The 56,358-nt window shown below is 43.2% G+C and carries 70 protein-coding genes, 1 riboswitch and 2 other annotated features (1 of these 73 only partly in view); of the genes, 2 read left to right on the top strand and 68 right to left on the bottom strand.

Going from position 1 to position 56,358, the window contains the following annotated elements; all coding sequences use genetic code 11:
- Positions 1–248: the end of a polysaccharide deacetylase family sporulation protein PdaB gene (pdaB, locus tag AAEO50_RS14340; RefSeq protein WP_341984967.1), read on the top strand. Its footprint begins 502 nt before the window's first position; the window shows 248 of its 750 coding nt (coding positions 503–750); its start codon lies off the left edge, out of view; its stop codon occupies positions 246–248.
- A gap of 202 nt (positions 249–450) precedes the next feature.
- Here the strand turns inward: pdaB and AAEO50_RS14335 are convergent, their stop codons facing one another.
- Complete coding sequence (locus AAEO50_RS14335; protein ID WP_341984966.1) at positions 451–1,083, bottom strand: KinB-signaling pathway activation protein; 633 nt, start codon at positions 1,081–1,083, stop codon at positions 451–453.
- Positions 1,084–1,231: 148 nt separating this feature from the next.
- Between AAEO50_RS14335 and gerD the strand changes: the two genes are divergently transcribed.
- Positions 1,232–1,879 carry a spore germination lipoprotein GerD gene (gene gerD / locus AAEO50_RS14330; protein ID WP_341984964.1) on the top strand — a complete coding sequence of 216 codons (648 nt, stop codon included), beginning with the start codon at positions 1,232–1,234 and terminating at the stop codon, positions 1,877–1,879.
- Between the two features lie 85 nt (positions 1,880–1,964).
- Here gerD and AAEO50_RS14325 read toward each other — a convergent pair whose 3' ends face one another.
- The 67 genes from AAEO50_RS14325 to ispD all read right to left on the bottom strand — a co-directional run bounded on the left by AAEO50_RS14325 (position 1,965) and on the right by ispD (position 55,912).
- Positions 1,965–3,014, bottom strand: a complete 1,050-nt coding sequence (locus tag AAEO50_RS14325; protein ID WP_341984963.1) for an Mrp/NBP35 family ATP-binding protein — start codon at positions 3,012–3,014, stop codon at positions 1,965–1,967.
- Between the two features lie 435 nt (positions 3,015–3,449).
- Positions 3,450–4,244, bottom strand: coding sequence for an STAS domain-containing protein (locus AAEO50_RS14320; protein ID WP_341984962.1), 795 nt, complete (start codon positions 4,242–4,244; stop codon positions 3,450–3,452).
- A gap of 155 nt (positions 4,245–4,399) precedes the next feature.
- Positions 4,400–5,101, bottom strand: coding sequence for an N-acetylmuramoyl-L-alanine amidase CwlD (gene cwlD, locus AAEO50_RS14315; protein ID WP_341984961.1), 702 nt, complete (start codon positions 5,099–5,101; stop codon positions 4,400–4,402).
- Between the two features lie 91 nt (positions 5,102–5,192).
- Positions 5,193–5,639 carry a DUF2521 family protein gene (locus AAEO50_RS14310; RefSeq protein ID WP_341984960.1) on the bottom strand — a complete coding sequence of 149 codons (447 nt, stop codon included), beginning with the start codon at positions 5,637–5,639 and terminating at the stop codon, positions 5,193–5,195.
- Positions 5,640–6,492: 853 nt separating this feature from the next.
- Positions 6,493–8,001: a sodium:solute symporter family protein gene (locus AAEO50_RS14305; RefSeq protein WP_341984959.1), complete on the bottom strand. Its 1,509-nt coding sequence runs from the start codon at positions 7,999–8,001 to the stop codon at positions 6,493–6,495.
- A gap of 26 nt (positions 8,002–8,027) precedes the next feature.
- A complete protein-coding gene (locus AAEO50_RS14300) occupies positions 8,028–9,398 on the bottom strand; it encodes an LLM class flavin-dependent oxidoreductase (protein WP_341984958.1) in 1,371 nt (456 codons plus the stop codon).
- Positions 9,399–9,591: 193 nt separating this feature from the next.
- Positions 9,592–9,695, bottom strand: a riboswitch (SAM riboswitch).
- Positions 9,696–10,335: 640 nt separating this feature from the next.
- Positions 10,336–10,728 (bottom strand): 30S ribosomal protein S9, encoded by a 393-nt coding sequence (gene rpsI / locus AAEO50_RS14295; RefSeq protein ID WP_172250513.1) that lies wholly within the window; start codon positions 10,726–10,728, stop codon positions 10,336–10,338.
- A 22-nt stretch (positions 10,729–10,750) separates the two neighbouring features.
- Complete coding sequence (gene rplM / locus AAEO50_RS14290; protein WP_032085300.1) at positions 10,751–11,188, bottom strand: 50S ribosomal protein L13; 438 nt, start codon at positions 11,186–11,188, stop codon at positions 10,751–10,753.
- 373 nt (positions 11,189–11,561) lie between these two features.
- A complete protein-coding gene (truA, locus tag AAEO50_RS14285) occupies positions 11,562–12,305 on the bottom strand; it encodes a tRNA pseudouridine(38-40) synthase TruA (protein WP_341984957.1) in 744 nt (247 codons plus the stop codon).
- 13 nt (positions 12,306–12,318) lie between these two features.
- Complete coding sequence (locus AAEO50_RS14280; protein ID WP_341984956.1) at positions 12,319–13,116, bottom strand: energy-coupling factor transporter transmembrane protein EcfT; 798 nt, start codon at positions 13,114–13,116, stop codon at positions 12,319–12,321.
- The gene (locus tag AAEO50_RS14275; protein WP_341984954.1) at positions 13,113–13,982 is read right to left on the bottom strand and encodes an energy-coupling factor ABC transporter ATP-binding protein; all 870 of its coding nucleotides are present in this window, start codon (positions 13,980–13,982) and stop codon (positions 13,113–13,115) included. Before AAEO50_RS14275 ends, AAEO50_RS14280 begins: the two co-directional genes overlap by 4 nt.
- Positions 13,958–14,818, bottom strand: a complete 861-nt coding sequence (locus tag AAEO50_RS14270; protein WP_425383201.1) for an energy-coupling factor ABC transporter ATP-binding protein — start codon at positions 14,816–14,818, stop codon at positions 13,958–13,960. The genes AAEO50_RS14275 and AAEO50_RS14270 overlap by 25 nt, the downstream gene beginning before the upstream one ends.
- Before the next feature lie 639 nt (positions 14,819–15,457).
- Positions 15,458–15,820, bottom strand: coding sequence for a 50S ribosomal protein L17 (rplQ, locus tag AAEO50_RS14265; protein WP_071617130.1), 363 nt, complete (start codon positions 15,818–15,820; stop codon positions 15,458–15,460).
- Positions 15,821–15,864: 44 nt separating this feature from the next.
- Positions 15,865–16,809 carry a DNA-directed RNA polymerase subunit alpha gene (locus AAEO50_RS14260; protein ID WP_032085295.1) on the bottom strand — a complete coding sequence of 315 codons (945 nt, stop codon included), beginning with the start codon at positions 16,807–16,809 and terminating at the stop codon, positions 15,865–15,867.
- Positions 16,810–16,982: 173 nt separating this feature from the next.
- The gene (gene rpsK, locus AAEO50_RS14255) at positions 16,983–17,372 is read right to left on the bottom strand and encodes a 30S ribosomal protein S11 (protein ID WP_032085294.1); all 390 of its coding nucleotides are present in this window, start codon (positions 17,370–17,372) and stop codon (positions 16,983–16,985) included.
- 25 nt (positions 17,373–17,397) lie between these two features.
- Positions 17,398–17,763: a 30S ribosomal protein S13 gene (gene rpsM, locus AAEO50_RS14250; protein WP_341984953.1), complete on the bottom strand. Its 366-nt coding sequence runs from the start codon at positions 17,761–17,763 to the stop codon at positions 17,398–17,400.
- A gap of 24 nt (positions 17,764–17,787) precedes the next feature.
- Entirely contained in the window at positions 17,788–17,901 is a 114-nt protein-coding gene (gene rpmJ / locus AAEO50_RS14245) for a 50S ribosomal protein L36 (RefSeq protein WP_003156543.1), read from the bottom strand.
- Between the two features lie 38 nt (positions 17,902–17,939).
- The gene (gene infA / locus AAEO50_RS14240) at positions 17,940–18,158 is read right to left on the bottom strand and encodes a translation initiation factor IF-1 (RefSeq protein ID WP_034765945.1); all 219 of its coding nucleotides are present in this window, start codon (positions 18,156–18,158) and stop codon (positions 17,940–17,942) included.
- On the bottom strand, positions 18,151–18,474 hold the full coding sequence (locus tag AAEO50_RS14235; protein ID WP_341984969.1) for a KOW domain-containing RNA-binding protein: 324 nt from the start codon (positions 18,472–18,474) through the stop codon (positions 18,151–18,153). Before AAEO50_RS14235 ends, infA begins: the two co-directional genes overlap by 8 nt.
- A 15-nt stretch (positions 18,475–18,489) precedes the next feature.
- Positions 18,490–19,236: a type I methionyl aminopeptidase gene (gene map, locus AAEO50_RS14230; RefSeq protein ID WP_175986367.1), complete on the bottom strand. Its 747-nt coding sequence runs from the start codon at positions 19,234–19,236 to the stop codon at positions 18,490–18,492.
- Positions 19,236–19,886, bottom strand: a complete 651-nt coding sequence (locus AAEO50_RS14225) for an adenylate kinase (RefSeq protein WP_341984787.1) — start codon at positions 19,884–19,886, stop codon at positions 19,236–19,238. The genes map and AAEO50_RS14225 overlap by 1 nt, the downstream gene beginning before the upstream one ends.
- A 62-nt stretch (positions 19,887–19,948) precedes the next feature.
- Entirely contained in the window at positions 19,949–21,241 is a 1,293-nt protein-coding gene (secY, locus tag AAEO50_RS14220) for a preprotein translocase subunit SecY (protein WP_175986364.1), read from the bottom strand.
- Positions 21,241–21,681 carry a 50S ribosomal protein L15 gene (gene rplO, locus AAEO50_RS14215; protein WP_175986362.1) on the bottom strand — a complete coding sequence of 147 codons (441 nt, stop codon included), beginning with the start codon at positions 21,679–21,681 and terminating at the stop codon, positions 21,241–21,243. Before rplO ends, secY begins: the two co-directional genes overlap by 1 nt.
- 32 nt (positions 21,682–21,713) lie before the next feature.
- Positions 21,714–21,896: a 50S ribosomal protein L30 gene (rpmD, locus tag AAEO50_RS14210; protein WP_032085287.1), complete on the bottom strand. Its 183-nt coding sequence runs from the start codon at positions 21,894–21,896 to the stop codon at positions 21,714–21,716.
- A gap of 13 nt (positions 21,897–21,909) precedes the next feature.
- A complete protein-coding gene (gene rpsE, locus AAEO50_RS14205) occupies positions 21,910–22,410 on the bottom strand; it encodes a 30S ribosomal protein S5 (protein ID WP_175986360.1) in 501 nt (166 codons plus the stop codon).
- Between the two features lie 21 nt (positions 22,411–22,431).
- Positions 22,432–22,794 (bottom strand): 50S ribosomal protein L18, encoded by a 363-nt coding sequence (rplR, locus tag AAEO50_RS14200; RefSeq protein WP_341984780.1) that lies wholly within the window; start codon positions 22,792–22,794, stop codon positions 22,432–22,434.
- Positions 22,795–22,828: 34 nt separating this feature from the next.
- Complete coding sequence (gene rplF / locus AAEO50_RS14195) at positions 22,829–23,368, bottom strand: 50S ribosomal protein L6 (RefSeq protein WP_175986359.1); 540 nt, start codon at positions 23,366–23,368, stop codon at positions 22,829–22,831.
- A gap of 30 nt (positions 23,369–23,398) precedes the next feature.
- Positions 23,399–23,797: a 30S ribosomal protein S8 gene (gene rpsH, locus AAEO50_RS14190; RefSeq protein WP_032085283.1), complete on the bottom strand. Its 399-nt coding sequence runs from the start codon at positions 23,795–23,797 to the stop codon at positions 23,399–23,401.
- A 30-nt stretch (positions 23,798–23,827) separates the two neighbouring features.
- Positions 23,828–24,013 (bottom strand): type Z 30S ribosomal protein S14, encoded by a 186-nt coding sequence (locus AAEO50_RS14185; protein WP_010191505.1) that lies wholly within the window; start codon positions 24,011–24,013, stop codon positions 23,828–23,830.
- 24 nt (positions 24,014–24,037) lie between these two features.
- Positions 24,038–24,577 (bottom strand): 50S ribosomal protein L5, encoded by a 540-nt coding sequence (gene rplE / locus AAEO50_RS14180; protein WP_071617122.1) that lies wholly within the window; start codon positions 24,575–24,577, stop codon positions 24,038–24,040.
- 26 nt (positions 24,578–24,603) lie between these two features.
- Positions 24,604–24,915 carry a 50S ribosomal protein L24 gene (gene rplX, locus AAEO50_RS14175; RefSeq protein ID WP_175986357.1) on the bottom strand — a complete coding sequence of 104 codons (312 nt, stop codon included), beginning with the start codon at positions 24,913–24,915 and terminating at the stop codon, positions 24,604–24,606.
- 37 nt (positions 24,916–24,952) lie between these two features.
- Positions 24,953–25,321: a 50S ribosomal protein L14 gene (gene rplN / locus AAEO50_RS14170; RefSeq protein ID WP_060674112.1), complete on the bottom strand. Its 369-nt coding sequence runs from the start codon at positions 25,319–25,321 to the stop codon at positions 24,953–24,955.
- 45 nt (positions 25,322–25,366) lie between these two features.
- Positions 25,367–25,630, bottom strand: a complete 264-nt coding sequence (rpsQ, locus tag AAEO50_RS14165) for a 30S ribosomal protein S17 (RefSeq protein ID WP_032085279.1) — start codon at positions 25,628–25,630, stop codon at positions 25,367–25,369.
- 20 nt (positions 25,631–25,650) lie between these two features.
- The gene (gene rpmC / locus AAEO50_RS14160; protein WP_032085278.1) at positions 25,651–25,854 is read right to left on the bottom strand and encodes a 50S ribosomal protein L29; all 204 of its coding nucleotides are present in this window, start codon (positions 25,852–25,854) and stop codon (positions 25,651–25,653) included.
- Positions 25,844–26,278, bottom strand: a complete 435-nt coding sequence (gene rplP / locus AAEO50_RS14155; protein ID WP_032085277.1) for a 50S ribosomal protein L16 — start codon at positions 26,276–26,278, stop codon at positions 25,844–25,846. The genes rpmC and rplP overlap by 11 nt, the downstream gene beginning before the upstream one ends.
- A 2-nt stretch (positions 26,279–26,280) precedes the next feature.
- Entirely contained in the window at positions 26,281–26,937 is a 657-nt protein-coding gene (gene rpsC / locus AAEO50_RS14150) for a 30S ribosomal protein S3 (RefSeq protein ID WP_341984764.1), read from the bottom strand.
- Positions 26,938–26,940: 3 nt separating this feature from the next.
- Positions 26,941–27,282 carry a 50S ribosomal protein L22 gene (gene rplV, locus AAEO50_RS14145; protein ID WP_032085275.1) on the bottom strand — a complete coding sequence of 114 codons (342 nt, stop codon included), beginning with the start codon at positions 27,280–27,282 and terminating at the stop codon, positions 26,941–26,943.
- A 19-nt stretch (positions 27,283–27,301) separates the two neighbouring features.
- Positions 27,302–27,580, bottom strand: a complete 279-nt coding sequence (gene rpsS / locus AAEO50_RS14140; protein ID WP_334219422.1) for a 30S ribosomal protein S19 — start codon at positions 27,578–27,580, stop codon at positions 27,302–27,304.
- Positions 27,581–27,640: 60 nt separating this feature from the next.
- The gene (rplB, locus tag AAEO50_RS14135) at positions 27,641–28,471 is read right to left on the bottom strand and encodes a 50S ribosomal protein L2 (protein ID WP_175986355.1); all 831 of its coding nucleotides are present in this window, start codon (positions 28,469–28,471) and stop codon (positions 27,641–27,643) included.
- Positions 28,472–28,501: 30 nt separating this feature from the next.
- Positions 28,502–28,786, bottom strand: coding sequence for a 50S ribosomal protein L23 (gene rplW, locus AAEO50_RS14130; protein WP_098353388.1), 285 nt, complete (start codon positions 28,784–28,786; stop codon positions 28,502–28,504).
- Positions 28,786–29,409 (bottom strand): 50S ribosomal protein L4, encoded by a 624-nt coding sequence (gene rplD / locus AAEO50_RS14125; protein ID WP_341984757.1) that lies wholly within the window; start codon positions 29,407–29,409, stop codon positions 28,786–28,788. The genes rplW and rplD overlap by 1 nt, the downstream gene beginning before the upstream one ends.
- A gap of 30 nt (positions 29,410–29,439) precedes the next feature.
- Complete coding sequence (rplC, locus tag AAEO50_RS14120; protein ID WP_341984755.1) at positions 29,440–30,072, bottom strand: 50S ribosomal protein L3; 633 nt, start codon at positions 30,070–30,072, stop codon at positions 29,440–29,442.
- A 34-nt stretch (positions 30,073–30,106) separates the two neighbouring features.
- The gene (gene rpsJ / locus AAEO50_RS14115) at positions 30,107–30,415 is read right to left on the bottom strand and encodes a 30S ribosomal protein S10 (RefSeq protein WP_007085291.1); all 309 of its coding nucleotides are present in this window, start codon (positions 30,413–30,415) and stop codon (positions 30,107–30,109) included.
- A gap of 769 nt (positions 30,416–31,184) precedes the next feature.
- Positions 31,185–32,375, bottom strand: a complete 1,191-nt coding sequence (gene tuf / locus AAEO50_RS14110; protein ID WP_334219427.1) for an elongation factor Tu — start codon at positions 32,373–32,375, stop codon at positions 31,185–31,187.
- 130 nt (positions 32,376–32,505) lie between these two features.
- Positions 32,506–34,584, bottom strand: coding sequence for an elongation factor G (fusA, locus tag AAEO50_RS14105; protein ID WP_341984753.1), 2,079 nt, complete (start codon positions 34,582–34,584; stop codon positions 32,506–32,508).
- A 49-nt stretch (positions 34,585–34,633) separates the two neighbouring features.
- A complete protein-coding gene (rpsG, locus tag AAEO50_RS14100; protein ID WP_064091212.1) occupies positions 34,634–35,104 on the bottom strand; it encodes a 30S ribosomal protein S7 in 471 nt (156 codons plus the stop codon).
- Between the two features lie 44 nt (positions 35,105–35,148).
- The gene (gene rpsL / locus AAEO50_RS14095) at positions 35,149–35,571 is read right to left on the bottom strand and encodes a 30S ribosomal protein S12 (protein WP_032085266.1); all 423 of its coding nucleotides are present in this window, start codon (positions 35,569–35,571) and stop codon (positions 35,149–35,151) included.
- A gap of 99 nt (positions 35,572–35,670) precedes the next feature.
- Positions 35,671–35,919, bottom strand: a complete 249-nt coding sequence (locus tag AAEO50_RS14090; protein ID WP_341984749.1) for a 50S ribosomal protein L7ae-like protein — start codon at positions 35,917–35,919, stop codon at positions 35,671–35,673.
- 147 nt (positions 35,920–36,066) lie between these two features.
- Complete coding sequence (gene rpoC, locus AAEO50_RS14085; protein ID WP_341984747.1) at positions 36,067–39,666, bottom strand: DNA-directed RNA polymerase subunit beta'; 3,600 nt, start codon at positions 39,664–39,666, stop codon at positions 36,067–36,069.
- 51 nt (positions 39,667–39,717) lie between these two features.
- Positions 39,718–43,275 carry a DNA-directed RNA polymerase subunit beta gene (gene rpoB / locus AAEO50_RS14080; RefSeq protein ID WP_341984745.1) on the bottom strand — a complete coding sequence of 1,186 codons (3,558 nt, stop codon included), beginning with the start codon at positions 43,273–43,275 and terminating at the stop codon, positions 39,718–39,720.
- 240 nt (positions 43,276–43,515) lie between these two features.
- On the bottom strand, positions 43,516–44,115 hold the full coding sequence (locus AAEO50_RS14075; RefSeq protein ID WP_341984743.1) for a class I SAM-dependent methyltransferase: 600 nt from the start codon (positions 44,113–44,115) through the stop codon (positions 43,516–43,518).
- Positions 44,116–44,205: 90 nt separating this feature from the next.
- The gene (gene rplL / locus AAEO50_RS14070; protein ID WP_341984740.1) at positions 44,206–44,565 is read right to left on the bottom strand and encodes a 50S ribosomal protein L7/L12; all 360 of its coding nucleotides are present in this window, start codon (positions 44,563–44,565) and stop codon (positions 44,206–44,208) included.
- Positions 44,566–44,623: 58 nt separating this feature from the next.
- Positions 44,624–45,124, bottom strand: a complete 501-nt coding sequence (rplJ, locus tag AAEO50_RS14065) for a 50S ribosomal protein L10 (protein ID WP_175989565.1) — start codon at positions 45,122–45,124, stop codon at positions 44,624–44,626.
- Between the two features lie 42 nt (positions 45,125–45,166).
- Positions 45,167–45,313, bottom strand: a sequence feature (ribosomal protein L10 leader region).
- 51 nt (positions 45,314–45,364) lie between these two features.
- Positions 45,365–46,066: a 50S ribosomal protein L1 gene (gene rplA / locus AAEO50_RS14060; RefSeq protein WP_175986341.1), complete on the bottom strand. Its 702-nt coding sequence runs from the start codon at positions 46,064–46,066 to the stop codon at positions 45,365–45,367.
- A gap of 128 nt (positions 46,067–46,194) precedes the next feature.
- Positions 46,195–46,620: a 50S ribosomal protein L11 gene (gene rplK, locus AAEO50_RS14055; protein WP_032085258.1), complete on the bottom strand. Its 426-nt coding sequence runs from the start codon at positions 46,618–46,620 to the stop codon at positions 46,195–46,197.
- A 176-nt stretch (positions 46,621–46,796) separates the two neighbouring features.
- Positions 46,797–47,330 (bottom strand): transcription termination/antitermination protein NusG, encoded by a 534-nt coding sequence (nusG, locus tag AAEO50_RS14050; RefSeq protein ID WP_341984731.1) that lies wholly within the window; start codon positions 47,328–47,330, stop codon positions 46,797–46,799.
- A gap of 166 nt (positions 47,331–47,496) precedes the next feature.
- Positions 47,497–47,676 carry a preprotein translocase subunit SecE gene (secE, locus tag AAEO50_RS14045; protein WP_175986338.1) on the bottom strand — a complete coding sequence of 60 codons (180 nt, stop codon included), beginning with the start codon at positions 47,674–47,676 and terminating at the stop codon, positions 47,497–47,499.
- Between the two features lie 49 nt (positions 47,677–47,725).
- The gene (gene rpmG, locus AAEO50_RS14040) at positions 47,726–47,872 is read right to left on the bottom strand and encodes a 50S ribosomal protein L33 (RefSeq protein ID WP_341984726.1); all 147 of its coding nucleotides are present in this window, start codon (positions 47,870–47,872) and stop codon (positions 47,726–47,728) included.
- 73 nt (positions 47,873–47,945) lie between these two features.
- Positions 47,946–48,602, bottom strand: a complete 657-nt coding sequence (sigH, locus tag AAEO50_RS14035) for an RNA polymerase sporulation sigma factor SigH (protein ID WP_341984724.1) — start codon at positions 48,600–48,602, stop codon at positions 47,946–47,948.
- Between the two features lie 68 nt (positions 48,603–48,670).
- Positions 48,671–49,180 (bottom strand): NYN domain-containing protein, encoded by a 510-nt coding sequence (locus tag AAEO50_RS14030; protein WP_341984722.1) that lies wholly within the window; start codon positions 49,178–49,180, stop codon positions 48,671–48,673.
- 6 nt (positions 49,181–49,186) lie between these two features.
- Entirely contained in the window at positions 49,187–49,930 is a 744-nt protein-coding gene (gene rlmB / locus AAEO50_RS14025; protein ID WP_341984720.1) for a 23S rRNA (guanosine(2251)-2'-O)-methyltransferase RlmB, read from the bottom strand.
- Positions 49,931–49,933: 3 nt separating this feature from the next.
- Complete coding sequence (locus tag AAEO50_RS14020; protein WP_341984718.1) at positions 49,934–50,347, bottom strand: Mini-ribonuclease 3; 414 nt, start codon at positions 50,345–50,347, stop codon at positions 49,934–49,936.
- Positions 50,347–51,750 (bottom strand): cysteine--tRNA ligase, encoded by a 1,404-nt coding sequence (gene cysS / locus AAEO50_RS14015; RefSeq protein ID WP_341984716.1) that lies wholly within the window; start codon positions 51,748–51,750, stop codon positions 50,347–50,349. The genes AAEO50_RS14020 and cysS overlap by 1 nt, the downstream gene beginning before the upstream one ends.
- Entirely contained in the window at positions 51,747–52,397 is a 651-nt protein-coding gene (cysE, locus tag AAEO50_RS14010; RefSeq protein WP_341984714.1) for a serine O-acetyltransferase, read from the bottom strand. The genes cysS and cysE overlap by 4 nt, the downstream gene beginning before the upstream one ends.
- A 197-nt stretch (positions 52,398–52,594) precedes the next feature.
- Positions 52,595–52,812, bottom strand: a binding site (T-box leader).
- Between the two features lie 46 nt (positions 52,813–52,858).
- Positions 52,859–54,316, bottom strand: coding sequence for a glutamate--tRNA ligase (gene gltX / locus AAEO50_RS14005; protein WP_341984712.1), 1,458 nt, complete (start codon positions 54,314–54,316; stop codon positions 52,859–52,861).
- Positions 54,317–54,732: 416 nt separating this feature from the next.
- On the bottom strand, positions 54,733–55,215 hold the full coding sequence (ispF, locus tag AAEO50_RS14000; RefSeq protein ID WP_341984710.1) for a 2-C-methyl-D-erythritol 2,4-cyclodiphosphate synthase: 483 nt from the start codon (positions 55,213–55,215) through the stop codon (positions 54,733–54,735).
- A gap of 1 nt (position 55,216) precedes the next feature.
- Positions 55,217–55,912 (bottom strand): 2-C-methyl-D-erythritol 4-phosphate cytidylyltransferase, encoded by a 696-nt coding sequence (gene ispD, locus AAEO50_RS13995; RefSeq protein WP_341984707.1) that lies wholly within the window; start codon positions 55,910–55,912, stop codon positions 55,217–55,219.
- Positions 55,913–56,358 lie beyond the last annotated feature (446 nt).

Genomic DNA, 56,358 nt, shown 5'->3' with positions numbered 1-56,358 from the left:
TCGGGTTGACCGTTGTGCACTGGAGCGTGGACTCGAAGGACTGGACCAATCCCGGAACAGAAGCAATTATAGAAAATGTAACAGGCGCCAAAAAAGGAGATATCATTCTTCTCCATGCTTCCGATTCTGCAAAGCAGACGAAAAAAGCGCTGCCCGATATCGTGAAGACCCTGAAAGGAAAAGGAAGCTTTGTGTCTGTGTCAGATATGATTTCAAACGGAGATGCAAAAACGAATTTAATACAATAAACAGGAAAAGCGGAGGCGGCTCGTTCAGCCCCGGCAAGCATAAGATGAATGGGCCGGGAAGGCGCTTTTTGCCTTCTTGGTCTATTTAGCTTATGACCTCGAGGGGCTAGTCGCCGGAGCTGGACAATTCTCGAAGTGAAATTTATTCTTTCTTAATTAAAAAACCCCCGAAAGAGGACTGCACTCCTTTGGGGGTTTTTTGTTAATTCTTCTGCTGCTTATTTTGTCTTTCGATCTGGGATTGTTCAATGTATTTGGGAAGTCTCAGGAGCTGATAAGCGTTACATACCAATAATGCAATCAGCATAAGATAAAGCCATTTAATTGAGTTAACCAATAGGACTGGAAGCCACTCCAATGTGGTCACAACGACCATAAAGAACAGCGCTGATATAAATGTATTGGTCTTTGCTTCCGATTGTTGGTTCTTAAAGTACGCGACAAGCATTCCCACTAACAGGATCCCGATTCCCAAGAGGATATACGGGGTATATGATGCTCCTTCTTCTGCGAAGGCCCTGAATCGGAAATAGATAAGGTCGAATAGCACAAATGCAATTAACACTACCTGAACAGAATTCCAAAAGCTTTTAAACATCCCCACTCCAAACTGGTGGATCGTTAAATAAGCAAAGTATCCCATTTGACTGATGACACTGAATGTAAACCCTACAAATATAAACCATAAAAGGCTGGATAATATTCCAATTACATTTCCATCTTGAATGTATGGGCTGTATTGATCCCATCTAATGAAAAGAGAGGCTATAGCCGTTACTGCTCCACCAAGAATTAACGTATGTACAAAAAAACGAATCCAATTTCGGATGGTCACTGCATTTTTCCTCCAAATTTAAAATATACACTCTGTTGATTGTACCAACGCTCCTTTAAAAAATCTAGGTACCAGTATTGGATGTGCATATTTTTTTCGTAATTTCTCATATTAAAGGTAAGGGAATTTGTATGGAAGGAGACTACCCATGAAAAGATATTCCTTTCTTTTTCTACTGACTGTCCTTCTTTTAGCCGCTTGCGGCGGAGGGGGAGATACGGGCAGCAGCAAAATGGATTATGAAGAAACCAAGAAAATGGTTGTCGATATATTAAAAACCGACGATGGAAAGAAAGCAATACAAGAAGTGATGAAAGATGAAAAAATGAAGTCAGAGCTTATTATGGACCAGGGAGTTGTTAAGGATACCATTTCCAAAACACTTACGTCTAAAAAAGGCACTGAATTCTGGAAGAAATCATTTGAAGATCCCAAGTTTGCCGAATCCATGGCAAAAAGCATGAAGGATGGCAACGAGAAGTTACTCAAAGATTTGATGAAGGATCCCGAGTATCAGGGCATGATGATGGACTTGATGAAAGATCCTGAATTTCAGAAGGAATTAACAGAGGCCCTAAAAAGCAAAGAGTACCGCGAGCACCTTCAAAAAGTGGTCCTCGAAACATTTGAAAGCCCATTATTCAAAGCAAAGATCCAGGATATCCTCCTTAAAGCAGCCGAGGAAGCTGGCGGCGGAAAACAAGAGGAAGGCGGCGGTGAAGGCGGAAGCGGTGCAGCCGGCGGCGGATCGGGTGAGACTTCAGGAGAAAGCGGAGGCCAAGGCGGCGGAGCTTAAACCATCCTTCATTTAAAAAAGGCAAATGGCAAGGGACACATCCCCGCTATTTGCCTTTTCCATTTTCGCATGCTTCGTTGTTTGGTTAAGATAATTTCTCAATGACTTTATGAGCGATCTCTCCATAAATCTGCCCAAGCCTGTGATCTTCAGCATAGATGGAAGGGGCGAAATCCTCTTCATTCCAATCAGGCTGCTGCAGCGGCAATTTGCCAAGGAGGTCTGTACGCAATTCCTCTGTCAGCTTCTCACCGCCGCCTTGACCGAATACGAATTCCTTCTCACCGGTCAGCTTGCTTTCAAAGTATGCCATGTTCTCCACAACGCCGAGGATATCATGATCAGTCTGTAATGCCATGGCTCCAGCACGGGCAGCAACAAACGCCGCTGTCGGATGAGGGGTGGTGACGATAATTTCCTTACAATGCGGAAGCATCGTATGAACGTCAAGTGCCACATCTCCCGTACCCGGAGGCAAGTCAAGAAGCAGATAATCCAGGTCTCCCCACTCCACTTCAGAGAAGAAGTTATTGAGCATTTTCCCTAACATCGGTCCTCTCCAAATGACAGGTGCATTGTCTTCAACGAAAAAGCCCATCGAGATGACTTTGACGCCAAAACGTTCTACTGGGATAATTCTTTCCCCGCGAACTACCGGACGCTTCACGATCCCCATCATATCCGGGACGCTGAATCCATAGATATCCGCATCAATCAATCCCACTTTTTTACCTTGACGGGCAAGTGCCACTGCAAGATTGACTGAAACAGTGGATTTCCCCACCCCGCCTTTACCCGAGGCGATTGCGATGAAAGTGGTCTTGCTTGCAGGGGATAATAAATCCGTACCTTCTCCGCCTGTTCCCCTATGTTTTTCGAGTTCTTCCTGAGGAAGTTCAGTAAAACGGATTCCAACAGATGCCGCTCCATTGTCCTTTAATAATTGGACAACCTTTTGCTGGAATTGCATTTGTTCGCCGGTCCCGGTTTTTGCAAGTGCAATCTTCACGCTTACATGCTCTTTTTCTTCTTTCACACTAACTTCGACAACACCATTGGTTTCTTTTAACGTTTTATGTAAAAAAGGATCCTCTAACTGAGATAAAAGATCGCGTGTCTGCTGTTCTGTTAACATGAATAACCACCCTTTTGTATGTATTCGTTTACAACTACTATCAGTATAACATATCGTTATCAGAAATAACTGTTAAAAGGGTTGGAATACTTTTCTCGAATATCATTTTGACCTGTACAGATGATTCTTACTTGTCGAATATTTTTATCGGCAATGAACATAGACCGTTCCTTTGCGCTTCAGACACTTGCTTTCCGCGGGGAGGAAGTCGAGCCTCCTCGACGTCCCGTCTCCGGGGTCTCGACCTTTCCTCTAAATCCCGCCGGAGTCAAGTGCCTTCCGCTCCAATCCACTCTGCGATTTCTATAAGCAACATTATTACAAAGGACTTTAGCAAACAGCTTTTTATCAAACTGTAGTTTCAATCGATATACTAGTCCATTTTATACCCAACACAAAAAAGAGCTGCCATCGGAGCAGCTCTTTCAGTCGTTGTTAATTACCCATTTGATTCCGGGCAAAATTCAGTCCATTATTAAGGGAACTGAATGTTTTCAGTTCTTTTAAGTCGATCCCCAAATTGATGAGCGTCTGGGCAATTTCTGGTCTTACTCCTACAAGGATACATTCGGCACCGAGCAGACCAGCCGCCCTTGTTGATTCGATGATCCCCTGAGCTGCAAATGTATCAAGCACCGGAACTCCGGTAATATCAAGAAAGACAATGGAAGAATGATATTTGGTTACACCTTCAAGGAGGTTTTCTTTAATCCGGTTAATTCTTTCTTCATCGATATGTCCGACTAACGGCATCACTGAAATATGATCATATAATTGGATGACGGGAGCAGATAGTTCAACCAGCGTTTTCCTCTGGGCGTTGAACGTTTCTTCCCATGTATCTGTGCACTTACTGATCATTTTGTTGAAGACCGGATCGAACCATAGATCGATTTCATTATAAATTTCCAATACTTCCTCTTTGGTTAAATCTTCTTCGAGCAAAACGTTCAATGTGGTCCTTCTGAACGATTGATATCCAGTCGAAATATATTCAAGCGCTTCATTGTTTTCCACGATTTTTTTGTACAGATCATCGAATTCTTTGATGAAGTCTTCATTCTCCTGATGGAGGCTTTTATAAATCGACTTGAACAATTCATTCTTCACATGGGTGTTTTGGTAATATGAAATATTCAATGTATCTGTGGACTCTTCTAAATCCTGGACCCATTTTGTATAAAGATCATGATAATTTTGTTCAAGAATCTTGATAATCGTTTCTTTCATAATTGAACCCTTCCTATCCTAATGACTTGTCTCTTCTTAAAGTGTAGACTACTTCGAGGTATATAATACTCTATACCCTTCACAGGTTCATTCTTAACGTGGTTTTAATGTAAAAAACAAAAAGCCGCTCCCGTTTGAGGAGAAGCTCTTCGCCATCATTCTTTTTCAGTTAAGTAGTTCAAGACACCTTGATAGATTGAAGCCGCCACCTTTTCCTGATACTCTTCCTCCAAAAGCCTTTTACGTTCTTCAGGATTTGAAAGGAAACCAATCTCGACCAAAGCCCCCGCTTTTTTAGAATGCTTTAAGATATATACACTTTGAAGACCTTTTGCTTCCCGGCTTGTGTTCTCTAAATTTCGTGTGATTTCTCTCTGTATGGCTTTTGCAAGAGCTTTGTTTTCCTCAAACTTCGGATTATAGAAGGTCTGTGCACCGCTCCACTTCGGAGAAGGAATTGAATTTAAATGAATGCTCAAAAACATATCCGCTTCTGATTCATTAATAAGGTTCAGACGTTTGTGCAAATCCTCTACCTTTCTCCTGCTGTATCCTTTTGTGTCTTCATCCGCTAAATCTTTGTCTTCTTCACGGGTCATAAGTACAAGGGCTCCCTGTTCCTGAAGGTAGTCTCTGATCATCAGCGAAACATTTAATGCAATGTCTTTTTCCAAAGCGTTTTTATCCCCCGCTCCGCCATCAGGGCCCCCGTGACCGGGATCGATATATATAATCTTTCCAGATAAGGGAAGATTCCATGAATCCCATGTATCCTTATCCATAATTTTATATTGAATAATAAACAGCAAGATGCCGAGGGCGGCAATAATCCCTGCAAGCTTTAATTTCTGTCTCATGTCACTCCCCCTATTTTTAAGTAAAAAACTGAAACTCAGCCGTTCTTTACTAAAAATATGGGACAAGAAACCATTTTAGAACATAAAAGTATTAATGAAGACGAAGCTTTAGGCGCTTGATGCCTTTTTCATACCCTTCTGACCACCATGTTTCTACAAAGTGTTCACAGCTGTAGTAAATGGATTCGTCGACTTGATTGGAAATCCCCATCTCGGACCAATACAACCAGAAGTTATAAAGCGTATCGATAAAATGTTTTAATTCTTCCCTGCACCGCTTTTTGACAGATTCAATATCTTCTCCGGAGTATCCGAACTTGCTTACTTTTCCTCCCAGCAGATAGGCTTCGATCGCGACATCGAAGCATGCCTCGTCAAACCCTTGCTGCATGAATACTCCACCTTGAATTTTTATATATCCAAAATGCTTCCTTACACTTTCCTGGAGCATTTTAATTGAAATTTCTTTTAGCAGTTTTCTTTCTGTTTTGATTTGTTTTTCTCTTCTCTTTGTATTGAAGGTTGTAATAACGTTCAATGTACATCCACCCCTTTGAACGTATTTTCCTACTGAAGGGATGTCTTCATTCGAGTAACTGTTACCAATTTTGATTGAAATTCAGTTAGCCTTTTTCTTAAAAACTGTTCCGGAATCAATCGCAGACCGTTCCTTTCCGCTGCAGGCACTTGCTTTCCGCGGGGAGGAAGTCAAGCCTCCTCGACGTCCCGTCTCCGGGGTCTCGACCTTTCCTCTATATCCCGTCGGAGTCAAGTGCCTTCCGCTTCAATCCACTCTGTATTTTGTTAAACACATCGTTTTTTACTAAGGTCGTTTCTTAAAAATAATGTCGATATGAATAGAACCCATCAAAGTGTTTTCATCAAACCTTAGCTTGTCATAAAAACTATAAAAACCCAAACTTTCATCTGGATTCTTGGATTCAAATGAGTTCGGGTTTTAATTAATTGTAAAATACACGTTTTATTTTTAAGTCCGTTCCAGCGGTTGATTGGAGTGGAAGACGAAGACTCCTAATCGAAAAGCGGAAGGGCTTTGCTCAGAGGCGTGTGGCATAAGACGAATCGGCCACGAAGGCGTTCTTTGCCTTCTTGGTCGATTTGGCTTATGACATGTGCCTCTAAGCCCTGGAGCTGGACAGTTACCCCCATGGCCGAGGCTCAGCAACCGCCCGCGGAAAGCGAAGTCTTCCACGGAAATCAAAAGCGGAATTAGGAGTCTACACTAAAATCAGTACCAAATTCGGTTATTCACATTATTTTGAAAAATACCACTTCCACAGCGATAAACCGATGATGGTCAGGAATGTGATGAAGCCGTAGAGCCAGATGGAGAGCATTTCGTTTACGAACATGTTGTTTCATCCTTTCCTTTATTTTATGTTGTAGACTTTTTCGAGTCTTTGGCTGGTTTGCGGCTGCTTTTCTTTTAAGATGGGGGCGAGCACTGTGATCACGGCTATTCCGATGAAGGTTGAGACGGCCCCCGCTGCCATGGTGCTTGGCACGATTCCTCCAAAGTATAGGATAAGGTAGGAAAGAAGTCCGATTACCATGGAAAGTTCAGCTGCCCTGGCGGATGCTTTTCTTCGTCCATACACTGCGTGTAAAATCGGCCCCATCGTGCCGGCCGCAATTCCTGAAATGCCAATCCACATGATGTCTCCCATATACGCAGGCGGCTTCAAGACAATCAAATAGGCCAGGAGCCCGATGACGGGCACTGAAAGGCGGCTGATCTGCAGCGCGATTTTCTCAGCTTTCGAGTCGCTCACTTTCACAATCCCTCTTTTCACCAGTACTTTCAAAAAGATATCATTGGCAAAGACAGTCGAAATCGAAACAAACAATCCATCCGTTGTCGACATTGCAGCAGCAAGGACCACAACACCCAAAAGCGCAACGATGACTGCCGGGAAGGCATAGACTGCATATTCCATCAGTGCCAGATCAGGAGCTGCAACGGTATCTCCCAGTGCAGCCCTGCTGTAAATACCTCCGAATAACACTAAAACTGAAAATGCTGCAGTAATCACATAAGTCAAAATCATTTTCCCCAAATCTTTTTCACTCTTCAGACCAAGCACCTTGTTAAACAGATGAGGGGCTGAGGCAAATGCCCACTGAATCACAATCGCCCCTGTCACTAGACTCAAGGAAGAAAAATGAGCAGAGTCCGGATTGAAAGCCTGAATCAGATTCCCATCCTGGGCCGCCAATTTTCCACTGATGCCGGTAAAGGTTGAGGCGATGCTTCCCTTCCAGAAGACGACAATCCCTGAAATGAAAATAAAGACCCCGGCCGCTGCCATCATCACTGCCTGGACAGCATCTGTATAAATATCGGCGAATGCCCCTCCGCCAAAGACGTAAAGTACAACGATCACAGCTATAAAAATCAACCCGCCCTGATAGGACAAGCCGAGCAGATATTCAAAAATGCGGGCACCTGCTACAAATTGGGCCGCTATATAAAAAATGTTAAACAAAAGAATCAGCCCTGTACCGACCCGGAGAAGATCGCTGTTATAAAAATCCCCCAGCCAGTCCGGAAGGGAAAGTGACCGTTGTCCGTTATTGAGCTTTCGGACTTTCTTGGCTACCATCAATACCCCGATCGGCCCCCCGCCGATCATGGCCAGGAACAACCAAAGATTCGATAATCCCCAATCATGCGACCAGCCCGGATAACCAAGGAAGGTGGCCGCACTTAAGTACGTGGCGGCAAAAGAAAGACCGAGGACATAAGGTCCGAGGTTTCCCCCGCCAATGGCAAAATCACTTACACTTTTGGTTTTTTTCATACTGATAAAACCCAGGGTGAACATCGCTGCAAGGAATACGGCAAATCCTATCCATGTATATAATGCTATTTGACTCATTTTCTTCTCCCTTCTATCTAAGTGTTTTATAAATGAACGGGTGCAAGCTTCTTGGCAGGGTGATGATCAGGCAAGTGTTTACGGCCTCTGCCAAACATGTTTTCCCTCAAGGTCGATCCTTCATATTCCGTTCGGTAAATCCCCCGCTTTTGGAGTTCCGGGACCACATGATCAACAAACTCAGTGAATGTACCCGGTGAATACGCCTGGGCAATATTAAAGCCATCTGCGTCCCCTTCTATAGCCCATCTCTCGATTTCATCAGCAATTTGCTCAGGTGTACCGATAAACTTCACTGTCCCATTGCCCAAGCCGTGATTTTTAATCGCTTCCCGGAGCGTCCATTTTTTGTTCGGGTCTTTTCCATACATATCGAGATTTCCCTGCATAGCATCCGTCTCAATGTCCTCGATATACTGATCAGGATCGAATTGAGAGAAGTCAATCCCTGTATGCCCCGATAAAAGGGAAGCCGTGCCTTCGTAGCTGACATGATTCGTCAGTTCTTCATATTTGGCATATGCTTCTTCTTCTGTGGAACCGATGATCGGCAGAATCATTGGGAAAATCAGAAGTTCGGCTGGGTTTCTTCCCTGCTCGCCGGCTCGTCTCCGGATATCGGATGTATACAGCTTCAATCCGTCGAGTGAGTGATTTTTCGTAAAGACCGCCTCGGCATGTTTTGCTGCAAAATCCCTTCCTTTAGGAGAAGATCCCGCCTGGAATAATACTGGGGTCCGCTGTGGCGACGGCTCTACCAGATGAGGGCCAGGCACACTGAAAAACTCTCCTTCATGGTTGATGGAATGAACCCTTTCCGGATCCGCAAACGTATCATTTTCTTGATCATAAACGACCGCATCATTCTCCCAGCTGTGCTCCCACAGCTTATAAACCACTTGGAGAAATTCATCTGCGCGGTTGTACCGGAGTTCCTTTGAAAGTCTTCCGGTCAGTCCAAGATTGACCGCTTCACTTTCTAAATAGGAGGTCACCACATTCCACGCAACCCTTCCTCCTGTTAAATGGTCAAGCGTCGATAACTGCCGTGCCAGTGAATATGGCTGAGCATAAGTCGTTGAGATGGTCGGTGCAAATCCAAGATGCTCCGTTGCCGCGGCCATTGCCGAGATCGGGATGAGCGGATCATGTGCAGGCAGCTGCACCGCACCCCTGACTGCTGCATCATGACTGTTTTCATAAACGCTGTATGTACCAAGCACATCCGCGATGAACATCGCATCAAATTTCCCGCGTTCGAGCGTCTTTGCCGCTTCAATCCAATAAGCCAGGTTGTTGTGAGAAGTACCTTGATCTTTTTCATGCTTCCATAAGCCGGTTGAATGCGGGGATGGCGAGTTTTGGATGAAGCCGTTGAGATGGATTTGTTTTTTCATGGGACAGTTCTCCTTTATTAAAAATATTGTTTGGCCGTGGCTTCGGTGGATTGTTGTGTACTCTTGGGGTGAAGTTAGATTTGGGTATTCTTATCGTTATACTCGGTTTAGAAGCAGCAGCGATGACTCTACAATTATCTGTTGCAACCAAAAAACCTCTCCCGATGAGGAAGAGGTTCGATTCTATACCATCCACTCATCTTTCAAGCATCTGCTTGCTGGAATTAGCACCTTGTTACAAGTAACGGTTGCTGCGGGATCACGGGACCAGATTCCTCCCCCGGCTCTTGATAAGGATTTATTCAATTGTGTTGTTCGAATTTTTATCATCATAACGGAGTCAAAATAATCTGTCAAATCAGAATTCAGATTTTTATCTGAGTATATTTGTGTAGATGGTCACAAGTTTATAAATGGAAACGCTTACCTTTATTTTCATATCAAAAAGAGAGTTTTCACGTAAAATATTGATGTTCCAGCCTTTAATGGCAGTCAATCAGAGAGATTCTCTTTTACTTTCAAGGAATAATGGACTATATGTGGTGGGGAATCTAGTCACAAATAATCTTTTTTTGAGAGTTTTTACTGTGGGAAGAGCCATGGGGACGGGTCCGTGGAATGGGAGATAAAGAAATCTTTCGTTTTCATTGAATAATCTTCGAGTTTTGCCCGATAATCTTTTAATTTTGACCAATAATCTTTTACTTTTCCGCTTTTATCTTTCGATTTCCCGGATAATTCCGTCACTTGGAATAATAAGGAATTACCCTCACACAAAATCAATATGTGCTATATGAACGAACTTCCCCATATAAGTGCGAACTGCCGATTTTTCGACAAGTCCGCTCCCCACGGACCCAGTCATCCATTACGAACTCCTCCCCACAATAAAAAAAGACCCCCAACCCAAAAGGTTGAGAGTCTCTGTAAGCAAAAATTAACGCTTAGAGAATTGTGGTGCACGACGAGCGCCTTTAAGACCGTATTTTTTACGTTCTTTCATACGAGCGTCACGAGTTAATAATCCAGCGCGTTTTAGAGTACCGCGGTACTCAGGATCAGCTTGCAGTAAAGCACGAGCGATTCCGTGACGGATCGCACCAGCTTGACCTGCATAGCCTCCACCATGTACGTTTACTAAAACGTCATAGTTACCAAGAGTTTCAGTTGCAACTAATGGTTGCTTGATTACTTCTCTTAGTGCTGCGAATGGGATATATACTTCTACTTCACGATCATTGATAACAATGTTACCGTTACCTGGTACTAAACGTACGCGAGCTACTGAACTCTTACGACGACCAGTTCCGTAATATTGAACTTGAGCCAAGATAATAACCTCCTCTTATTAATTATCCACGAAGTTCGTAAACTTCTGGTTGTTGTGCTTGGTGTGGATGCTCAGATCCAGAGTAAACATGAAGCTTCTTGATCATTTGACGACCTAGAGAACCTTTAGGAAGCATACCTTTGATCGTAAGCTCTAACATTTTCTCTGAGTAGTTTGTACGCATTTCTAATGCAGTACGCTGCTTCAAACCACCAGGGTGGTTACTGTGACGGTAGTAGATCTTATCAGTAAGCTTTTTACCAGTCAATTCGATTTTTGAAGCGTTAAGAATGATTACATGATCACCAGTGTCAACGTGTGGTGTGAATGTTGGTTTGTGTTTACCGCGTAGAACTGAAGCGACTTCACTTGCTAGACGACCTAGAGTTTTGCCTTCAGCATCTACAACGTACCATTTACGATCGATTTCGTTGGCTTTTGCCATATACGTAGTACGCATGAGTTTACCTCCTATTAAATGAATCCGTAGTATTTATTTTCTAATCACAATAAGATTCCGGGGCTTATCGTGGGGTTAATAACATACCATATGCTATAATATCTTGTTCTAAAGGGATTGTCAAGGGAATGTTACACCTGGATTAGTTGTTTTAGTAAAAAAATTATTTTTCAGGTCCTCTTTTAAACTCCGCTGTTGATTTCCGTGCAAGACTTCGCTTTCCGCGGGTAGCCCGTGAGCCTCCTCGTCGCTTTCGCTCCTGCGGGGTCTCACATTAGCTACTTTTCCCGCAGGAGTCTTCGTCTTGCACTCCAATCTACAGCTAGAACTGCCTGATACTGCTTATTAGAATACATTGTCTCTCTAAAATCTATTAGTCCTCATAATCTACCTTCCAAAGATAGAGCCCGTGCGGAGGGGCGGTCTTTCCTGCCTGATTCCTGTCCTTGGCGTCAAGGATCTTCTTCATGTCCTCGCTGCGAAGATTTCCAGAACCTACCTCGAGCAGGGTGCCGACCAGAATTCTGACCATGTTGTACAGAAAACCATTTCCAATAAACGAAAATACAATTTCGTCTTCGTGTTCAGTTATGGTGATACTGTGAAGATTCCTCACTTTATCTACTACTTCCGTTTTAGCAGAACAAAAACTTGTGAAGTCATGCTCCCCTCTTAGATCCACTGCCGCCTTTTTCATTTCCCCGACGGAAATCTTATAAGGATAATGCAGAGCAAAATGACGGTAGAAAGGACTTCGTGACTCTGACGTGTAGACTCTGTAACGATACTCCTTCTTTTTCACCGAAAACCGTGCGTGAAAGTCTTCAGGCACGAATTGGGCATTCTTGATCGTCACTTCATCAGGCAGCCGCGTATTCAACACGACCGGCCATTTCTCTTCAGGGATCGTTAAGGGGGTATCAAAATGGAATACCTGGCCGTGTGCGTGGACCCCTGCATCCGTTCTGCCCGAAGCGGTGACACGTATCCGCTCCCCTTTATGGATGGCACTAAGGGTGTCTTCCAGGAGGCCCTGTACTGTACGCTGGTTTGGCTGTATCTGATAACCGCTGAAATGTGTGCCGTCATATGAGATTGTACATTTTACCCGCTTCATAGATTCACTCCCCCTATCCTCTGAAGAGTAGTAACAAGACTGTCAGGATGCCAAGCACCACCAGGGCGCCTGTATCTTTCTTATGCCAGGAAAGAAGCCTGTATTTCGTTCTTCCTTCGCCGCCTTGATAACCCCTTGCTTCCATCGCCGTCGCCAGGTCCTCAGCGCGCTTGAACGCACTTACAAATAACGGTATCAGCAATGGGATGATTGCCTTGATGCGTTCTTTGACCGGCCCGGAAGAGAACTCTGCCCCCCTGGCCATCTGCGCTTTCATGATTTTATCCGTTTCCTCCATCAGGGTCGGGATGAACCGTAACGAGATCGACATCATTAGCGCAAGTTCATGGACGGGGAACTTCACCTTGCGCAGCGGGTTCAATAATGTTTCCAACCCGTCGGTGATTGTGATTGGGGACGTCGTCAGCGTCAGCAAGGATGTGATCAGGATCAGGTAAAAGAAACGCAGGGATATGAATATCCCCTGACGCAGCCCTTCCTCATGAACCTTAAGGAATCCAAGATCCAGGATGACCCCGCCTTCCTTTGTAAAGAATACATGCAGAAAAAACGTAAACAAGATCAGCCATAGAATGGGCTTCAGCCCTCCGATGATGAACCGGATGGGAAGATTGGAAAAGATGAGTGCAGTAAGCGTAAAAGCTCCTAAAATGGCATAGGTGACCAAGTTGTCGGCTAAAAATACAACACATATAAAACCGAATATAAAGAGCAGCTTCGATCTTGGATCCATGCTGTGAAGAATCGAATTTGCCGGTACATAACGTCCGAATATCATCTTCTCCATCATAGGGGGTTACCTCCCTTATCAAGGGTACGGATGGCATCAGCGAGTTCTTCAATCGTCAAACAGGTGACCCCGAGCTTCCTGCCGATGCGCTCTTCCAGCTTAAACTGGAAGCGGACCACATCTGGTACATCCAGTCCCATTTCAAATAATTCCTCTGGATTAGAGAAAATCTCTTGTGGGGCACCCTTTCTCTTTAGGCGTCCCTTCTGCATGATGACAATCTCATCTGCATAATGAGCAGCGTCCTCCATGCTGTGCGTGACAAGAATGGTGGTCAAGCCTTTCTCTTTATGAAGATCATAGAACATATCCATGATCTCACGCTGCCCACGGGGATCAAGTCCTGCAGTGGGCTCGTCCAATACGATCACATCCGGATTCATTGCAAGTACCCCTGCAATGGCGACCCTTCTCATCTGCCCGCCTGAAAGGTCAAATGGAGACTTCTGAAGGATGTCCTCTGAAAGTCCAACCTTCACGATCAGTTCCTTCGCTCTTTCTTTAGCCTCTTCTTCAGATATGCCAAAATTCATCGGACCGTAGCAAATATCTTTCAGTACGGTTTCTTCAAACAATTGATGTTCCGGAAACTGAAAGACAATCCCGACGTTTTGTCTGATTGGTTTCAGGCTCTTCAACTTTTTATCAGGGCTGATTGTATATTCCCCTACATTCACTATTCCCGATGTCGGCTTTAACAAGGCATTCAGATGCTGAAGAAGGGTCGACTTGCCTGAACCAGTATGACCGATGACACCCAAAAACTGACCGGAAGGAATGGAGAGATTGATATCTTCAAGGGCCAGTTTTTCAAATGGGGTTTTATAAGAGTACCGATATTCTACTTGTTGAAATGAGATTTGCATAACTCGATCACCAGCTCTTCTTCTGTAAAATATGTGGCAGGTAATGGTATACCCGCATTCTTCAATGCTCCTGAAAGCTTTATGGTAAAAGGTGAATCAAGCCCCAATTTCTTTAATTCATCCTCCAGCAGGAAAATCTCTTGAGGGGTTCCTTCCTTAAAGACTTTTCCCTTGTTCAGTACAATGATCCGATCGGCCTTTGCTGCTTCTTCAAGGTCATGGGTAATCGAAATTACGGTCAAATTCTCTTTTTCCTTAAGAATCCTTACCGTCTCGAGTACTTCTTTCTTTCCCTTCGGATCAAGCATCGATGTGGATTCATCCAAGATGATGATATCCGGCTGAAGGGCCACCACTCCTGCAATTGCCACACGCTGCTTCTGTCCGCCTGATAAATGGTGCGGCTCTTGATCAAGAAAATCTTCCATATGGACACGCTTTAAAGCGTCACCTACTCTTTGCACCATCGTTTCATAGGGTACTCCATGGTTTTCTAACCCAAAAGCCACATCATCTTCGACTGTAGCACCGACAAACTGATTATCTGGATTTTGAAAGACCATTCCAATCTTGGAGCGGATATCCCAGATCGTCTCTTCTTCTAAGGCGATTCCATCTACTGTAACGTCACCCTTTTCAGGAAAGTGCAGGCCGTTCAGCATCTTGGCAAGCGTCGATTTACCAGAACCATTATGCCCGACAATCGCAAGCCACTCACCCTGCTCTACATGAAGATTGATTCCCTCCAGAGCATAAGCTTGCTGATCCGGATAACGAAAATACACATCATTCACACTAATCAACTCTCGCACAATACATACCTCCTCTATGCTCATCAATACTCAGCTGTATATATTAACTCTGCTCGGCTTTTTTCTTATAAGAACAGATTGTTTTTATTTTAGAACATTTTCTATATATTAAACTGTTTTCAGCTATTGATTGGAGTGGAAGGCGAAGACTCCTGCGGGAAAAGCGAGGCAGGTGAGATTTGTCCAGCTCCAAGGCTTAGAGGCACATGTCATAAGTCAACTCGTCCAAGAAGGCAAAGAACGCCTTCGTGGCCGAGTCGCCCTATGCCACCCGCCTCTGACCAAAGCCTTTTCGCTTTTCTAACCCGCAGGAGCGAATGCGACGAGAAGGCTCACCGGCCGCCCGCGGAAAGCGAAGCCTTCCACGGAAATCAATAGCGGTATAAAGAAGTGTTATATAATTCAATAAATAAATAATAGCAAAATTCCATATAAATAAAAAAAAGCCTGCACCCCGACCAAAGAAAAGATACCTTTTCTTGTTCATCCATGAACAGCTTCTATCGTTATAGAAGTTGGAAGGGGCGCACGAGCTAGACGAGTCAGCCGTGCTGCTCATCGTAACGCTCTGCTTTTCATCATCAATCATGCACTTATACAAAAAGGGCAAAGAAGCAGTTAAGGATTAACTGTCCCGCCCTTAATGTTAGTAGTCACGAATTATTAAACTAATTCGATGATTGCCATTGGAGCACCGTCACCACGGCGAGGACCAACCTTCATAATGCGAGTATATCCGCCTTGACGCTCGTTGTAACGAGGAGCGATGTCAGAGAATAACTTTTGAAGAGCATCTTGGTTGTTTTCAGCGTTTGCAATTTCTTTACGAATGAATGCAGCAGCTTGACGACGTGCGTGAACATCACCACGTTTACCTAATGTGATCATCTTTTCCACAACTGAACGAAGCTCTTTCGCGCGAGTTTCAGTCGTTTCGATACGCTCATTGATGATTAGGTCAGTAGCTAAATCACGTAGCATTGCTTTACGTTGGGCACTAGTACGTCCTAACTTTCTGTAAGCCATTAAGGGTTCCCTCCTTTGTTGAAACTATATATCTAAAATGATAATCAATCGTCTTTACGTAATCCTAATCCAAGGTCTTCAAGTTTAACTTTAACCTCTTCAAGTGATTTACGTCCTAGGTTACGCACTTTCATCATATCTTCTTCAGTCTTGTTAGCAAGCTCTTGAACAGTGTTGATTCCAGCACGCTTCAGGCAGTTGTAAGAACGAACAGAAAGATCTAATTCTTCGATCGTCATCTCAAGAACTTTTTCTTTTTGATCTTCTTCTTTTTCTACCATGATTTCAGCATTCTGCGCTTCATCTGTAAGGCCAACGAAAATATTTAAGTGTTCTGTCAGAATCTTAGCACCTAAAGAAATCGCTTCTTTCGGTCCAATACTTCCATCAGTCCATACATCAAGAGAAAGCTTATCATAGTTCGTCATTTGACCAACACGAGTATTTTCTACTTGATAATTAACGCGTGAAACTGGAGTGTAAATAGAATCGATTGGGATCACACCGATAGGAAGATCCTCACGTTTGTTTTGGTCAGCAGGTCTGTATCCACGTCCGCGGGATGCGCTTAAACGCACACGGAAGTGACCACTTTTAGATAATGTGGCAATGTGTAAATCAGGATTTAACACTTCCACATCACTATCATGAGTAATATCAGCAGCTGTAACGACCCCTTCACCCTGCACATCAATTTCAAGCGTCTTCTCTTCATCAGAGTAAATCTTTAACGCTAGCTTTTTGATATTCAAAATGATGGATGTGACATCCTCTACGACGCCTTCAATTGTTGAAAACTCATGCAGTACTCCATCTATTTGAATAGATGTGACAGCGGCACCTGGGAGTGACGATAATAGGATACGACGTAAGGAGTTACCCAAAGTTGTACCATATCCACGCTCAAGTGGTTCTACGACGAACTTTCCATATGTGGCATCATCGCTGATCTCAACCGTTTCAATTTTTGGTTTTTCAATTTCGATCATTAATATTTACCCTCCTTCAAAACGTCGAAACTCCGGGCTAAATAATATGAAGTCCGAAATTCCCCATGTTTACGTTCCCTATTGTGCACCAACAACTGGTTACCTTTTTCTGAATGAACGTATTTTGTATCATATCCCATTATAGACAACGATACAAAATTTATACAGAAAAATTAAACGCGGCGACGTTTTGGCGGACGGCATCCGTTATGAGGAACTGGAGTAACGTCTCTGATTGCAGTAACTTCAAGACCAGCAGCTTGAAGAGCACGGATAGCAGCTTCACGTCCAGCTCCAGGGCCTTTAACTGTTACTTCAAGAGTTTTTAAACCGTGTTCCTGGGAAGCTTTTGCAGCAGTTTCAGCAGCCATTTGTGCTGCGAAAGGAGTGGATTTACGAGAACCTCTGAATCCTAGTGAACCTGCACTTGACCATGCAACAGCGTTTCCGTGAACATCAGTGATAGTTACGATTGTATTATTGAATGTAGAACGAATGTGTGCAATACCAGCTTCGATATTCTTTTTCACACGACGTTTACGAGTGTTTGTTTTACGTGCCATACTAAGAAGTAACCTCCTTTACCTATTATTTTTTCTTGTTTGCTACAGTCTTACGAGGACCTTTACGTGTACGAGCGTTGTTCTTCGTATGTTGTCCACGAACAGGTAGTCCACGACGGTGACGAAGACCGCGGTATGAACCGATTTCCATAAGACGTTTGATGTTTAGAGAGATCTCACGACGAAGATCACCTTCAACCTTTAATTTATCAACGATATCACGAATCTTTCCTAGTTCGTCTTCAGTTAGATCGCGAACGCGAGTATCTTCAGAGACACCAGCTTCAGAAAGAATTTGTGACGCAGTATTTTTACCAATACCGTAGATGTATGTTAATGAAATGACAACACGTTTGTCACGTGGAATGTCTACACCAGCAATACGTGCCATAGTGATAGCGCACCTCCTTTTAGTTTAGCCTTGTTTTTGTTTGTGTTTAGGGTTTTCACAGATAACCATGACTTTACCTTTTCTGCGGATAACTTTACATTTTTCGCAGATTGGCTTAACAGATGGTCTAACTTTCATCTTATTCTAACCTCCTTAATAGTACGGAGTGCAATGAATTATTTATAACGATAAGTGATTCTACCACGAGTTAAGTCATACGGTGATAATTCAACTGTCACCTTGTCACCAGGTAGGATACGGATGAAGTGCATACGAATCTTTCCTGAAACATGTGCCAGAACTGTATGACCATTTTCTAATTCTACCTTAAACATTGCGTTAGGCAAAGTCTCAGCGACTTTCCCTTCCACTTCAATTACATCATCCTTAGCCATCGAACATGTCTCCCTTCTTCTCATCAATTAAAACTTCATTTACAAACTTTGAAACAGCATAGCGCAGTTTACCGTTCGTAACTTTTCCTGTTTCTATAATACTGTTATGAACTTCTGGAGAAACATAGTCAAACAGTTGAAGATGCCCGATATTCTTTCGCTTGGCGCGATCAAATTTACGTTTATCTCCGTCTGCTATGAGTACAAAACGTTCATCCAATTGCTGAACAACGACCGAATACGAACCAGCCTCCCTGCCTTTAAGAGGCAGAACAATCTGACCTATACTCGGAACCGCCGAATCTGACTCGATCAATCCAATCACCTTCACTTAGGCTTTCGTCAATATCTCATAGCCTTCTTCAGTAATTGCAATGGTGTGTTCAAAGTGCGCACACATTTTATCATCAACTGTCACGACTGTCCAGTTATCTGATAACGTTCTAACATATCGACTTCCTGCATTAACCATTGGTTCAATAGCCAGTACCATGCCAGGCTTTAAGCGAGGACCTTTGTTAGGCGGTCCATAATGAGGAATCTGAGGGTCCTCATGTAAGTCTTGACCAACTCCGTGTCCTACATACTCTCGAACGATAGAAAAGCCATTTGCTTCAACAAAAGTTTGAATACTATGAGAGATATTCGACAGACGTTCGCCTGGTTTAGCTTCCTTAAGCCCCAGATATAAAGATTCCTCTGTTACATCGAGAAGCTTCCGGGTTTCATCGTCAATCTTCCCAACTGGATAAGTCCAGGCCGAGTCGCCATGATAGCCGTTATATTTTGCACCGATATCGATACTGATAATGTCGCCGTCTTTTAACACCCGATCTCCCGGAATTCCATGAACCAGTTCGTTGTTGACTGAGGCACAGATGCTGCCACGAAACCCATTATACCCTTTAAAAGATGGAATTGCATCATGTTTACGAATGAATTTCTCAGCAATTGCATCCAATTCATTCGTCGTAATTCCTGGTGAAATATACTTTTGCAATTCCGCATGAGTCAGTGCCACAATCCTGCCGGCTTGGCGCATGATCTCAATCTCTCTCGGAGTTTTACAAATGATCATTATGAAAGGCCTCCAAGTAATACATCGATGTCAGCAAACACTTTATCGATGTCTTGTTGACCGTCAATGTTTTTGAGATAGCCTTTATCTTCGTAGTATGCCAAAAGTGGTTGGGTTTGTTTGATGTTTACGTCCAGACGATTTTGAACTGTTTCTTCATTATCATCAGCACGCTGATACAATTCTCCGCCGCAGCGGTCACAAACGCCCTCTTCTTTTGGTGGATTAAAGACAAGATGATAAGTAGCGCCGCACTCTTTACAGATTCTGCGACCTGTCAAACGCCCCATCAGGATGTCCTTATCTACATCTATATTGATGACATAATTCATCTTTTTACCAAGATCAGTAAGGATGTTTTCAAGTGCCTCTGCCTGAGCGACCGTTCTTGGGAAGCCATCAAGTAAGAAGCCTTTGCCACAATCCTCTTTGCTTAAACGTTCACGGACAATTCCGATTGTTACTTCATCAGGAACAAGATCGCCGTTATCCATGAATGATTTAGCTTTCAAGCCAAGCTCAGTGCCGTCTTTAATCGCAGCACGGAACATATCACCAGTCGAAATATGAGGGATACCATATTTTTCAACGATTTTCTCAGCTTGAGTGCCTTTTCCTGCGCCTGGTAAGCCCATAAGAACGATATTCACTCGAACTCCCCCTCAAATGTCTATAAAATGGCTTCAGGAACAGAACGTTCCCGAAAACCCTCTTATTTAATGAACCCTTTGTAGTGACGTTTCACCAGCTGTGCTTCCAATTGTTTCATCGTCTCAAGCGCAACACCAACGACGATCAAGAGACTTGTTCCGCCAATTTGTGCCGCAGGCGGCAGTCCAGCGAAGTTAATGAAGAACACTGGAAGAATGGAGATCACTGATAAGAAAATAGCCCCTACAAATGTTAGGCGGTACAGAACGCGAGTGAGATACTCCTGAGTGGTTTTACCTGGACGGATACCAGGAATATATCCACCTTGCTTCTTCAAGTTTTCCGCCATTTGTTCCGGATTCACTTGAATGAAAGCATAGAAGTAAGTAAAGGCAATGATCAATGCAACATAGATGATCATACCAACCGGCTTCGTGTAATCAAAAATGTACTGAATCGTACTGGTCACATCATTTTCTCCGAAGAAAGTAGAAATGGTCTGTGGAGTGATGATAAAAGAAATCGCGAAGATTACTGGAATAACACCCGCAGCATTTACTTTCAAAGGAAGATGCGTTGATTGTCCGCCAACCGGACTGCGTCCCACTAAACGTTTTGCATATTGAATCGGAATTTTACGAAGTGCTTGTTGAATAAACACTGTACCAACAACGATTGCAATAACTGCCAATACTAAAAGTGCAAGAACGACAATGCGAAGGAATAGTTGTTCACCTGCTCCTTCGATTTGTTGAGCATAAATTTGGTTTACAGTGTTAGGAATCGCAGCTACGATACCTGCAAAGATCAGGATCGAGATACCATTTCCAACACCTTTAGCTGTGATTTGTTCACCCAGCCACATAAGAAAAGCCGTACCGGCTGTTAATACCAATGCGATTAACAAGTACGTGCTTACTCCAGGACTTTGGATAAGCATTCCACCATAAATCCGGTTAAAGCCGTAGGACATACCCAGAGCTTGGATGAAACCAAGAATAATCGTGAAATAACGAGTGAACTGAGCTAATTTACGGCGGCCTACTTCACCTTGCTTCGACCATTCAGTGAACTTTGGAACTACATCCATTTGAAGCAGCTGAACGATGATCGAAGCTGTGATGTAAGGCATGATTCCCATCGCGAAGATGGAGAAGTTCTGCAGCGCACCACCGCCAAATGTATTCAGGAATCCGAGAATTCCTGCCTGGTCTTGCATCTTTAGTACATTTGCGTCAACGTTTGGCACCGGAATAAAGGTACCAAGACGGAAGACGACTAACATTAAAAGGGTGAAGATAATTTTATTTCTTATATCACCCACGCGCATAAAATTGGAGATAGTTTGAAACATTAGATCACCTCGGATGTACCGCCAGCAGCTTCAATAGCTTCTTTAGCAGTGGTTGAGAATTTGTGTGCTTTTACTGTAAGCTTTTTCTCGATTGAACCTTTACCAAGAATCTTAATTCCTGCTTTTTCGTTACTTACTAAACCAGTTTCAACTAGTAAAGTCGGAGTAACTTCTGTACCATCTTCGAAGCGATTTAATGCGTCAAGATTGACGATTGCATATTCTTTACGGTTGATATTAGTGAAACCACGCTTAGGTAAACGTTGGAATAAAGGAGTTTGACCACCTTCGAATCCAGGACGTACTCCTCCACCAGAACGAGCGTTTTGTCCTTTATGACCTTTACCAGCAGTTTTACCATTACCAGAACCAATTCCACGTCCTACACGGTTGCGGACTTTACGTGAACCTTCTGCAGGTTGTAACTCATGTAATTTCATGTCGGCACCTCCTTATTATCGAAACAACTCGATTATTTTTCTGTTACCGTTACAAGGTGAGCAACTTTGTTGATCATACCGCGGATAGCAGCATTATCTTGTTGCTCAACTGTTTGGTGCATTTTGCGAAGTCCTAAAGCTTCAACCGTTTTACGTTGATCTTGCGGACGACCAATAACACTTCGAGTGAGGGTAATTTCTAGTTTGTTAGCCATCGTTATCCCTCCCTTATCCTAATAGTTCTTCTACTGATTTACCACGTAATTTAGCTACGTCTTCAGCACGCTTTAGTTGTTTTAAACCTTCGATTGTTGCACGAACCATGTTAATTGGAGTGTTGGATCCTAGTGATTTAGAAAGGATATCTTGTACCCCAGCTAATTCTAGTACCGCACGAACAGGTCCACCAGCAATAATTCCTGTACCCGCAGAAGCAGGCTTGATAAGAATTTGACCAGCACCAAATCGTCCAGTTACTACGTGTGGAGTTGTACCTCCAACCATAGGAACTTCAATTAGATTTTTCTTCGCATCTTCAATCGCTTTACGGATTGCATCAGGAACCTCTTGAGCTTTACCAGTTCCGAAACCAACGTGACCGTTTTTATCGCCTACTACTACAAGAGCAGCGAAACGGAAACGACGTCCACCTTTAACAACTTTCGCAACACGATTGATTGTAACTACGCGTTCTTCAAATTCTAGTTTGCTTGGATCAATACGACGCATCTGGATTGTCCCTCCTTTTTATTAAAATTCTAAGCCGTTTTCACGAGCTGATTCAGCTAAAGCTTTGATACGGCCATGATATAAATATCCACCACGGTCAAATACTACAGATTTTAAACCTTTATCTGCTGCACGTTTCGCAACTAGTTCTCCAACTTTCTCTGCTGCTTCAACAGTGTTAGTGGATTCTAATCCGAAATCTTTATCTTTAGAAGATGCACTTGCAAGAGTAACACCGTTCATATCATCGATAATTTGAGCATAGATGTTTTTGTTAGAACGGAAAACGTTCAGACGAGGACGAGTTTCAGTTCCAGTAATTTTAGAACGTACACGAGCATGTCTCTTCTTACGCGTTTTGTTCTTATCTGGCTTAGTAATCACCTACGGTCACTCCTTTCTTATTGCCTACGCGGCATTATTTACCTGTTTTACCTTCTTTACGACGAACATATTCACCTTCGTAGCGAATACCTTTTCCTTTGTAAGGCTCAGGAGAGCGTACTGCACGAATGTTAGCTGCTAATGCACCAACACGTTCTTTATCGATACCTTTGATTGAGATCTTAGTGTTTGATGGTACTTCGATCTCGATGCCTTTTTCAGCTTCGATCTCAACTGGGTGAGAGTACCCTACGTTAAGGACAAGCTTAGCACCTTGTTTTTGAGCACGGTAACCTACACCGACAAGCTCAAGATTTCTTTCGAATCCTTTAGATACACCTTCAACCATGTTCGCGATAAGGGCACGAGTTGTACCGTGTAACGCGCGGTGTTCTTTTGCATCAGAAGGACGAGTGATTGTTACTGTGTTACCTTCTAATTCTACTTTAATATCAGAACTGAATGTACGAGAAAGTTCACCTTTAGGTCCTTTTACAGTTACTAGGTTATCTTCACCTACTGTAAGAGTAACGTCAGATGGCATTTCGATAGGCTGTTTTCCTACACGTGACATCCTGTTGCACCTCCATTCATTTAAAAACTATTACCAAACGTAAGCTAATACTTCTCCGCCCACTTGTTGTGCACGAGCTTCTTTATCAGTTAAAACACCTTGAGAAGTGGAAACAAGTGCGATACCTAATCCGTTTAATACTTTAGGTACTTCTGTAGATTTTGCATATACACGCAAACCTGGTTTAGAGATACGCTTTAATCCAGTGATTACGCGCTCATTGTTTGCTCCATATTTTAAGAAAATGCGGATAACACCTTGTTTGTTATCTTCAACATATTCTACGTCACGTACGAAACCTTCACGTTTGAGGATTTCAGCGATTTCTTTCTTGATGTTAGAAGCAGGAACTTCCAGTCTTTCGTGACGAACCATGTTCGCATTACGGATGCGAGTAAGCAAATCTGCAATTGGATCTGTCATTGTCATAATAATTTACCTCCTTCCCAATATAGGGTATTACCAACTAGCTTTCTTAACGCCAGGAATCTGACCCTTGTATGCAAGTTCACGGAAACAAATACGGCAAAGCTTGAATTTACGGATTACTGAATGAGGACGTCCGCAACGTTCACAACGTGTGTACGCTTGAACATTATGCTTTGGCGTGCGTTTTTGTTTCGCAATCATTGATTTTTTAGCCACATTTTCGCCTCCCTTATATAGCGATTACTTTTGAAATGGCATTCCGATTTGAGTCAATAACTCACGTGCTTCTTCATCTGAATTAGCAGTAGTTACGATAACAATATCCATACCACGTACTTTAGATACTTTATCATAGTCAATCTCAGGGAAAATCAATTGCTCTTTTACTCCAAGAGTGTAGTTACCGCGACCGTCGAATGCTTTCTTAGAAACACCGCGGAAGTCACGTACACGTGGAAGAGAAACAGAAATTAATTTATCTAAGAATTGGTACATACGCTCTCCGCGAAGAGTAACTTTTGCACCGATTGGCATACCTTCACGAAGGCGGAAGCCAGCGATAGATTTCTTTGCTTTCGTTACAACTGGTTTTTGACCAGTGATTTGTGTCAATTCATCAACTGCTACATCAAGAGCCTTTGAGTTTTGAACAGCATCACCGATACCCATGTTTACAACGATCTTTTCAACTTTAGGTACTTCCATTACTGATTTGTAATTGAATTTGCTCACTAGAGCTGGACTGATTTCACTTTGGAATTTTTCTTTTAGGCGGTTCATCCAGAATACCTCCCTTCTTTATAGAACTATTTATCTAGAACTTCACCTGATTTTTTTGCTACACGTACTTTTTTGCCGTCTTCCGTTTTATAACCTACACGAGTTGCCTCGTTAGATTTCGGATCTAATAGCATTACGTTTGATACGTGGATAGATGCTTCTTGGCTGATGATACCGCCTTGTGGGTTCATCTGTGAAGGCTTGGCGTGTTTTTTCACAACGTTGATTCCTTCAACCAGCACTCGGTCTTTCTTAGGGAACGCAGCAAGAACTTCACCAGTTTTGCCTTTGTCTTTCCCAGTAATGACCACTACTTTATCGCCTTTTTTTACATGCATTTCATCGCACCTCCTTGAATGGCCCAATGCTAATCTATTAAAGAACTTCTGGAGCTAAAGATACAATTTTCATAAAGTTGCTGTCACGTAATTCACGAGCGACAGGTCCGAAGATACGAGTTCCACGTGGTCCTTTGTCGTCACGGATGATTACACATGCGTTCTCATCGAATTTGATGTAAGTACCGTCTTGACGGCGTACACCAGACTTAGTACGAACGACAACTGCTCTAACTACGTCACCTTTTTTAACAACGCCACCTGGTGTTGCTTGTTTTACTGTACATACGATTACATCACCGATGTTAGCGGTCTTACGTCCAGAACCACCAAGAACTTTAATCGTTAATACTTCACGAGCACCAGAGTTGTCAGCAACTTTTAAACGTGATTCTTGTTGAATCATGTAGGTTACCTCCCTTCGGAATAAAAAATTATCCGAGCAAATATATTAGATAATAACTGCTTTTTCAACAACTTCTACTAAACGGAAACGTTTCGTAGCAGATAGTGGACGAGTCTCCATGATACGTACGATATCGCCTACTTTTGCTTCGTTGTTCTCATCATGAGTTTTAAACTTCTTAGAGTACTTTACGCGCTTGCCGTATAGAGAATGCTTTTTATAAGTTTCTACCATAACCGTTACTGTTTTATCCATTTTGTCGGAAACAACACGGCCAGTGTAAACCTTACGTTGGTTGCGGTCACTCATTTAAGCAAACCTCCTCTCATTTATCGATTGTTAACCCCGATCTCTCTTTCACGGATTACAGTTTTCATACGAGCGATCCCTTTGCGGACTTCACGGATGCGGGCTGTGTTTTCAAGTTGGCCAGTCGCAAGTTGGAAGCGAAGGTTAAATAACTCTTCTTTCAGAGTTTTTACTTTTTGTTCTATTTCAGCAGTGGTTAGGTCACGAATCTCATTAGTTTTCATTTGATTCACCACCAATTTCTTCTCGTTTTACAAACTTGCATTTTACAGGAAGTTTGTGTGCTGCAAGACGAAGAGCTTCACGAGCAACCTCTTCAGAAACACCAGCTACTTCAAACATGATTTTTCCAGGCTTAACTACTGCTACCCAACCTTCAGGAGCCCCTTTACCAGAACCCATACGTACTTCTAAAGGCTTAGCAGTGTAAGGTTTGTGAGGGAAGATTTTAATCCATACTTTACCGCCACGTTTCATGTAACGAGTCATAGCGATACGAGCAGATTCGATTTGACGGTTAGTGATCCAAGAAGCTTCTGTAGCTTGTAAACCGTATTCACCGAATGCAACTTCTTGACCGCCTTTAGCACGACCACGCATTTTACCACGGTGTTCGCGACGATGTTTAACGCGTTTAGGTAATAACATAATTATTTGCCTCCTTCCTCAGATTTCTTTCTTGTAGGAAGAACTTCTCCACGGTAGATCCATACTTTAACACCAAGCTTACCGTAAGTAGTGTCCGCTTCTTCATGAGCATAGTCAATGTCAGCGCGTAGAGTATGAAGTGGAACAGTACCTTCACTGTAATGTTCAGCACGAGCGATGTCAGCTCCGCCTAGACGACCAGATACTTGTGTTTTGATTCCTTTTGCACCAGCACGCATCGCACGTTGGATCGCTTGCTTTTGAGCACGACGGAATGAAACACGGTTTTCTAATTGACGAGCAATGTTTTCTGCTACCAATTTAGCATCAACGTCAGCTCTTTTGATTTCAACGATATTGATGTGTACACGTTTTGAAGTCAGTTCGTTAAGAGCTTTACGAAGAGCTTCAACTTCAGTACCACCTTTACCGATAACCATACCAGGTTTAGCTGTATGAACAGTAATGTTGATACGGTTCGCAGCGCGTTCGATTTCTACTTTAGAAACAGATGCGTCTGCTAAACGTTTTGCAATATATTCACGTACTTTTAAGTCTTCGTGTAAAAGTGTAGCGTAATCTTTGTCTGCGTACCATTTAGACTCCCAATCACGAATTATACCGACACGAAGTCCGACCGGATGTACTTTTTGACCCACGGATTATCCCTCCTTCTTTTCTGATACTACAAGTGTAATGTGACTTGTACGTTTGTTGATTTGACTTGCACGACCCATCGCACGTGGACGGAAACGTTTAAGTGTTGGTCCTTCATTTACATAAGCCTCAGTAACGATAAGGCTGTTAATATCCATGTCATAGTTATGCTCTGCGTTTGCGATAGCAGATTTAAGTACTTTTTCAACGACTGGTGAAGCTGCCTTAGGCGTGTGCTTAAGAATCGCAACTGCTTCCCCAACTTGCTTACCTCGGATTAGATCGATGACTAAACGTACTTTACGAGGAGCAATACGTACTGTTCTAGCAACAGCTTTTGCTTGCATTAGGATACCCTCCTCTCAATTAGCGTCTTGTTTTCTTATCATCACTTGCATGACCTTTGTAAGTACGAGATGGTGCGAATTCACCAAGCTTGTGTCCTACCATGTCTTCAGTGACGTATACAGGTACATGTTTACGACCATCGTAAACTGCGATAGTGTGACCGATGAATGCTGGGAAGATCGTTGAACGACGAGACCAAGTTTTTACAACTTTCTTGCCTTCGGTTTCGTTCAATTTTTCTACCTTGCTCATTAAATGATCATCAACAAAAGGTCCCTTTTTTAAGCTACGACCCATGTTTGAACCTCCCTTCGTGATTGGTCTACGGCTCTAGATGCGAACCGTAGTTCAACCCCGTTATTTTTTGCGACGACGCACAATAAATTTATCTGATTTGTTGTTCTTCTTACGAGTCTTGTATCCAAGAGTCGGTTTGCCCCAAGGAGACATTGGTGATTTACGTCCGATTGGCGCACGTCCTTCACCACCACCGTGTGGGTGATCGTTAGGGTTCATGACAGAACCACGAACAGTTGGGCGCTTGCCTAACCAGCGGGAACGTCCAGCTTTACCGATGTTGATAAGTTCGTGCTGTTCATTTCCAACTTGACCTACAGTTGCGCGGCAAGCAGAAAGGATCATACGAGTTTCACCAGAGTTAAGACGAACAAGAACGTATTTACCTTCTTTACCAAGTACTTGTGCAGATGTTCCAGCAGAACGTACAAGCTGTCCACCTTTACCTGGTTTAAGTTCGATATTGTGTACTACTGTACCAACAGGGATGTTGATAAGTGGTAACGCATTACCTGTTTTGATATCTGCTTCAGGTCCAGACATTACTTCCATACCTACTTCGATTGACTTAGGTGCAAGGATGTAACGCTTTTCTCCATCAGCGTAGTTGATTAGTGCAATATTTGCAGAGCGGTTCGGATCGTATTCGATCGTAGCAACGCGTCCAGGTATACCATCTTTATCACGCTTGAAATCGATGATACGGTATTGACGCTTATGACCGCCGCCTTGATGACGAACTGTTAACTTACCTTGGTTGTTACGGCCACCCTTTTTGTGCAGGGGTGCTAAAAGTGACTTTTCCGGAGAATCCGTAGTGATTTCAGCGAAATCAGATGAAGTCATGCCGCGACGACCATTAGAGGTAGGTTTGTACTTTTTAATCGCCATGTTTTTCCCTCCTCTTCTTAATTAAGTGAATTATACTTCAAAGAATTCGATTTCTTTACTGTCAGCAGTAAGTTTAACGATTGCTTTACGACGCTTGTTAGTGTAACCAGCGTGTTTACCCATACGCTTGAACTTACCTTTGTAGTTCATGATGTTAACTTTTTCAACTTTTACGTCAAAGATTTCTTGAACAGCGTCTTTAACTTGAGTTTTGTTCGCTCTAGTATCTACTTCGAACGTATACTTTTTCTCAGACATTAGGTCTGTAGAAGCTTCTGTAATTACGGGGCGCTTAATGATTTCACGTACATCCATTATGCAAGCACCTCCTCTACTTTTTCAACAGCTGATTTAGTCATCACTAGTTTGTCATGTCCTAATACATCAAGAACGCTGATTCCATCTGCAGGAACGACTGTTACACCAGGGATGTTACGAGCTGAAAGTGCTACGTTTTCGTCAAGACCATCAGTAACGACTAATGTTTTAGCGTTAACAGAAAGACCTTTAAGAACGTTAGCAAATTCTTTTGTTTTTGGAGCATCAAATGATAATGCTTCTAATACTAAGATGTTTTCTTCTACTACTTTAGAAGAAAGCGCAGATTTGATCGCTAAGCGACGAACCTTCTTAGGTAATTTATAGCTGTAGCTGCGTGGAACTGGTCCAAATACAACTCCGCCGCCGCGCCATTGTGGAGAACGGATTGACCCTTGACGAGCACGACCTGTTCCTTTTTGACGCCATGGTTTACGTCCACCGCCACGTACTTCAGAACGATTTTTCACTTTATGATTTCCTTGACGTAATGAAGCTCTTTGCATTAATACTGCTTCAAAGAGTACATGTTTGTTTGGTTCGATACCAAATACAGAATCACTAAGTTCGATATCACCGACTTTAGAACCTGTTTGGTTAAATAATGCTACTTTCGGCATTCTTATTTCCTCCTTTCCTGGAAAGTTCTATTATTTAGCTGCTTTGATAGCTGTTTTAACTTTGATCAGTTGTTTCTTAGGTCCAGGTACATTACCTTTAACTAAGATAAGGTTGCGTTCTGCATCCACTTTTACGATCTCAAGGTTTTGAATCGTAATTTGTTCTCCGCCCATACGTCCAGGTAGTAATTTACCTTTGAATACACGGTTCGGATCGACAGGACCCATTGAACCAGGACGACGATGATAACGGGAACCGTGGGACATAGGTCCGCGAGATTGGTTATGACGCTTGATAGCACCTTGGAAACCTTTCCCTTTCGATACTCCTGTTACATCTACTACATCGCCTGCAGCGAAAATATCAACTTTGACTTCTTGACCAACTTCGTACTCTTCTACGTTTACACCGCGGATTTCACGGATGAAGCGCTTAGGAGCAGTTTCAGCTTTAGCAACATGGCCTTTCGCCGGTTTGTTAGAAAGCTTTTCGCGTTTGTTTTCGAAACCTACTTGGATCGCTTCATAGCCATCAACTTCAGTAGTTTTCTTTTGAAGAACAACGTTTTGAGCAGCTTCGATAACTGTTACCGGGATAAGATCACCGTTTTCAGCAAAAACTTGAGTCATACCGATCTTTCTTCCTAAGATTCCTTTGGTCATAAGTCACACCTCCTGTTAATTTGTTTTTATAAGATTAAAGTTTGATTTCGATATCTACACCAGATGGTAAGTCTAAACGCATAAGCGCATCAACTGTCTGTGGTGTCGGGTTCACAATGTCGATTAAGCGTTTGTGTGTACGCATCTCGAATTGCTCACGAGAATCTTTGTATTTGTGCACAGCACGTAAGATTGTGTAAACAGACTTTTCTGTCGGTAGTGGGATCGGTCCAGAAACCGCCGCACCAGAACGTTTTGCTGTTTCAACAATTTTCTCAGCTGATTGATCAAGAATTCTGTGATCATAAGCCTTTAAACGAATACGAATCTTTTGTTTTGCCATTATTTTCCCTCCTTTTTCGCCTATTTTTGAATAGACATTCTCCATGGAAATTTCCCACACACTCGCCATGGCAAAGCGGCCGGGTGTGTCAGCAACCTTCCATTTCATCGCAGTCAAAGACCAACATTGTCTATTATAACTAAAACACCTAGAAGATGCAAGAGTTTCTTGCAAAATCTATATGTTTCGCACACTTTCTCTATTATACAAACTGAGTGGCTGAAATTCAAGTGGATGGGGAGTTTTCATAATATTTAATAATGAAGTATGGGAGAAGATTTGCGGTGGATCGAGATGGTTTTTTTGTTGGTACTATTTATATAGAAGAAAGTCGTCTTTTAGATGGGAAGTTTTATTTTGCATTTGGGGTTTGGGGCTTGGGGTTTGCGGTTTAATGATGAAGAGGCGGCGGCAGGTGTTGGGGGTTTTTTATGATTGATTGTTATCCAGTTAAAGGTTGATTTAGAATAATTCTTAAAAGATCATAAAAAAGGAAGTAAGATCATAAATTCATAAAAAAGATCATAAAATCGGATTCAGGATCATAAAACGCAGAACTGGATCGTAAATCGATGAACACTTAGATTTACAGCACAGTATGAACAGTAATTATCAGCTCCAGATATAAAATTGTCTTCATTCCCTTCTTTAACTGTGCATTACTACTATTATTCCTTACCATATTCTCTACCTAATCATATTCACAACCAGCTAAAATACATAAAAAAACAGATGGACAAAAAGTCCATCTGTTTTATATCATCAAAGATTACTCAGTGATAGTTGCTACTACTCCAGCACCTACAGTACGTCCACCCTCACGGATAGAGAACTTAGTACCTTCTTCGATAGCGATTGGAGCGATAAGCTCAACAGTCATTTCGATGTTATCGCCAGGCATAACCATTTCTACACCTTCAGGAAGGTTACAGATACCAGTTACGTCAGTTGTACGGAAGTAGAACTGAGGGCGGTAGTTAGTGAAGAATGGAGTGTGACGTCCACCTTCTTCTTTAGAAAGAACATAAACTTCTGCTTTGAACTTTGTGTGTGGAGTGATTGTACCTGGCTTAGCAAGTACTTGTCCACGTTGGATATCTTCACGAGCTACCCCACGAAGTAGAGCACCGATGTTGTCTCCAGCTTCAGCATAGTCAAGAAGCTTACGGAACATTTCTACACCTGTTACAGTAGTAGATTTAGGCTCTTCAGAAAGACCGATGATGTCGATAGTGTCTCCAACTTTAACTTGTCCACGCTCAACACGACCAGTAGCAACTGTACCACGACCTGTGATTGAGAATACATCCTCAACAGGCATCATGAATGGCTTTTCAGTGTCACGCTCTGGAGTTGGGATGTAGCTATCTACAGCTTCCATAAGTTCGTAGATTTTTTCTTCCCACGCAGGATCTCCTTCAAGAGCTTTAAGAGCAGAACCTTTGATTACTGGTACGTCATCACCAGGGAAATCGTACTCAGAAAGAAGGTCACGTACTTCCATTTCTACTAATTCAAGTAGCTCTTCGTCGTCTACCATGTCACATTTGTTCATGAATACAACTAGGTAAGGTACACCTACTTGACGAGAAAGAAGGATGTGCTCACGAGTTTGTGGCATTGGACCATCAGCAGCAGATACTACTAGGATACCACCGTCCATTTGCGCAGCACCAGTGATCATGTTTTTAACATAGTCAGCGTGTCCTGGGCAGTCTACGTGTGCATAGTGACGAGTGTCAGTTTCGTACTCAACGTGTGCAGTAGAGATTGTGATTCCACGCTCTCTTTCTTCTGGTGCACCATCGATTTGGTCATAAGCCATTGCAGTTCCACGGCCATACTTCTTGTGAAGTGTAGTTGTGATTGCAGCAGTTAAAGTTGTTTTACCATGGTCAACGTGACCGATTGTACCGATATTCGCATGTTGCTTGGAACGATCAAATTTTTCCTTACCCATTTGAAAATCCTCCTTTAATTTTAAAAGAAATAAGTATATTGTTAGGTCATTTTCAGAAGTGGATTTCTCCACTCCTGAAAAAATTAAAGCTTACAATAGTATTTATACTTTATAAAAATGAATAAATCAATTATTCACCTTTATTTTTTTTGATGATTTCTTCAGAAATCGACTTAGGTACTTCTTCGTAATGGTCGAAGTGCATGGAGTATGTTCCGCGCCCTTGTGTGTTAGAACGAAGGGAAGTTGCATATCCAAACATTTCTGATAGTGGTACGAACGCTTTAACGACTTGTGCGTTACCGCGTGCTTCCATACCTTCTACACGTCCACGACGGGAAGTTACGTCACCCATGATATCTCCAAGGTATTCCTCAGGGATAACAACCTCTACCTTCATCATTGGCTCAAGGATTACCGGCTTACATTTAGAAGCGGCATTCTTAAGTGCCATTGAAGCAGCGATCTTAAACGCCATTTCAGAGGAGTCAACATCATGGTATGAACCATCGAATAATTTTGCTTTAACATCAACAAGTGGGAAACCGGCAAGCACACCATTTTCAAGTGCATCTTGAAGACCGGCTTGTACTGCAGGGATGTATTCACGTGGAACTACACCACCAACGATACCGTTCTCGAATTCGAATCCTTTACCTTCTTCGTTAGGCGCGAATTCGATCCAAACGTGTCCGAATTGTCCACGTCCACCAGATTGACGAGCAAACTTACCTTCAACTCTAGCCGTATCACGGAAAGTCTCACGGTAAGATACTTGAGGAGCACCTACGTTTGCTTCTACTTTGAATTCACGTTTCATACGGTCAACGATGATATCTAAGTGAAGCTCACCCATACCTGCGATGATAACTTGTCCAGTTTCCTGGTCAGTATGCGCACGGAATGTCGGATCTTCCTCTTGAAGTTTTTGCAGGGCAGTAGTCATTTTATCTTGGTCAGCCTTTGATTTAGGCTCAACAGATAAAGAGATAACCGGCTCTGGGAATACCATTGACTCAAGAATAACAAGATTCTTTTCATCGCATAGTGTATCACCAGTACTTGTATCTTTAAGACCAACTGCTGCTGCGATATCCCCAGCGTGAACGCTTGAGATCTCTTCACGGGAGTTAGCGTGCATTTGCAGGATACGTCCTACACGCTCACGCTTGCCTTTAGAAGAGTTTCTTACGTATGAACCTGATTCTAAGATACCAGAGTAAACACGGAAGAATGTTAATTTACCAACATAAGGGTCAGTTGCAACTTTGAACGCCAATGCAGAGAATGGAGCATCGTCTGAAGATGGACGAGTTACTTCTTCTTCTGTTTCAGGAACAAAGCCTTTGATATCTTCAACGTCTGTCGGCGCTGGAAGATAGTCGATAACTGAGTCAATTAGTAATTGAACCCCTTTGTTTTTGAAGGCAGATCCACAGACTACAGGATAGAACTCTACAGTTAGAGTTGCAGTACGGATAGCTGCTTTAAGCTCATCATTTGTAAGCTCTTCGCCTTCTAGGTATTTCATCATTAACTCTTCATCAAGTTCAGAAACTGCTTCAATTAATTTTCCGCGGTATTCTTCAGCTTGATCTTTGTACTCTTCAGGAATGTCACGAGCTTCTGCACGTGTTCCAAGGTCATCTTCATAGTAGTAAGCTTTCATTTCTACTAAGTCGATGATACCTTCGAAATCATCCTCAGCACCGATTGGCAGCTGGATTGGATGTGCATTCGCTTGTAAACGTTCATGAAGCGTCCCAACAGAGTAAAGGAAGTCAGCACCGATTTTGTCCATTTTGTTAACGAACACAACACGGGGAACCCCGTAAGTTGTTGCTTGGCGCCAAACCGTTTCAGTTTGAGGCTCAACACCTGATTGAGCATCAAGAACTGCTACTGCACCATCAAGTACACGCAGGGAACGTTCAACTTCAACAGTGAAGTCTACGTGTCCAGGTGTATCGATGATGTTGATACGATGGCCTTTCCATTGAGCTGTTGTCGCAGCAGATGTGATCGTGATACCACGCTCTTGCTCCTGCTCCATCCAGTCCATTTGAGAAGCACCTTCGTGAGTTTCTCCAATTTTATGGATACGACCAGTGTAAAATAGGATACGCTCAGTTGCAGTTGTTTTACCGGCATCGATGTGTGCCATGATACCGATATTACGAGTGTTTTCTAAGGAGAACTCTCTTGGCATGTGGTCTTTCTCCTTCCTTATATGAGTGTGATTTGTTGTTAATTAAAGATTACCAGCGATAGTGAGCAAACGCTTTGTTCGCTTCAGCCATCTTGTGAGTATCTTCACGCTTCTTAACAGAAGCACCAGTGTTATTAGCTGCATCAAGGATTTCGTTAGCTAAACGCTCTTCCATAGTCTTCTCACCGCGAAGACGAGAGTAGTTTACTAACCAACGAAGACCTAAAGTCGTACGACGCTCAGGGCGAACCTCAACAGGTACTTGGTAGTTTGAACCACCAACACGACGGGCTTTAACTTCCAATACCGGCATGATATTTTTCAAAGCTGCATCGAATACTTCCATTGCATCTTTCCCAGAACGCTCGCTGATAAGATCAAACGCAGCGTATAATTTCTTTTGAGCTTTACCTCTTTTACCGTCAATCATGATTTTGTTGATTAAACGGGTAACTAATTTAGAATTGTACATTGGATCAGGTAAAACGTCTCTTTTTGCTACAGGACCTTTACGTGGCATGTGATTTCCTCCTTTCAATGAGAAATGAATCTATTATTGTTTTATTATTTTTTAGCTGCTTTAGGGCGCTTAGTTCCGTATTTAGAACGTCCTTGCATACGGCCTTCAACTCCAGCTGTATCAAGCGCACCACGTACGATATGATAACGTACTCCCGGTAAATCCTTTACACGTCCTCCACGGATAAGCACGACACTGTGCTCTTGAAGGTTGTGCCCGATACCAGGAATGTAAGCAGTAACCTCGATTCCATTTGTCAAACGAACACGTGCATATTTACGTAAAGCCGAGTTCGGTTTCTTTGGAGTCATCGTACCTACACGAGTACATACACCACGTTTTTGTGGAGAAGACAAGTTCGTGTGCACTTTCTTAAAGCTGTTATAACCTTTGTTAAGTGCTGGTGACTTAGACTTTGTAGATTTTGACTGACGAGGCTTGCGAACTAATTGGTTAATAGTTGGCATTTTGTTTTCCTCCCTTCTAACTTGGTAAGCCCACACATCCAGGTGGTTCATTTTTGGGTAAAAGTAAAGTCTTTGCAGATATCGTCTACAAAAACTATTTTACTGTATAATCGCAACAGCTGCCGCTCCAACATCTATTCCGCACGATTTGCCAAGCTTCTTCATAGAATCCACTTTGTTCACCGTCACTTCAAGATCATTAGCAGCCTGCACTACTTTCGCTATTACCTTGGGATCAGCATCTTCCGCAATAACAACTTCCAGTACATGACCATTCTTCAGAGCTTTCACTGCTTGCTTTGTCCCTACAATAATTTCTTTCGCCTGTGATACTTTTTCATAAGACATTTGATATCCTCCAAAGCAGCAGGTTATTAATAGGAGCAACCTTGAATATATTATCATCTTAAAATTACTATGTCAACACAGAATTAAAAGATTTATAAAAGCTAACTCTTAGAATGTTTCCACAATCTAAGAGTTAGCCGTATTAGATTACTCTACTGTAACTGTTTCTTCGCTTGTTTCTTCAGCTAAAACAGGTTCTGCCTTACGGTAGCGCTGCATGCCTGTACCAGCAGGTACCAGTTTACCGATGATGACATTTTCTTTCAATCCTAGAAGCTCATCGCGTTTTCCTTTAATTGCAGCATCCGTCAACACGCGGGTTGTTTCCTGGAATGAAGCTGCAGATAAGAAGGAATCCGTCTCAAGGGAAGCTTTCGTGATTCCGAGCAATACAGGTCTTCCTGTTGCCGGAATGCTTCCATCAAGCAATGCTTTTTCATTCGCATCTCTGAACTGGTGAATGTCCATAAGAGTACCTGGAAGTACTTCAGTTTCACCAGCGTCGATCACGCGAACTTTTCGAAGCATTTGACGAACCATCACTTCTACGTGCTTATCGCCGATCTCAACCCCTTGCATACGGTATACTTTTTGTACTTCGCGCAGCAAGTATTCTTGAACGGCTGATACGTCACGCACTTTAAGAAGTTCTTTCGGATCGATCGAACCTTCTGTAAGTTCTTGTCCACGGGCCACTTTATCGTTGACTGCGAACTTAAGACGTGCTGTATAAGGAGCTGTGTAACTTCTTGTTTCCACATCACCTTGAACAGTGATTTCGTATTGACGGTCTTTTCCTTCACTGATGGAAGTAATGACACCATCCATTTCAGAGATGACAGCCTGACCCTTAGGATTACGCGCTTCGAAGATCTCTTGGATACGCGGTAAACCTTGAGTGATATCGTCTCCTGCAACCCCACCGGTATGGAACGTACGCATCGTTAACTGTGTACCAGGCTCCCCGATTGATTGCGCAGCGATGATACCGACTGCTTCTCCTACCTCTACCTTCTGACCAGTAGCTAAGTTTGTACCATAACATTTTTCACATACGCCGTGGCGTGTGTTACATGTAAATGCAGAACGGATTGAAACGTGTTCAACACCCGCATCTACGATGGCCTTCGCTAAGTCTTCATTAATCAACTGATTTTCATCGACAAGAATTTCATCTGTTTCCGGATGACGCAATGTCTTACGTGAGTAACGGCCAAGCAGACGCTCTTCAAGAGGCTCGATGATTTCTGTTCCTTCTTTGATGGAACCAACCAATAGCCCTCTATCCGTTCCGCAGTCCTCTTCACGTACAATGACATCTTGAGCCACATCAACAAGACGACGAGTCAAGTAACCTGAGTCAGCTGTCTTCAGTGCTGTATCGGCAAGACCTTTACGGGCACCGTGTGTAGAGATAAAGTATTCAAGAACCGTAAGTCCTTCACGGAAACTTGATTTGATCGGTAATTCAATGATACGACCAGCCGGGTTGGCCATCAGACCACGCATACCGGCAAGCTGAGTGAAGTTAGATGCGTTACCACGGGCACCTGAGTCACTCATCATGAAGATCGGGTTGCGCTTATCAAGCGTCGCCATTAATTTACCTTGAATTGTATCTTTCGCAGCACTCCAGATAGAGATGACACGATCATATCTCTCATCTTCTGTAATCAGACCGCGTTTGAATTGCTTCAACACGTTATCCACTTTACTTTGTGCTTCTACAAGGATTTGTTCTTTTTCAGCTAATACTACGATGTCGGCGATACCAACTGTAATACCTGCTTTCGAAGAATACTTGAATCCTAAATCTTTCATTTTATCGAGCATTCGGGAAGTTTCAGTGATTGCGAACTTCTTGAATACTTCAGCAATGATGTTTCCTAAGAAACCTTTTTTGAATGGGTTGATTAACTCACGGTTTTTAATCTCTTCTTTGATATCAGTTCCTGGATCAACAAAGTACTTTTCAGGTGTAGCTTCTTCCAAGTTCGTCTTTGTCGGTTCATTAATGAATGGGAAGGAGTCCGGTAAAATCTCGTTAAAGATTACTTTACCAACCGTTGTTAATAACATTTGTTTGTTTTGTTTTTCAGTGAACGTTTTGTTATCGAGTGTTCCTGCATGTATTCCAATACGGGTATGCAAGTGTACATAACCATTTTGATAAGCAAGCAGTACTTCGTTTGCGTTAGAGAAGACCATGCCTTCGCCAACAGCATTTTCACGTTCAAGTGTCAGGTAATAGTTACCTAATACCATATCCTGTGATGGTGTAACGACTGGCTTACCATCTTTAGGATTCAAGATGTTTTGAGCAGCAAGCATCAACATGCGCGCTTCAGCTTGAGCTTCAGAAGATAAAGGTACGTGAACCGCCATTTGGTCACCGTCAAAGTCGGCGTTGTATGCAGTACATACGAGCGGGTGAAGACGGATCGCTCTACCTTCTACAAGAGTTGGTTCAAATGCTTGAATACCAAGTCTGTGAAGGGTTGGTGCACGGTTTAAAAGAACAGGGTGTTCTTTGATTACCTCTTCCAATACATCCCAAACTTCCGGCTGTACGCGTTCAATCTTTCGTTTTGCACTCTTGATGTTGTGGGCCAATCCTTTTTCAACGAGCTCTTTCATAACAAATGGCTTGAATAATTCAAGTGCCATTTCTTTCGGAAGTCCACATTGATACATTTTCAGATTAGGTCCAACAACGATTACAGAACGACCAGAATAGTCAACACGCTTACCAAGAAGGTTTTGACGGAAACGACCTTGCTTCCCTTTAAGCATGTGAGAAAGAGATTTCAATGGACGGTTACCTGGTCCTGTTACCGGACGTCCGCGGCGGCCATTGTCAATCAATGCGTCGACAGCTTCTTGGAGCATACGCTTTTCATTCTGTACGATAATGCTTGGGGCACCAAGATCCAATAATCGCTTTAAACGGTTGTTACGGTTGATGACCCGACGATATAAATCGTTCAAGTCAGATGTTGCAAAACGTCCTCCATCCAACTGAACCATAGGACGAAGCTCAGGAGGGATGACAGGCAGTACGTCAAGGATCATCCAATCAGGATCATTTCCAGAGTTTCTGAATGACTCGACAACTTCAAGACGTTTGATTGCACGGGTACGGCGTTGACCTTGAGCTGTTTTCAGTTCTTCTTTTAAGAAATCAGCTTCTTTATCGAGATCAATATCCTGCAGAAGCTTTTTGATGGCTTCGGCACCCATTGCAGCCTGGAATTTCACTCCGTATTTTTCACGGTATGCACGGTATTCTTTTTCAGAAAGAAGCTGCTTTCTTTCAAGAGCCGTATCACCTGGTTCTGTTACAACGTAGGAAGCGAAGTAAATGACTTCTTCCAATGCACGCGGGGACATGTCTAATACTAATCCCATACGGCTTGGAATTCCTTTGAAGTACCAGATGTGAGATACAGGAGCAGCAAGTTCGATGTGACCCATACGTTCACGGCGAACCTTCGCTTTTGTTACTTCAACTCCACAACGGTCACAAACTACGCCTTTATAGCGTACACGTTTGTATTTACCGCAGTGACATTCCCAGTCCTTCGTAGGACCAAAAATACGTTCACAGAATAAGCCGTCTTTTTCTGGCTTTAATGTACGATAGTTAATGGTTTCCGGTTTTTTGACTTCCCCGAAAGACCACGAACGGATCTTATCGGGGGAAGCTAAACCAATTTTCATATACTCAAAGTTATTTACATCTAGCAAGGGGCCTACCTCCCTTTTAATCTACAGGCTCTAACCCTAATTGCTCTAAATTTATTCCTTTGACCCAACTGTCTCGGATTGTTGCTCATTAGACTCAGATATATTTAGCGTATCGGCTTGTTGTACTTCTTCTTCGTCCTCTAAGTCACGCATTTCAATTTCTTCTTCGGTGCTTGAGAGGATCTTGACATCCATACCTAAACTTTGAAGCTCTTTGATCAGAACCTTGAATGATTCTGGAACCCCAGGCTCAGGTACGTTTTCTCCTTTGACGATTGCTTCGTATGTTTTCACACGGCCGACAACGTCATCGGATTTAACTGTAAGGATTTCTTGGAGTGTATAAGCAGCACCATATGCTTCAAGTGCCCATACTTCCATCTCACCGAAACGCTGACCACCGAATTGAGCTTTACCACCCAACGGCTGCTGCGTAACAAGTGAGTAAGGACCAGTAGAACGAGCGTGAAGCTTGTCATCGACCATGTGGGCCAGCTTGATCATGTACATGATTCCAACTGATACACGGTTGTCAAACGGTTCACCTGTTCTACCATCGTAAAGAACGGTTTTGGCATCGCGTGCCATTCCAGCTTCTTCGATTGTAGACCAAACATCTTCCTCACGGGCTCCATCAAATACAGGTGAAGCAACATGAATGCCAAGATATCTTGCGGCCATACCCAAGTGAAGCTCAAGCACCTGACCGATGTTCATACGTGATGGTACCCCTAATGGGTTAAGCATGATATCGATTGGTGTACCGTCTGGTAAATACGGCATGTCTTCCTCAGGTAAGATCTTCGAGATAACACCCTTGTTACCATGTCGGCCGGCCATCTTGTCACCTTCAGAAATCTTACGCTTCTGAACGATGTAGACGCGGACCAGCTGGTTGACACCCGGTGGCAGTTCATCGCCGTCTTCACGGTTGAAGACTTTCACATCAAGGATAATTCCGCCGCCGCCATGAGGTACGCGAAGGGATGTATCTCTTACTTCACGAGCTTTCTCCCCGAAGATTGCATGTAATAAGCGTTCTTCAGCTGTCAGCTCTGTTACACCTTTAGGCGTTACTTTACCTACAAGCAAGTCGCCATCTTTTACTTCTGCACCGATGCGGATGATTCCACGTTCGTCAAGATTGCGCAGGGCATCTTCACCGACATTCGGAATATCGCGAGTGATTTCTTCAGGCCCAAGCTTTGTATCACGGGACTCAGACTCATATTCTTCAATATGAATAGAAGTATAAACATCGTCTTTTACAAGACGCTCACTCATGATGATCGCATCTTCATAGTTGTAACCGTCCCACGTCATGAAACCAACCATAACGTTACGTCCCAAGGCTAACTCGCCTTTTTCCATTGAAGGACCATCAGCAAGGATTTCTCCAGTTACTACACGGTCGCCTTCACTTACGATCGGACGCTGGTTGTAACAAGTTCCCTGGTTGGAACGGATGAATTTTTGCATACGATACTTATCGAGGTCACCCTTCACTTCCTGACCATCGATTTCTTTCACGCGGCGAACCCAAACTTGTTTCGCTTCAACTTTTTCCACAACACCTTCATGCTTACAGATGACTGCAGCTCCGGAGTCTTTTGCTGATACGTGTTCCATACCAGTTCCCACAATCGGAGACTCAGGATTCATAAGAGGTACTGCTTGTCGCTGCATGTTCGCTCCCATCAGGGCACGGTTGGAGTCATCGTTCTCTAAGAAAGGAATACATGCTGTCGCAGCTGATACTACTTGTTTAGGCGATACATCCATGTAGTCAAGACGCTCACGCTTGATTACCGTGTTTTCACCACGGAAGCGCGCGATTACTTCTTCATCCAGGAATGAACCATCATCTCCAAGACGTGCATTCGCCTGTGCCACTACATAGTTGTCTTCTTCGTCTGCTGTCAAGTAATCGATACGGTCAGTTACTTTACCGCTATCAGGGTCAACACGACGATAAGGTGTTTCAATAAATCCAAATTTATTCACTTTCGCAAAAGAAGAAAGTGAGTTGATCAGTCCGATGTTCGGCCCCTCAGGTGTTTCAATCGGACACATACGGCCATAGTGGGAGTAGTGAACGTCACGTACTTCGAAGCCGGCACGTTCACGCGTCAGACCACCAGGTCCTAATGCAGATAGACGGCGTTTATGCGTCAATTCTGCTAATGGATTCGTTTGGTCCATGAATTGAGACAGCTGTGAGCTTCCAAAGAACTCTTTAATGGAAGCGATAACCGGACGAATGTTGATCAGCTGCTGCGGAGTGATCGTGTTTGTGTCCTGGATGGACATTCTTTCACGAACTACTCGCTCCATACGGGAAAGACCGATACGGAACTGATTTTGCAGCAATTCGCCAACCGAGCGTAAACGACGGTTACCTAAATGGTCGATATCATCTGTAAATCCTACCCCATGCAATAAATTGAAGAAATAAGAGATGGAAGAAATGATGTCAGCAGGTGTGATGTATTTTACTTCTTCCTCTACATACGCGTTGCTGATCACATTAATCTCTTGTTCTCCTTCTTCATTAGGAGAGTAAATCTTAATAGATTGCAGAAGAACATCTTCTTCCAATACCCCGCCGGACTGCTGGTAAGTCTTGAATCCGATTCCTTCTTCCAAATAAGGAATGACTTTATCAAGAGTACGACGATCAAGAACCGTGCCTTTCTCTGCAAGAATCTCGCCCGTTTCAGGGTCTGCTAGAGTTTCTGCTAGAGTCTGACCGAATAAACGGTTCTTAATATGAAGCTTTTTATTCATCTTATAACGTCCAACGTTTGCCAAGTCATAACGCTTTGGATCAAAGAAACGTGAAACGAGTAAACTTTTAGCATTTTCTACTGTAGGAGGCTCTCCCGGACGCAGACGCTCATAGATTTCGAGCAATGCTTTGTCGATACCTTCCGTGTTGTCTTTCTCGAGCGTGTTACGAATGTACTCATTATCACCGACTAAATCGATGATTTCTTGATCAGAGCCAAACCCAAGGGCACGTAAAAGAACCGTTACCGGCAGTTTGCGAGTTCGATCAATTCGCACATATACAACATCTTTAGCATCTGTTTCATACTCAAGCCAAGCTCCGCGGTTTGGTATAACGGTAGCAGTAAACCCTTTCTTTCCGTTCTTATCTACTTTTCCGCTAAAGTAAACACTAGGTGAACGTACAAGCTGAGATACGATAACACGCTCAGCTCCATTAATGACAAAAGTACCTGTATCCGTCATCAATGGGAAATCACCCATAAATACGTCTTGATCTTTCACTTCTCCAGTTTCCTTATTCACAAGACGGACTTTCACCCTAAGCGGCGCAGAGTAAGTTACATCTCTTTCCTTTGATTCTTCCACCGAGTACTTTGGCTCTCCCAGACTATAATCAATAAATTCTAAAGAGAGATTACCAGTGAAGTCCTCAATCGGAGAAATGTCACGGAACATTTCTCTTAACCCCTCATCAAGAAACCATTGATACGAGGAAGTTTGAATTTCGATTAAATTCGGCAATTCTAAAACTTCACTGATACGCGCAAAACTTCTGCGTTGGCGGTGTCGTCCATACTGAACTAGTTGACCTGTCAACTGATTCACCCCTCAAATCAAGCGTTTTGGTTGTGTCTATATTGTCTAGGGCAGATATGCACACTACACAAGACAAAAAGAAAAAGGGTTTTAATGATAAAACCTCATTTTCATATGACGAACTATTATTTTATAATCTTTTCCAATTTATCCAATATGTATACATATGGACACAATACCGGAAAATAATATTTTTGCATTTTATAATGTTATCATAGCGCATTAGCTACGTCAACGGATTTATTTGACCGACCTCAAAATGTAGTAACCTTTTTTTCTTGCTGCGATTTCTACATTTGAAAATAACTCTTCCATTTTATCCATGGCAGATGGAGCACCTTGCTTCTTCTGAATAACGACCCACAACTCACCTTTATCAGCCAAGTAGTCATAACTCTCGGAAAGTATTGAATGGACGGTTTCTTTACCTGCTCTGATAGGAGGATTTGTAAGAATTGCCGCAAACCTCTTCTCTTTCACATTTTGATAACGGTCACTTTGATAGATGCTGATATTCTGGACGCCGTTCGCTTTCGCGTTTTCACTTGCCAACGAGAGTGCCCTTTCGTTTACATCGATCATATGAACCATCCGGTCTTCAAAATCTTTCGCCAAAGTCAAACCGATCGGCCCATAACCGCAGCCAACATCCAACAAGTCACCTTCTGTTTCAGGCAGTTCGAAGCTCTCAATTAATGTGCGCGAACCGAAATCCACTTCTCTTTTTGAAAAAACTCCCTGATCCGTTTTGAAACGCAAGGAATGCCCCTTGAGTTCAAATTGAATGCTTTGCGGGTTGCTTTCTACCTCTGGTTTATTGGAATAGTAGTGATTAGTCATTATTACACCTCCATCATTAAAGAGCTTCTAAGTAGAATCAAAAGAAGAAAAAAGCCCGCTTATAAAGCGAGCTTTTCTTCTATGCGATTATTACTTAACTTCTACGCCAGCGCCAACTTCTTCAAGTTTAGCTTTAAGCTCTTCAGCATCTTCTTTAGAAACGCCTTCTTTAAGAGCTTTTGGAGTGTTGTCAACAAGTTCTTTCGCTTCTTTAAGTCCAAGACCTGTGATTTCACGAACAACTTTGATAACTTTGATCTTTTGAGAACCAGCGCTCTCAAGAACAACGTCAAATTCAGTTTTTTCAGCAGCAGCTTCTGCTCCGCCACCAGCTACAGCTACAGGTGCTGCAGCAGTTACTCCAAATTCTTCTTCGATTGCTTTTACTAGATCGTTTAATTCAAGAACTGACATTTCTTTAATCGCGTCAATGATTTGCTCTTTACTCATTTTAAATTTCCTCCTTAGTGTGTTTGTTCATTTTATTATTCAAGCGACTCTGTTTAACTTACGCGCCTTGTTCTTCTTTTTGGTCTGCAACGGCTTTTGTAGCCAATGCGAAGTTGCGCATTGGAGCTTGAAGCACGCTGAGTAGCATAGAAAGAAGTCCTTCGCGGCTTGGAAGTTCAGCGATAGCTTTAACATCTTCAACAGATGTGATTGTTCCTTCGATAACACCAGCTTTGATTTCAAGTGCTTCGTGTTCTTTAGCGAAGTTATTAAGGATCTTGGCAGGAGCTACAACTTCTTCTGAACTGAACGCGATTGCGTTTGGACCAGTTAAGAATTCGTTCAACCCTTCAAGACCAGCTTCTGCTGCAGCACGACGAGTCATAGTGTTTTTGTACACTTTGAAGTCGATGCCAGCTTCACGAAGTTGTTTACGAAGCTCAGTTACTTCAGAAACATCTAGGCCACGGTAATCTACGATGATTGTAGATACACTGTTCTTTAGCTTGTCAGAGATTTCTCCAACGATGTGTTGCTTTTGTTCTAGAATGCTGCTCATCATTACACCTCCTGTAGATTGACTGATGAACATTTATACCGTCATCCAATAAAAAATGCCCTTATATCATTGTAGACATAAGGGCATCGCTAACACGCATCACATGCGTATTTTTTATCGCAATTACCTCGGCGGGAAATTAAGCTCAGAGTGAGCACCTGCTGTCTACGGTACAAATGTATTCGTTTTTTAACAACAGAACTAATTATAATGACTAGTTCTCAGTAAGTCAATACCAAATTATGCCTTAACTGCAAAAGTTGATGGATCAACTTTAACGCCAGGACCCATTGTTGAAGTAACAGCAACGTTCTTCATGTAAGTTCCTTTAGCTGCAGAAGGTTTAGCTTTAAGCATTGTTTCATACATAGTTGTGAAGTTCTCAACTAATTTTTCGCTGTCGAAAGAGATCTTCCCAACAGGAACGTGTACGTTACCAGCTTTGTCAGCACGGTATTCTACTTTACCAGCTTTGATTTCGTTAACAGCTTTTTCAACATCGAATGTCACTGTTCCCGTTTTAGGGTTTGGCATTAAACCTTTAGGTCCTAATACACGACCAAGTTTACCAACTTCACCCATCATGTCCGGAGTCGCAACGATTACGTCGAACTCGAACCAACCTTGAGTGATCTTGTTGATAAGGTCTGCATCACCAACGAAGTCAGCGCCAGCAGCTTCTGCTTCTTTTGCTTTTTCGCCTTTAGCGAATACAAGAACCTTTTGAGTTTTACCAGTACCGTGAGGAAGCACAACTGCTCCACGGATCTGCTGGTCATTCTTACGAGTATCTACACCTAAGCGGAACGCCACTTCAACAGTTGCGTCAAACTTAGCGATGTTTGTTTTCTTTACTAATTCGATTGCTTCTTCAACTGAATAAGCTGTAGTACGATCTACAAGCTTTTGAGCTTCAAGAAACTTTTTACCTTTTTTAGCCATTTTATAATTTCCTCCTTGATGTGGTTTTAGCGGAATAACCTCCCACGAAATAAGGTTGCGAGAGTGAAACAATACATTTCATCATCGCAACCTCGTTCAACAGGAACATTCAAATAAGCGAAGCTGGATTAGTCTTCGATGACGATACCCATGCTGCGCGCAGTTCCTTCTACCATGCGCATAGCTGATTCAACGCTAGCTGCATTTAAGTCAGGCATTTTTGTTTCAGCAATTTCACGTACTTTATCGCGTTTAAGTGTTGCCACTTTTTTGCTGTTAGGTTCGCCTGAACCAGACTCGATACCAGCCGCTTTCTTAAGTAGAACAGCTGCAGGTGGAGTTTTTGTGATGAATGTAAATGAACGGTCTTCAAATACCGTAATTTCAACAGGAATGATTAAGCCAGCTTGATCTGCTGTACGTGCATTGAATTCCTTACAGAATCCCATGATGTTAACACCTGCTTGACCTAATGCAGGACCAACCGGTGGAGCTGGATTAGCTTTACCTGCAGGAATCTGCAATTTAACCATTTTGATAACTTTTTTAGCCACGAGACACACCTCCTTAAGTCCGTGATGTGGTTATTGGGCTTTTCACCCTCCCACTCAAATGTAAAAAATGTCTTTATCAACATAAAGAACGTTTATTAGTTTCAGTATCTCTTGTCGAGACGCACTGACTTATGAAATATTATCACTTTTTTCGAGTGATTTCAAGTTCTTTTCCATTATAATTTATCAATTTGAGAGAAATCAAGTTCTACCGGGGTATCTCTGCCGAACATATTCACATGAACTTTGACTTTTGATTTGGCAGAATCGATTTCTTCAATCGTACCTGTGAAGTTAGCAAACGGTCCTTCGTTCACTTTCACTGTCTCGCCCAATTCGAAATCTATCTCTATCTTCTTCTCGGACATGCCCATTTGTTTCAGAAGATACGTCACTTCTTCAGGAAGCAGCGGTGTAGGCTTTGATCCCGAACCAGTCGAACCGACGAAGCCTGTTACTCCAGGGGTGTTACGAACAACATACCAGGAATCATCTGTCATGACGATTTCCACGATCACGTAACCTGGGAATACTTTCTTCTTAACTACTTTCTTTTTACCGTTCTTAATATCTGTTTCTTCTTCTTCAGGTACGAGAACGCGGAAGATCTTATCTTGCATCCCCATTGATTCAACACGTTTTTCAAGGTTCGCTTTGACCTTGTTCTCATATCCTGAATAAGTATGAACTACATACCAATTCTTCTCCATTTGATAGGACTTAGCGTCCGTCCCTCCTCGCTATTTAAAGAATACTATTTGACTTTTTTCTCCAAATGAAAAAACCCGTAAAAATGAACGGGCTTCAAGGTCATGTACTCTATTAATGTTCATTATACCATGCTTTGACATGTTATATACAACAAAATCTATCTTTCTATTTAGAACCGATAATTAAACGCATTAATTCAGAAATTCCTAAATCGATCACTGCAAAGAAAACAGCAACGAACACAACTGTCGTGATAACAGTGATTGTGTAGCGTGTTAATTCTTTACGTTTTGGCCAGCTGACCTTTCTCATCTCTGATGCAACATTGCGAAAGAAATTAACCATCCTTTTGTAACCTCCAACTTGTATCAATACGCAAGACTTCTCACTCAGGCTATTTTGTTTCTTTATGCAGGGTGTGAGCATTGCACTTATTACAGAACTTCTTTATTTCCAGCCTCGCCGATTGATTGCGGTTACTCGGAACACTGTAATTTCTTGAACCGCACACCGAACAGGCCAATACTAATTTAGCAGTCATATCATTCACCTAAAATATACATAGTAAGTCCTATCAAAAATAACACGGGCACCAATTTGTGTCAATCATACAATTACATCGTTATTTCCCGTACCTCAAGATATCTCTCGAGCTTACGCTTCACCCGCTGTAAAGCGTTATCAATTGATTTGACATGACGGTTCAATTCTTCCGAAATTTCCTGATAGGATTGTCCATCCAGATAAAGCGCCAGGACTTTCCTCTCAAGGTCGCTGAGAAGCTGGGCCATCTTATCTTCCATATTATCGAATTCTTCGCGATTGATAATCAACTCTTCAGGATCCATCACCTTCGCACCTGAAATAACATCTAACAGAGTCCTGTCAGATTCATCATCATAAATGGGCTTATCCAACGAAACATATGAATTAAGCGGTATATGCTTCTGTCTGGTGGCTGTCTTGATGGCCGTGATGATCTGCCTCGTAATACAAAGTTCGGCAAATGCTTTAAAAGAGGTAAGCTTGTCCTCCTTATAATCACGGATTGCTTTATAAAGGCCAATCATACCTTCCTGCACGATGTCCTCTTTATCTGCTCCGATTAAAAAATATGAGCGTGCTTTTGCTCTCACAAAATTCCGATACTTTTTGATAAGGAAATCGAGCGCTTCGCTATTCCCATGTTGGACGGCAGCCTCTATTATCGCTTCATCATCCATTTCCTCAAACTGACTGGTAAATGTATCCTTCTTGGTGATATTGCTCATACACATCCCCCCGAGCAAAACAATAGATAGAAATATTATACATTACAGAAAATTCAATCGTCAACCGCTCATCGTTCTCCCCGGCGCCATTTTTCGAAGATTTCAGCAACTTCATCCGATAGCTGAATCTTGGAAGGCGGCTTATTGTCAGAGGATTTCCGGACTTTTCTCTCAATCTTTTTTTCAATCACTTTTATTTCTGTCAGGAGCTCCCTTGCGGATTTACGGAGAGCTCCCTGACCGAAAATCGCCCACTGTTCAGTGAAATCGGATGTGGCAACATGGATCTGGGTCTTAATATTGCCGAGCTCGATGGCGAGCTTCTCGATTCGTTCATCCGCTGTTTCATTTTCTCTTGTGAATAATACTTCCACCTTATAATTATTGTATTTACGCGCAATTCCCTGGACGTAGTATGCATCAAATACCACGATGACCCGGTAACCGGTATACCCCTGATATTCGGCCATTTGCTCGACCAGCCGGTCCCGGGCTGCAGCTAAATCCTTTTTCTTTAGGTCATTCAGTTCCGGCCAGGCACCTATGATGTTGTATCCATCCACAAGGAGAATATCCATTATCCTCTATTCTCCCAGCGGGTGGCGATTCCGGTAAACCTCATACATTAAGATACTGGCTGCCACCGAAGCATTCAAAGATGTGACATGGCCTGCCATCGGAAGCTGAACAAGGAAATCACACTTATCACGAAGGATACGGCTCATACCCTTTCCTTCACTTCCAATAATGAGTCCGATCGGCAGCGTCCCATCAAGCTGGCGGTAATCCTGCTTCCCTTTCGCATCCGTCCCGGCAACCCACACACCGCGTTCTTTCAGCTCATCCACCGCTCTCGAGAGGTTGGTGACACGTGCAACTGGAATATGTTCAATAGCCCCTGTTGAAGCTTTCGCTACTGTTGAGGTCAAGCCCACCGCTCTCCGTTTAGGAATGATGATCCCGTGAGCGCCTGTTGCATCTGCTGTTCTCATGATGGATCCAAGATTGTGAGGGTCCTCAAGCTCGTCCAGAATAAGAACGAATGGATCCTCCCCTTTCTGTGCTGCTTTATCGAAAATATCATCGATTTCTGCATATTTATAAGCAGCAACCGAAGCCACCACCCCCTGATGGTTCTCTGCTACCATTTGCTCGATTTTTTTCTTGGGAACATATTGAATCATCACATGTGCTTCCTTGGCAAGACCCAGGATCTGCTGGATCGAACCCTTCTGAGAGCCTTCCGCTATCCATATTTTATTAATTTCCCGCCCTGCTTTCAGTGCTTCAATGACGGGGTTTCTTCCACCAATAAAGTCTTTGCTCATTTCTTATTCCTCCTTTCCATGACTGTCAAAAATGATCTTTATCAATTCTTCTAATCGTTCTGTTCTGTTCAGTAAAAATAAGTATCCGATCAGCGCTTCAAAAGCCGTGCTGTGGTTATACGTCTGCACATCAGTATTCTTGGGAACACTTCCTGATTTCGCATTGCGCCCGCGCTTGACGATACTGATTTCTTCTTCTGTCAGGCGTTCTTCATCAAAAAGCTTTTTCAGAATCGCGGCCTGCGCTTTTGCTGATACATAGTTTGTTGCCGCTCTATGAAGCTGGTTTGGTTTGATTTTACCCTTTGTCAGGAGGAGCTGCCGTACATACGTTTCATAGACGGCATCCCCCATATATGCAAGGGCAAGTGCATTTATTTGTTTGGCATCGATACGTTCATTTGTTTCGTATATCATCAGGACCCTCTTTTCCAGCGGGTACCCTGCGGTGTGTCCTCTAAAATGATATTCATTTCTTTCAATGTGTCACGAATTTCATCCGCCAGCTTGAAGTCCCGGTCTTTACGGGCTTGTATACGCTTTTCAATTAACGCCTCAACTTCTTCATCCAGTAGTTCTGTTTCCGCTTGCAGGCTGAGACCCAGTACCTCAAAGAAATCTTCAAATTGATGAAGGAAAGAATCAATGACCTCCACAGCCGTATTCTTCTCCATCAAATAATAGTTCGCTTGCTTGGAAAGCTCAAACAGGACGGATATACCATTTGCAGTATTGAAGTCATCATCCATTTCAGAGATGAATTGTTCTTTTAACCCCGCTACCTTGTCAAGCCATTCCTGGTTGTGATCCGTAAGGTCTGAACTCGATTCCTTGCGGTGTTTAAGATTCTCATATGCCGTCTTGATACGGTCAAGGGCTGTTCCGGCATTTTCCAGGAGTTCAAGGTTGTAGTTAATTGGATGGCGATAATGAACCGACAGCATGAAGAACCGGAGAACCTGCGGGTCCTGTTCTTTAATAATGTCATGAACCAATACGAAATTACCAAGGGACTTAGACATCTTTTCATTATCAATATTGATGTAGCCATTATGCATCCAGTACTTGGCGAACGGCTTGCCTGTCATAGCTTCTGACTGTGCAATTTCGTTTTCATGGTGAGGGAAAGCGAGATCCTGTCCCCCTGCATGGATATCGATGCTATCACCCAAATACCGTTTTGCCATTGCGGAGCACTCGATGTGCCAGCCCGGACGTCCTTCTCCCCATGGACTATCCCATGAAATTTCGCCTTCCTTGGCCGCTTTCCATAGAACAAAATCAAGTGCATCCTCTTTTTTATCACCTACATCGATACGCGCCCCTGCTTTTAGATCATCGATTGGCTGATGAGACAGCTTACCGTATCCTTCGAATTTTCTCGTGCGGTAATACACATCACCCTTGGACTCATATGCATAGCCTTTTTCAACAAGGGCGGAAATGAAGTCGATAATCGTGTCGATATTCTCAGTAACGGTTGGATGAATATCCGCTTTTTTGCACCCGAGCGCTCCTGTGTCCTCGAAATACGCTTCGATAAAACGCTTGGCGATGGTTGGAACTTCCTCACCCAATTCATTCGCCGCTTTGATCAGCTTATCATCGACATCTGTAAAATTGGATACATATTGAACATCATATCCTCTGTATTCCAGATAACGTCTAACTGTATCGAACACAATCGGAGGACGTGCATTTCCGATATGAATATAGTTATATACGGTAGGCCCGCACACATACATTTTCACTTTACCCTCTTCAAGCGGATGAAATTCCTCTTTCTTTCTTGTTAACGTGTTATATAAACGAATCGTCATATTGATCGACTCCTTCCCTCATAATCCTTCAGTAATGTTTTCAATTCATCGATTTCTTCCTGCATCTGTTTCATTCGATCGTATACGGGATCGGGCAGGTTGCTGTGATTCAGGTCTTTCTGGACCTTTACTCCATCCCTTATTACAATTCGGCCGGGAATGCCGACAACCGTTGAATTGGGAGGTACATCCTTCAGTACCACTGATCCGGCACCCACTTTAGAATTTTCTCCAACTACGATCGAACCTAATACCTTGGCGCCCGTCGCAATCAGTGCGTTATCATGAATCGTCGGATGACGCTTCCCTTTCTCCTTGCCGGTACCACCTAAGGTGACTCCTTGAAAGATCGTCACGTTATCCCCTATTTCACATGTCTCACCAATCACCACACCCATACCGTGGTCAATGAAGAAGCGGCGTCCGATCTTTGCCCCGGGATGAATTTCAATCCCAGTGAAGAAGCGGCCTATTTGCGATATCACGCGTGCCAGAAAGAAGAACTTTCGTTTAAAAAACGCATGAGCGATCCGATGAGACCAGATTGCATGCAGGCCCGAGTATGTCAGAATCACTTCAATATAACTTCTGGCAGCCGGATCCTGTTCAAATACAACATCTATGTCTTCTTTGAAAGTCTTAAACATTGTCTCCCCTCCTATCTAGAAAAGCGCAAGCGCCTTGTTCAGCCCCACCAACGCTCTTGGGCCGACCAGTGAAGTCGTTCTTTGACTCCACCCGGCGGACCGAAACGTCTCGAGGGGCTAGGCGCTGGAGCTGGCCATTTCTCAAATTCAAGTTATACTTTCTTAGAAAAATAAAAAAACGCCCCTGTCATCATAATGACAGAGACGCATAGGCAGCGCGGTTCCACTCTGATTGAGAAGGATTTCCCTTCTCCACCTTGACCTGTTAACGGCAGGGAAACCGCCATTACCTACTTATTTCAGTAACGGGCTCTGAGGTGCATTTCAGGAAAGGAGAGGCCTAAACCACTTTCAGCCGGTGATGGTTCTCTCTAATAAGCGTCCTTTTCTTACTTCTCCTCATCAACGCGATTCGTATAAATTAAATGGTACTCTTACTATATTACATTTATTCGAAAATGTTAACCTAAAAGACTTTGAAGACGATGCTTTACTTTATCTTTCCCTAAAAGTTCGATCGCATTCGGCAATTCTGGGCCATGTGTCTGTCCGGTCACGGCCACGCGGATCGGCATGAACAGCTTTTTCCCTTTATGGCCAGTCGATTTTTGAACGGCTTTGATTGATTTTTTGATTTCAGCCGCTTCGTAGTTTTCAAGCGCATCGATTTCTTCCAAGAAAGCCTGAAGTACTTCCGGCACCTGCTCTTCATCCAATACCGCTTTTGCATCCGAATCATATTCAAGATCAGTCTTGAAGAACATGTCAGACAGTTCAACGATTTCTGCACCAAAGCTCATTTGCTCCTGATAAAGGGAAATGACACCTTTTGCCCATTCACGTTTTTCATCTGTCATTGGTTCATCAAGCTTCCCAGCCTTGATCAAGTGAGGAAGCGAAAGCTCAACAACTTGATCAAGTTCAAGATTCTTCATGTATTGATTGTTCATCCATGTCAGCTTCTGGTTATCGAAAAGAGCAGAAGAAGTGGATAAACGTTCCGGATCAAAGATTTCAATAAACTGGTCTTTTGAGAACAATTCTTCTTCTCCTTTAGGTGACCAGCCTAATAGTGCGATGAAGTTGAATAACGCTTCCGGCAGATAACCGAGGGCTTCATATTGCTCGATGAATTGGATGATGCTTTCATCACGCTTGCTAAGCTTCTTACGGCTTTCATTCACGATCAGCGTCATATGCCCGTATACAGGCGCTTCCCAGCCAAATGCTTCAAAGATCATTAACTGTTTAGGCGTATTCGAGATATGATCTTCCCCGCGAAGGACGTGAGAGATCTTCATCAAGTAATCATCCACCGCTACGGCGAAGTTATACGTAGGTGTTCCATCCTTCTTCGCAATAACGAAATCACCGATTCCATCCGATTCGAAGGAAACATCTTCTTTCACGATGTCGTTGAAAGAGTATACCTTGCCTGCAGGCACTCTGAAACGGATGCTTGGCTGGCGTCCTTCTGCAGCCAGGCGTTCCTGGTCTTCTTTCGTCAAATTGCGGCATTTGCCCGAATAGCGGGGCATCTGACCAGCAGCCGTCTGCGCTTCACGTTCAGCTTCAAGCTCTTCTTCTGTGCAATAACACTTATAAGCCTGTCCGCTTTCTAACAGCTCGTTCAGATACTGCTCATAGATATGGTTACGTTCAGATTGGCGGTAAGGACCATATTCACCCGGCTTATCGACGCTTTCGTCCCAATCAATGCCAAGCCATTGCAGGTATTTCAACTGGCTTTCTTCGCCGCCTTCAATGTTTCTCTTTTTATCTGTATCTTCAATTCTGATGATGAATTTGCCGTTTACACTGCGGGCATATAGATAGTTGAATAATGCTGTTCTTGCGTTACCGATATGTAAATGTCCCGTTGGACTCGGGGCATAACGTACACGAACTTCATTTGTCATGATTGTTTCCTCCTTAAAATGAACGAGCTTTCAATTCCTCTGACCTATTTTAACACCGTTGTGACAGGGAATAAAGCGAATTTCAATGGTTATTTCTTTTTGAAAACATCTAACTGAGTCCGTTAATTTCCGCGGCAGGCGCTCGCTTTCCGCGGGCGGTCCGGGAGCCTCCTCGGCGCTCTGCGCCTGTGGGATAGAAAAGCGGAGGCGGCTCGTTCAGAGGCGACAAGCATAAGGCGAACAAGCCGGAAAGGCGCTCTTTGCCTTTTTGGCTTGTTTGACTTATGACCTCGAGCCTCTAGCCGCCGGAGCTGGACAAGTCTCGACTTTTTCTCTATTTCCCGCAGGAGTCGAGTGCCTTCCGCTCCAATCAACTCAGTGGTGAGATCATTAATTCAAAAGCATTTCAACCTGAGTTAAACGCCTTTCTTTTGTATTAATACCGTCGTCTGGGCGGCGATTCCTTCTCCCCGGCCGGTGAAGCCCAGCTTTTCCGAGGTGGTTGCCTTGACGTTGACTTGGGTGATGTCAGCTTCGAGTAGTTCTGCGATACGCGCTCTCATTTCATCGATGTATGGAGCCATTTTCGGCTTTTGGGCGATGATGGTGCAATCGATGTTTCCAAGCTCATAGCCTTCGTCTTTTACAAGCATCCAGACATGCTGGAGAAGCTTAGCGGAATCGGCATCCTTGAATTCAGGGTCTGTGTCGGGGAAGTGTTTGCCGATATCCCCTGCCGCAATCGCCCCTAAGCATCCATCCGCTACCGCGTGAAGCAATACGTCCGCATCAGAGTGACCCAATAATCCTTTTTCATAAGGAATGGTAATCCCCCCCATGATGAGAGGTCTGCCTTCTGTTAATTGATGTACATCAAAACCTTGTCCGATTCTAAACATGTTAGTTCCCTCCACTCATTTCCTCTTGCTTCTTTACAATCGCTTCTGCAAAGTACAAATCTTCTGGTGTCGTCAGTTTAATATTATCGTAATCACTCTCAACGACCGAAACACCGAAGTTCATCCTCTCTACCAGGGAAGCATCATCGGTACCCAGGAACCCACCTTCAGCCGCTTCCGAATGCGCCCGTCTCAACAATGAAACACGAAAAGCCTGCGGAGTCTGCACCATCCACAAGCTTGAGCGTTCGATCGTTTGTTCGACCGCTCCATCGATTACTTTCTTGATGGTATCCTTGACCGGCACAGCAGCAATCGCGGCTCCCGACGATTTCGCCTCTTCCACAAGATGATGGATCGTCGTCGATTTAATGAATGGTCTTGCCCCATCGTGAACAAGAACGATCTCGTGGGAAACCTCAAGCAATGCATTATATACTGAGTGCTGTCTTTCCTCCCCGCCCTCGACCAGTTTAACAACCTTTTGGATGTTGAAGCGCTTGATCAATCTTTGGAACGCTTCCCGATCGCCGGGATGGATGGCTAAATAGATGCCTTTGCAGTATGGGTCATGATCAAACACACGCAGTGTATGGATAATGACAGGGCAGCTATTCAATTCAAGCAGCAATTTATTTTTACCTGCTTTCATTCTCTTTCCTTGTCCGGCAGCAGGAATGACAACTTGATACTCCATACCTTAACTCCTTTAATTCTGTCGTTTCTCAATTCTTATTATAGCTTACAGTATCAAAGGAGTCAGGGCAAAGTTGTTTGTAACACCGATATGAAAAAGGCAGCGGAAATACAGACCGTTCCTTTCCGCTGCAGGCACTTGCTTTCCGCGGGGAGGAAGTCGAGCCTCCTCGTCGCTCCTGCGGGGTCTCGACCTTTCCTCTAAATCCCGTCGGAGTCAAGTGCCTTCCGCTCCAATCCACTCTGGTTTAGAAAATATAGTGGCCATATCCAACAGCGACTTTACCGTCCAATTGGCTATGTTGAAAAACGAAAATAAATTTCAGGACTTTCTAGCAGTTGATTGGAGTGCAAGACGAAGACTCCTGCGGGAGAAGTGGCCAATGTGAGACCCCGCAGGGAGGTACGACCGAGGAGGCTCACGGGTCACCCGCGGAAAGCGAAGTC

Source organism: Rossellomorea oryzaecorticis (genome assembly GCF_038405515.1).
GTDB lineage: Bacteria > Bacillota > Bacilli > Bacillales > Bacillaceae_B > Rossellomorea > Rossellomorea oryzaecorticis_A.
This window is presented reverse-complemented; position numbering and strand designations above follow the sequence as displayed.

Bases quoted from the DNA above. Each gene is read 5' to 3' on its own strand.
- gerD (WP_341984964.1), top strand. From the start codon at position 1,232: ATGAAAAGATATTCCTTTCTTTTTCTACTGACTGTCCTTCTTTTAGCC.
- AAEO50_RS14325 (WP_341984963.1), bottom strand. From the start codon at position 3,014: ATGTTAACAGAACAGCAGACACGCGATCTTTTATCTCAGTTAGAGGAT.
- AAEO50_RS14320 (WP_341984962.1), bottom strand. From the start codon at position 4,244: ATGAAAGAAACGATTATCAAGATTCTTGAACAAAATTATCATGATCTT.
- cwlD (WP_341984961.1), bottom strand. From the start codon at position 5,101: ATGAGACAGAAATTAAAGCTTGCAGGGATTATTGCCGCCCTCGGCATC.
- AAEO50_RS14305 (WP_341984959.1), bottom strand. From the start codon at position 8,001: ATGAGTCAAATAGCATTATATACATGGATAGGATTTGCCGTATTCCTT.
- AAEO50_RS14300 (WP_341984958.1), bottom strand. From the start codon at position 9,398: ATGAAAAAACAAATCCATCTCAACGGCTTCATCCAAAACTCGCCATCC.
- rplM (WP_032085300.1), bottom strand. From the start codon at position 11,188: ATGCGTACTACGTATATGGCAAAAGCCAACGAAATCGATCGTAAATGG.
- truA (WP_341984957.1), bottom strand. From the start codon at position 12,305: ATGAAGCGGGTAAAATGTACAATCTCATATGACGGCACACATTTCAGC.
- AAEO50_RS14280 (WP_341984956.1), bottom strand. From the start codon at position 13,116: ATGATGGAGAAGATGATATTCGGACGTTATGTACCGGCAAATTCGATT.
- AAEO50_RS14275 (WP_341984954.1), bottom strand. From the start codon at position 13,982: ATGCAAATCTCATTTCAACAAGTAGAATATCGGTACTCTTATAAAACC.
- AAEO50_RS14270 (WP_425383201.1), bottom strand. From the start codon at position 14,818: ATGAGCATAGAGGAGGTATGTATTGTGCGAGAGTTGATTAGTGTGAAT.
- rplQ (WP_071617130.1), bottom strand. From the start codon at position 15,820: ATGGCTTACAGAAAGTTAGGACGTACTAGTGCCCAACGTAAAGCAATG.
- AAEO50_RS14260 (WP_032085295.1), bottom strand. From the start codon at position 16,809: ATGATCGAAATTGAAAAACCAAAAATTGAAACGGTTGAGATCAGCGAT.
- rpsK (WP_032085294.1), bottom strand. From the start codon at position 17,372: ATGGCACGTAAAACAAACACTCGTAAACGTCGTGTGAAAAAGAATATC.
- rpsM (WP_341984953.1), bottom strand. From the start codon at position 17,763: ATGGCACGTATTGCTGGTGTAGACATTCCACGTGACAAACGTGTTGTC.
- rpmJ (WP_003156543.1), bottom strand. From the start codon at position 17,901: ATGAAAGTTAGACCATCTGTTAAGCCAATCTGCGAAAAATGTAAAGTT.
- infA (WP_034765945.1), bottom strand. From the start codon at position 18,158: ATGGCTAAGGATGATGTAATTGAAGTGGAAGGGAAAGTCGCTGAGACT.
- map (WP_175986367.1), bottom strand. From the start codon at position 19,236: ATGATCATTTGTAAAACTCCGAGAGAGATTGAGATCATGCGCCAAGCC.
- secY (WP_175986364.1), bottom strand. From the start codon at position 21,241: ATGTTTCAAACTATCTCCAATTTTATGCGCGTGGGTGATATAAGAAAT.
- rplO (WP_175986362.1), bottom strand. From the start codon at position 21,681: ATGAAATTACATGAGTTACAACCTGCAGAAGGTTCACGTAAAGTCCGC.
- rpmD (WP_032085287.1), bottom strand. From the start codon at position 21,896: ATGGCTAACAAACTAGAAATTACCCTCACTCGAAGTGTTATTGGTCGT.
- rpsE (WP_175986360.1), bottom strand. From the start codon at position 22,410: ATGCGTCGTATTGATCCAAGCAAACTAGAATTTGAAGAACGCGTAGTT.
- rplF (WP_175986359.1), bottom strand. From the start codon at position 23,368: ATGTCACGTGTAGGAAAACAGCCTATCGAAATGCCATCTGACGTTACT.
- rpsH (WP_032085283.1), bottom strand. From the start codon at position 23,797: ATGACAATGACAGATCCAATTGCAGATTTGCTTACTCGCATCCGTAAT.
- rplE (WP_071617122.1), bottom strand. From the start codon at position 24,577: ATGAACCGCCTAAAAGAAAAATTCCAAAGTGAAATCAGTCCAGCTCTA.
- rplX (WP_175986357.1), bottom strand. From the start codon at position 24,915: ATGCATGTAAAAAAAGGCGATAAAGTAGTGGTCATTACTGGGAAAGAC.
- rplN (WP_060674112.1), bottom strand. From the start codon at position 25,321: ATGATTCAACAAGAATCACGTTTAAAAGTTGCTGACAACTCTGGTGCT.
- rpsQ (WP_032085279.1), bottom strand. From the start codon at position 25,630: ATGAGTGACCGCAACCAACGTAAGGTTTACACTGGCCGTGTTGTTTCC.
- rpmC (WP_032085278.1), bottom strand. From the start codon at position 25,854: ATGAAAACTAATGAGATTCGTGACCTAACCACTGCTGAAATAGAACAA.
- rplP (WP_032085277.1), bottom strand. From the start codon at position 26,278: ATGTTATTACCTAAACGCGTTAAACATCGTCGCGAACACCGTGGTAAA.
- rplV (WP_032085275.1), bottom strand. From the start codon at position 27,282: ATGCAAGCAAAAGCTGTTGCTAGAACAGTACGTATTGCTCCTCGTAAA.
- rpsS (WP_334219422.1), bottom strand. From the start codon at position 27,580: ATGGGTCGTAGCTTAAAAAAGGGACCTTTTGTTGATGATCATTTAATG.
- rplB (WP_175986355.1), bottom strand. From the start codon at position 28,471: ATGGCGATTAAAAAGTACAAACCTACCTCTAATGGTCGTCGCGGCATG.
- rplW (WP_098353388.1), bottom strand. From the start codon at position 28,786: ATGGATGTACGTGAAATCATTAAGCGCCCCGTAATTACAGAAGCTTCT.
- rplD (WP_341984757.1), bottom strand. From the start codon at position 29,409: ATGCCGAAAGTAGCATTATTTAACCAAACAGGTTCTAAAGTCGGTGAT.
- rplC (WP_341984755.1), bottom strand. From the start codon at position 30,072: ATGACCAAAGGAATCTTAGGAAGAAAGATCGGTATGACTCAAGTTTTT.
- rpsJ (WP_007085291.1), bottom strand. From the start codon at position 30,415: ATGGCAAAACAAAAGATTCGTATTCGTTTAAAGGCTTATGATCACAGA.
- tuf (WP_334219427.1), bottom strand. From the start codon at position 32,375: ATGGGTAAGGAAAAATTTGATCGTTCCAAGCAACATGCGAATATCGGT.
- fusA (WP_341984753.1), bottom strand. From the start codon at position 34,584: ATGCCAAGAGAGTTCTCCTTAGAAAACACTCGTAATATCGGTATCATG.
- rpsG (WP_064091212.1), bottom strand. From the start codon at position 35,104: ATGCCACGTAAAGGTCCTGTAGCAAAAAGAGACGTTTTACCTGATCCA.
- rpsL (WP_032085266.1), bottom strand. From the start codon at position 35,571: ATGCCAACTATTAACCAATTAGTTCGCAAGCCTCGTCAGTCAAAATCT.
- AAEO50_RS14090 (WP_341984749.1), bottom strand. From the start codon at position 35,919: ATGTCTTATGAAAAAGTATCACAGGCGAAAGAAATTATTGTAGGGACA.
- AAEO50_RS14075 (WP_341984743.1), bottom strand. From the start codon at position 44,115: ATGACTAATCACTACTATTCCAATAAACCAGAGGTAGAAAGCAACCCG.
- rplL (WP_341984740.1), bottom strand. From the start codon at position 44,565: ATGAGTAAAGAGCAAATCATTGACGCGATTAAAGAAATGTCAGTTCTT.
- rplJ (WP_175989565.1), bottom strand. From the start codon at position 45,124: ATGAGCAGCATTCTAGAACAAAAGCAACACATCGTTGGAGAAATCTCT.
- rplA (WP_175986341.1), bottom strand. From the start codon at position 46,066: ATGGCTAAAAAAGGTAAAAAGTTTCTTGAAGCTCAAAAGCTTGTAGAT.
- nusG (WP_341984731.1), bottom strand. From the start codon at position 47,330: ATGGAGAAGAATTGGTATGTAGTTCATACTTATTCAGGATATGAGAAC.
- secE (WP_175986338.1), bottom strand. From the start codon at position 47,676: ATGGTTAATTTCTTTCGCAATGTTGCATCAGAGATGAGAAAGGTCAGC.
- rpmG (WP_341984726.1), bottom strand. From the start codon at position 47,872: ATGACTGCTAAATTAGTATTGGCCTGTTCGGTGTGCGGTTCAAGAAAT.
- sigH (WP_341984724.1), bottom strand. From the start codon at position 48,602: ATGAGCAATATCACCAAGAAGGATACATTTACCAGTCAGTTTGAGGAA.
- AAEO50_RS14030 (WP_341984722.1), bottom strand. From the start codon at position 49,180: ATGGATATTCTCCTTGTGGATGGATACAACATCATAGGTGCCTGGCCG.
- rlmB (WP_341984720.1), bottom strand. From the start codon at position 49,930: ATGAGCAAAGACTTTATTGGTGGAAGAAACCCCGTCATTGAAGCACTG.
- AAEO50_RS14020 (WP_341984718.1), bottom strand. From the start codon at position 50,347: ATGATATACGAAACAAATGAACGTATCGATGCCAAACAAATAAATGCA.
- cysS (WP_341984716.1), bottom strand. From the start codon at position 51,750: ATGACGATTCGTTTATATAACACGTTAACAAGAAAGAAAGAGGAATTT.
- cysE (WP_341984714.1), bottom strand. From the start codon at position 52,397: ATGTTTAAGACTTTCAAAGAAGACATAGATGTTGTATTTGAACAGGAT.
- gltX (WP_341984712.1), bottom strand. From the start codon at position 54,316: ATGACAAATGAAGTTCGTGTACGTTATGCCCCGAGTCCAACGGGACAT.
- ispF (WP_341984710.1), bottom strand. From the start codon at position 55,215: ATGTTTAGAATCGGACAAGGTTTTGATGTACATCAATTAACAGAAGGC.
- ispD (WP_341984707.1), bottom strand. From the start codon at position 55,912: ATGGAGTATCAAGTTGTCATTCCTGCTGCCGGACAAGGAAAGAGAATG.